Annotated in this window: 44 protein-coding genes, 1 tRNA gene, 2 pseudogenes and 1 riboswitch (1 of these 48 cut by a window edge); of the genes and pseudogenes, 17 read left to right on the forward strand and 30 right to left on the reverse strand. The window is 75.5% G+C overall.

All coding sequences use genetic code 11. From position 1 onward, the window contains the following. From ACZ4K2_RS01810 to ACZ4K2_RS01835, 6 genes are all read right to left on the reverse strand, one after another. A partial coding sequence (locus ACZ4K2_RS01810; protein ID WP_467769936.1) for an exo-beta-N-acetylmuramidase NamZ domain-containing protein occupies nucleotides 1-274 on the reverse strand: 274 nt, incomplete at its 3' end. A 90-nt stretch (nucleotides 275-364) separates the two neighbouring features. Beyond that, nucleotides 365-2737, reverse strand: coding sequence for a glycoside hydrolase family 65 protein (locus ACZ4K2_RS01815; protein ID WP_467472824.1), 2373 nt, complete (start codon nucleotides 2735-2737; stop codon nucleotides 365-367). Then, a complete protein-coding gene (locus tag ACZ4K2_RS01820; protein ID WP_467472448.1) occupies nucleotides 2734-4824 on the reverse strand; it encodes a xanthine dehydrogenase family protein molybdopterin-binding subunit in 2091 nt (696 codons plus the stop codon). The genes ACZ4K2_RS01815 and ACZ4K2_RS01820 overlap by 4 nt, the downstream gene beginning before the upstream one ends. Nucleotides 4825-4853: 29 nt before the next feature. Then, a complete protein-coding gene (locus ACZ4K2_RS01825) occupies nucleotides 4854-5849 on the reverse strand; it encodes an FAD binding domain-containing protein (RefSeq protein ID WP_467472446.1) in 996 nt (331 codons plus the stop codon). After that, nucleotides 5846-6385, reverse strand: a complete 540-nt coding sequence (locus tag ACZ4K2_RS01830; RefSeq protein WP_467472444.1) for a (2Fe-2S)-binding protein — start codon at nucleotides 6383-6385, stop codon at nucleotides 5846-5848. The genes ACZ4K2_RS01825 and ACZ4K2_RS01830 overlap by 4 nt, the downstream gene beginning before the upstream one ends. A gap of 114 nt (nucleotides 6386-6499) precedes the next feature. After that, nucleotides 6500-8410, reverse strand: coding sequence for an ABC transporter ATP-binding protein (locus ACZ4K2_RS01835; protein ID WP_467472441.1), 1911 nt, complete (start codon nucleotides 8408-8410; stop codon nucleotides 6500-6502). A 165-nt stretch (nucleotides 8411-8575) separates the two neighbouring features. Here ACZ4K2_RS01835 and ACZ4K2_RS01840 point away from each other — a divergent pair, with 165 nt between their 5' ends. Beyond that, nucleotides 8576-9550, forward strand: a complete 975-nt coding sequence (locus ACZ4K2_RS01840; protein ID WP_467472438.1) for a lysylphosphatidylglycerol synthase transmembrane domain-containing protein — start codon at nucleotides 8576-8578, stop codon at nucleotides 9548-9550. Between the two features lie 271 nt (nucleotides 9551-9821). Here the strand turns inward: ACZ4K2_RS01840 and ACZ4K2_RS01845 are convergent, their stop codons facing one another. From ACZ4K2_RS01845 to ACZ4K2_RS01855, 3 genes are read right to left on the reverse strand one after another with little or no spacing between them, the layout of a single operon-like run. Then, nucleotides 9822-11066, reverse strand: coding sequence for an NAD(P)/FAD-dependent oxidoreductase (locus tag ACZ4K2_RS01845; protein WP_467472436.1), 1245 nt, complete (start codon nucleotides 11064-11066; stop codon nucleotides 9822-9824). Continuing rightward, complete coding sequence (locus tag ACZ4K2_RS01850) at nucleotides 11063-12466, reverse strand: FAD-dependent oxidoreductase (RefSeq protein ID WP_467472434.1); 1404 nt, start codon at nucleotides 12464-12466, stop codon at nucleotides 11063-11065. The genes ACZ4K2_RS01845 and ACZ4K2_RS01850 overlap by 4 nt, the downstream gene beginning before the upstream one ends. After that, nucleotides 12463-13893 (reverse strand): FGGY family carbohydrate kinase, encoded by a 1431-nt coding sequence (locus tag ACZ4K2_RS01855; protein ID WP_467472432.1) that lies wholly within the window; start codon nucleotides 13891-13893, stop codon nucleotides 12463-12465. Before ACZ4K2_RS01855 ends, ACZ4K2_RS01850 begins: the two co-directional genes overlap by 4 nt. A gap of 253 nt (nucleotides 13894-14146) precedes the next feature. On the opposite strand from ACZ4K2_RS01855, the gene ACZ4K2_RS01860 reads away from it, so the two are divergent. From ACZ4K2_RS01860 to ACZ4K2_RS01870, 3 genes are all read left to right on the forward strand, one after another. Beyond that, nucleotides 14147-15133, forward strand: a complete 987-nt coding sequence (locus ACZ4K2_RS01860) for a hypothetical protein (protein WP_467472429.1) — start codon at nucleotides 14147-14149, stop codon at nucleotides 15131-15133. Nucleotides 15134-15375: 242 nt separating this feature from the next. Further along, nucleotides 15376-16914 carry an amino acid permease gene (locus tag ACZ4K2_RS01865; RefSeq protein ID WP_467472428.1) on the forward strand — a complete coding sequence of 513 codons (1539 nt, stop codon included), beginning with the start codon at nucleotides 15376-15378 and terminating at the stop codon, nucleotides 16912-16914. A 188-nt stretch (nucleotides 16915-17102) separates the two neighbouring features. After that, the gene (locus ACZ4K2_RS01870) at nucleotides 17103-18188 is read left to right on the forward strand and encodes a mechanosensitive ion channel family protein (RefSeq protein ID WP_467472426.1); all 1086 of its coding nucleotides are present in this window, start codon (nucleotides 17103-17105) and stop codon (nucleotides 18186-18188) included. Nucleotides 18189-18303: 115 nt separating this feature from the next. On the opposite strand, the gene ACZ4K2_RS01875 is transcribed toward ACZ4K2_RS01870, so the two are convergent. The 3 genes from ACZ4K2_RS01875 to ACZ4K2_RS01885 form a co-directional block, all read right to left on the reverse strand. Next, nucleotides 18304-19062: an SDR family NAD(P)-dependent oxidoreductase gene (locus ACZ4K2_RS01875; RefSeq protein ID WP_467472425.1), complete on the reverse strand. Its 759-nt coding sequence runs from the start codon at nucleotides 19060-19062 to the stop codon at nucleotides 18304-18306. A gap of 25 nt (nucleotides 19063-19087) precedes the next feature. Beyond that, entirely contained in the window at nucleotides 19088-20434 is a 1347-nt protein-coding gene (locus ACZ4K2_RS01880; RefSeq protein WP_467472423.1) for an MFS transporter, read from the reverse strand. Between the two features lie 79 nt (nucleotides 20435-20513). Beyond that, entirely contained in the window at nucleotides 20514-21098 is a 585-nt protein-coding gene (locus ACZ4K2_RS01885) for a TetR/AcrR family transcriptional regulator (RefSeq protein WP_467472420.1), read from the reverse strand. 154 nt (nucleotides 21099-21252) lie between these two features. Between ACZ4K2_RS01885 and ACZ4K2_RS01890 the strand changes: the two genes are divergently transcribed. The 6 genes from ACZ4K2_RS01890 (at nucleotide 21253) to ACZ4K2_RS01915 (ending at nucleotide 28990) form a co-directional block, all read left to right on the forward strand. Continuing rightward, nucleotides 21253-22059, forward strand: coding sequence for a restriction endonuclease (locus ACZ4K2_RS01890; protein ID WP_467472411.1), 807 nt, complete (start codon nucleotides 21253-21255; stop codon nucleotides 22057-22059). Between the two features lie 580 nt (nucleotides 22060-22639). Then, the gene (locus ACZ4K2_RS01895) at nucleotides 22640-23128 is read left to right on the forward strand and encodes a DUF4186 domain-containing protein (protein ID WP_467472407.1); all 489 of its coding nucleotides are present in this window, start codon (nucleotides 22640-22642) and stop codon (nucleotides 23126-23128) included. Nucleotides 23129-23165: 37 nt separating this feature from the next. Further along, a complete protein-coding gene (locus tag ACZ4K2_RS01900) occupies nucleotides 23166-25385 on the forward strand; it encodes an NADP-dependent isocitrate dehydrogenase (protein WP_467472404.1) in 2220 nt (739 codons plus the stop codon). Between the two features lie 205 nt (nucleotides 25386-25590). Next, nucleotides 25591-26952, forward strand: coding sequence for a bifunctional o-acetylhomoserine/o-acetylserine sulfhydrylase (locus tag ACZ4K2_RS01905; protein WP_467472401.1), 1362 nt, complete (start codon nucleotides 25591-25593; stop codon nucleotides 26950-26952). After that, nucleotides 26953-28128: a homoserine O-acetyltransferase MetX gene (gene metX, locus ACZ4K2_RS01910; RefSeq protein WP_467472398.1), complete on the forward strand. Its 1176-nt coding sequence runs from the start codon at nucleotides 26953-26955 to the stop codon at nucleotides 28126-28128. Nucleotides 28129-28198: 70 nt separating this feature from the next. Next, nucleotides 28199-28990, forward strand: a complete 792-nt coding sequence (locus tag ACZ4K2_RS01915; protein ID WP_467472395.1) for an N-formylglutamate amidohydrolase — start codon at nucleotides 28199-28201, stop codon at nucleotides 28988-28990. A gap of 368 nt (nucleotides 28991-29358) precedes the next feature. Here ACZ4K2_RS01915 and ACZ4K2_RS01920 read toward each other — a convergent pair whose 3' ends face one another. From ACZ4K2_RS01920 to ACZ4K2_RS01930, 3 genes are read right to left on the reverse strand one after another with little or no spacing between them, the layout of a single operon-like run. Further along, complete coding sequence (locus ACZ4K2_RS01920; protein WP_467472392.1) at nucleotides 29359-29841, reverse strand: hypothetical protein; 483 nt, start codon at nucleotides 29839-29841, stop codon at nucleotides 29359-29361. Beyond that, a complete protein-coding gene (locus tag ACZ4K2_RS01925) occupies nucleotides 29838-30476 on the reverse strand; it encodes an RNA polymerase sigma factor (RefSeq protein WP_467472389.1) in 639 nt (212 codons plus the stop codon). The genes ACZ4K2_RS01920 and ACZ4K2_RS01925 overlap by 4 nt, the downstream gene beginning before the upstream one ends. Then, nucleotides 30473-31897 (reverse strand): S8/S53 family peptidase, encoded by a 1425-nt coding sequence (locus tag ACZ4K2_RS01930; protein WP_467472386.1) that lies wholly within the window; start codon nucleotides 31895-31897, stop codon nucleotides 30473-30475. Before ACZ4K2_RS01930 ends, ACZ4K2_RS01925 begins: the two co-directional genes overlap by 4 nt. Nucleotides 31898-31971: 74 nt before the next feature. On the opposite strand from ACZ4K2_RS01930, the gene ACZ4K2_RS01935 reads away from it, so the two are divergent. After that, nucleotides 31972-34584 carry a CHAT domain-containing protein gene (locus ACZ4K2_RS01935; protein WP_467769937.1) on the forward strand — a complete coding sequence of 871 codons (2613 nt, stop codon included), beginning with the start codon at nucleotides 31972-31974 and terminating at the stop codon, nucleotides 34582-34584. 279 nt (nucleotides 34585-34863) lie between these two features. Here the strand turns inward: ACZ4K2_RS01935 and ACZ4K2_RS01940 are convergent, their stop codons facing one another. After that, entirely contained in the window at nucleotides 34864-36588 is a 1725-nt protein-coding gene (locus ACZ4K2_RS01940; RefSeq protein ID WP_467472382.1) for a LuxR family transcriptional regulator AbsR2, read from the reverse strand. A gap of 94 nt (nucleotides 36589-36682) precedes the next feature. Between ACZ4K2_RS01940 and absR1 the strand changes: the two genes are divergently transcribed. After that, on the forward strand, nucleotides 36683-37804 hold the full coding sequence (absR1, locus tag ACZ4K2_RS01945) for a beta-glucuronidase AbsR1 (protein WP_467472380.1): 1122 nt from the start codon (nucleotides 36683-36685) through the stop codon (nucleotides 37802-37804). A 427-nt stretch (nucleotides 37805-38231) separates the two neighbouring features. Here absR1 and ACZ4K2_RS01950 read toward each other — a convergent pair whose 3' ends face one another. The 9 genes from ACZ4K2_RS01950 to ACZ4K2_RS01990 all read right to left on the reverse strand — a co-directional run bounded on the left by ACZ4K2_RS01950 (nucleotide 38232) and on the right by ACZ4K2_RS01990 (nucleotide 46247). Then, a complete protein-coding gene (locus ACZ4K2_RS01950) occupies nucleotides 38232-39617 on the reverse strand; it encodes an NtaA/DmoA family FMN-dependent monooxygenase (protein WP_467472378.1) in 1386 nt (461 codons plus the stop codon). 20 nt (nucleotides 39618-39637) lie between these two features. Further along, the gene (locus ACZ4K2_RS01955; protein WP_467472376.1) at nucleotides 39638-40852 is read right to left on the reverse strand and encodes an LLM class flavin-dependent oxidoreductase; all 1215 of its coding nucleotides are present in this window, start codon (nucleotides 40850-40852) and stop codon (nucleotides 39638-39640) included. Between the two features lie 135 nt (nucleotides 40853-40987). After that, nucleotides 40988-41644: a putative leader peptide gene (locus ACZ4K2_RS01960; RefSeq protein ID WP_467769938.1), complete on the reverse strand. Its 657-nt coding sequence runs from the start codon at nucleotides 41642-41644 to the stop codon at nucleotides 40988-40990. Nucleotides 41645-41699: 55 nt separating this feature from the next. After that, nucleotides 41700-42719 carry an ABC transporter substrate-binding protein gene (locus ACZ4K2_RS01965; protein ID WP_467472371.1) on the reverse strand — a complete coding sequence of 340 codons (1020 nt, stop codon included), beginning with the start codon at nucleotides 42717-42719 and terminating at the stop codon, nucleotides 41700-41702. 105 nt (nucleotides 42720-42824) lie between these two features. Then, complete coding sequence (locus tag ACZ4K2_RS01970; RefSeq protein ID WP_467472368.1) at nucleotides 42825-43643, reverse strand: amino acid ABC transporter ATP-binding protein; 819 nt, start codon at nucleotides 43641-43643, stop codon at nucleotides 42825-42827. Further along, on the reverse strand, nucleotides 43640-44623 hold the full coding sequence (locus tag ACZ4K2_RS01975) for an amino acid ABC transporter permease (protein ID WP_467472366.1): 984 nt from the start codon (nucleotides 44621-44623) through the stop codon (nucleotides 43640-43642). Before ACZ4K2_RS01975 ends, ACZ4K2_RS01970 begins: the two co-directional genes overlap by 4 nt. A 163-nt stretch (nucleotides 44624-44786) precedes the next feature. After that, complete coding sequence (locus ACZ4K2_RS01980) at nucleotides 44787-44936, reverse strand: hypothetical protein (RefSeq protein WP_467472364.1); 150 nt, start codon at nucleotides 44934-44936, stop codon at nucleotides 44787-44789. Between the two features lie 30 nt (nucleotides 44937-44966). Next, nucleotides 44967-45077: riboswitch (SAM riboswitch) on the reverse strand. A gap of 78 nt (nucleotides 45078-45155) precedes the next feature. Next, nucleotides 45156-46043 (reverse strand): glutathione S-transferase C-terminal domain-containing protein, encoded by an 888-nt coding sequence (locus ACZ4K2_RS01985; protein ID WP_467472362.1) that lies wholly within the window; start codon nucleotides 46041-46043, stop codon nucleotides 45156-45158. 81 nt (nucleotides 46044-46124) lie between these two features. Then, the gene (locus ACZ4K2_RS01990) at nucleotides 46125-46247 is read right to left on the reverse strand and encodes a putative leader peptide (RefSeq protein WP_467472360.1); all 123 of its coding nucleotides are present in this window, start codon (nucleotides 46245-46247) and stop codon (nucleotides 46125-46127) included. A gap of 724 nt (nucleotides 46248-46971) precedes the next feature. On the opposite strand from ACZ4K2_RS01990, the gene ACZ4K2_RS01995 reads away from it, so the two are divergent. Continuing rightward, nucleotides 46972-48378: an amino acid permease gene (locus tag ACZ4K2_RS01995; protein ID WP_467472359.1), complete on the forward strand. Its 1407-nt coding sequence runs from the start codon at nucleotides 46972-46974 to the stop codon at nucleotides 48376-48378. A 150-nt stretch (nucleotides 48379-48528) separates the two neighbouring features. On the opposite strand, the gene ACZ4K2_RS02000 is transcribed toward ACZ4K2_RS01995, so the two are convergent. The 4 genes from ACZ4K2_RS02000 to ACZ4K2_RS02015 all read right to left on the reverse strand — a co-directional run bounded on the left by ACZ4K2_RS02000 (nucleotide 48529) and on the right by ACZ4K2_RS02015 (nucleotide 53977). Continuing rightward, entirely contained in the window at nucleotides 48529-51279 is a 2751-nt protein-coding gene (locus ACZ4K2_RS02000) for a bifunctional YncE family protein/alkaline phosphatase family protein (protein ID WP_467472357.1), read from the reverse strand. A gap of 4 nt (nucleotides 51280-51283) precedes the next feature. Next, nucleotides 51284-52654, reverse strand: a complete 1371-nt coding sequence (locus ACZ4K2_RS02005) for an ABC transporter permease (RefSeq protein WP_467472356.1) — start codon at nucleotides 52652-52654, stop codon at nucleotides 51284-51286. Further along, complete coding sequence (locus ACZ4K2_RS02010) at nucleotides 52651-53667, reverse strand: ABC transporter ATP-binding protein (protein ID WP_467472354.1); 1017 nt, start codon at nucleotides 53665-53667, stop codon at nucleotides 52651-52653. Before ACZ4K2_RS02010 ends, ACZ4K2_RS02005 begins: the two co-directional genes overlap by 4 nt. A gap of 236 nt (nucleotides 53668-53903) precedes the next feature. Continuing rightward, nucleotides 53904-53977, reverse strand: a tRNA-Pro gene (locus ACZ4K2_RS02015). Nucleotides 53978-54222: 245 nt separating this feature from the next. Here ACZ4K2_RS02015 and ACZ4K2_RS02020 point away from each other — a divergent pair. Next, nucleotides 54223-54670 (forward strand): annotated as a pseudogene (locus ACZ4K2_RS02020) (SbtR family transcriptional regulator); the annotation flags it as partial. A gap of 29 nt (nucleotides 54671-54699) precedes the next feature. Here the strand turns inward: ACZ4K2_RS02020 and ACZ4K2_RS02025 are convergent. Next, a complete protein-coding gene (locus tag ACZ4K2_RS02025) occupies nucleotides 54700-55215 on the reverse strand; it encodes a hypothetical protein (protein WP_467472352.1) in 516 nt (171 codons plus the stop codon). A 143-nt stretch (nucleotides 55216-55358) separates the two neighbouring features. On the opposite strand from ACZ4K2_RS02025, the gene ACZ4K2_RS02030 reads away from it, so the two are divergent. The 3 genes and pseudogenes from ACZ4K2_RS02030 to ACZ4K2_RS02040 form a co-directional block, all read left to right on the forward strand. Next, nucleotides 55359-55703 carry a cupin domain-containing protein gene (locus tag ACZ4K2_RS02030; RefSeq protein ID WP_467472350.1) on the forward strand — a complete coding sequence of 115 codons (345 nt, stop codon included), beginning with the start codon at nucleotides 55359-55361 and terminating at the stop codon, nucleotides 55701-55703. 230 nt (nucleotides 55704-55933) lie between these two features. Continuing rightward, nucleotides 55934-57053 (forward strand): annotated as a pseudogene (locus tag ACZ4K2_RS02035) (Gfo/Idh/MocA family protein). Nucleotides 57054-57169: 116 nt separating this feature from the next. Further along, a protein-coding gene (locus tag ACZ4K2_RS02040; RefSeq protein WP_467472347.1) for a Gfo/Idh/MocA family protein crosses the window boundary here: on the forward strand, nucleotides 57170-57252 show its start. It continues 922 nt past the right edge of the window; 83 of the gene's 1005 nt are visible here — the first part of the coding sequence; its start codon is at nucleotides 57170-57172; the stop codon falls past the right edge of the window.

A 57252-nucleotide genomic window follows, 5' to 3' on the forward strand; every position in this document is an offset into this window, starting at 1 on the left:
CGGAGCGCCGGAAGGCGTCGCGGACCGGAAGTCCGGTGGCGGGGCCGGTGCGGGCGCTCTCGCTCCCGCCGGCCTGCGCGGTGCCGTGCAGCCCGTGCTCGGGGCCGAACAGGGCGCCCGGCCGCGCACCGGACGCCGGGAGCGCGGGCGCGGCCGGGCGCAGGCCGGGCAGGACCCCGGTGTGGTCGGTCACCGGGCCGGGTCGGGCGAGCCGGGGCGACGCGTGCGGCCGCGCGGTCCCGGGCGACACCGCGGCGCGGCCGTGCGTGCTCATCCTCTGCCCCCGTCTGCCGGACACCTCTCAAAACGGTGGCTGGAAATCTACTGGTACGTCGGGGAATGTCGAACCGGACGCGCCCGGACCTCAGTCGGGCGGCACCAGCCGGACCGTCTCCCCCGGCCCCACGGGCACCGCCCGGTCGCGTACGCGGATGTCGATGGGGGCGCGGTCGGACTCCGGTACGGCGATCTCCAGCAGGTCGCTGCGCAGCCGCAGCCGGACACCCCAGTGGCCGTGGTAGCGGATGGTGAAGCCGTAGGAGGACAGTTCGGGCAGCGGCACGGGGTCCAGGCAGAGGGCGCCGCCGCCGGTCTCCAGGCCGGTCAGGCCGCGCTGGACGAGGTCGAGGGTGCCGGCCATCGCGCCGAGGTGGACGCCCTCCCCGGTGGTGCCGCCCTGGAGGTCGGCGATGTCGCCGCGCAGCGCCTCCTGCACGAAGCCCCAGGCGCCGGAGCGGCGGGCGCGGGCCAGGACCCAGCCGTGGACCAGGCCGCTCAGGGTGGAGCCGTGGCTCGTGCGGTGCAGGTAGTGGTCGACGGTCGCGGACCAGGTGTGCTCGTCCAGCGGGTGGCCCAGCCGCCGGAACAGGGAACGGAGTTCGAGGGGGGAGAAGAGGTAGCCGAGCATCAGGACGTCGGCCTGCTTGGACGCCTTGTACCGGTTGACGGTGTCGCCCTCGGCCTCCAGGATCCGGTCGAGGCGCCGGATGTCGTCGTATCGTTCGCGGTAGCCCTCCCAGTCCAGCTCGGCCAGGTCGCCGTAGCCGTCGAACTGGCTGATCACCCCGTCGTGGAAGGGGATGTGCAGCCCCCGGGAGACCTCCTCCCAGCGGTCGGTCTCGGTCTCGGCCGGTCCGCCGTGCCCGGTGAGTTCGCGGCGGCGCGGCTCGGGCAGTCCGGCGAGCAGTTCCAGGGCGCGGGTGAGCACCCAGGCGGCGGTGACGTTGGTGTACGCGTTGTCGTCCAGGCCCGGGCGGTCGGCGCCGGGGTAGGCGTCGTGGTACTCGTCGGGGCCGACCACGCCCCGGATGCGGTACCGGCCGAGGTGGTCGTCCCAGGTCGCGGAGTCGGCCCAGAAGCGGGCGACCTCCAGGAGCATCTCGGCGCCCTCGCCGTGCCGGAACTCGGCGTCGCCGGTGGCCTCGCAGTACTGCCAGACGTTGTATGCCACGGCCGAGCCGACGTGGTGCTGGAGCCGGGTGTGGTCGGGCAGCCAGCGGCCGGAGCGCGGGTTGAGGTGCAGTCGCTGGGTCTCCTCGCGGCCGTCGCTGCCGCTCTGCCAGGGGTAGAGCGCGCCGCGCCTGCCGAGGTCGCGGGCCGCCTGGCAGGCGGCGCCGAGCCGCCGGTGCCGGTAGCGCAGCAGGGCCCGGGACACCTCGGGCAGGTGCAGGTTGAGGTAGGGCAGGACGAAGAGCTCGTCCCAGAAGACGTGGCCCCGGTAGGCCTCGCCGTGCAGTCCGCGGGCGGGCACGCCGACGTCCAGGTCGGCGGTGTGCGGCGAAAGGGTCTGCAGTACGTGGAACAGGTGCAGGCGCAGGATGTCGCCGGCCTCGCCGGGCACGTCGAGTTCGGTGCGCCCCCACAGCAGTTCCCAGGCCTCGCGGTGGGTGCGCGCCAGTTCGTGGAACCCGGGTGCGGCGGCGACCCGGTCGGCGGCCGCGCACAGCGGGTCGCTGATGGCCGGGTCGTGGGAGGTGTGCAGGGCGACGGTCTTGTCGACGGTGGCGGTCCGTCCGGGCGGCATCCGCAGCCGCAGCCGCTGTACGGCGCGGTGGGCCTCGTTCGTGTGGGTGACGGGTGCCTCGGTGGTCAGCCGGCAGGCCAGCCCGACGCGGATGTCGGAGGTGCGGGTGCGGCAGCGCAGCCAGACCGTGCCGGGCGCGCGGGTGCCGGCGTGGACGTGGGTGAGGTGCCGGCCGTCCAGCTCCCGGTAGCGGGCCACGCCGGCGTTGGTGACGCTGCCGTCCAGCGCGGCCTCCACGTCCAGGTCGACCGGCTCCCCGGTGACGGTGAACTCGGTGCGCAGGGCGGCGAGGTGGGGATCGCCGAGGTGGACCAGGCGCAGTTGCCGGACGAGGAGCGTGCCGGCGTCGAGCGCGTAGCGGGTGCGGCGCTCCAGCAGGCCGGGGCCGAGGTGGAGGACCTGGTGGTGTTCGAGGACGGCGGCGGTGTCCGGGGTGAGCCAGTTGCCGCCCGCGGGCCGGTAGCGCAGCGGCAGCCAGTTGGGCAGGTTGACCATCTCCTCGTTCTCGACCCGGCGCCCGGCCACCTCGGAGGTGAGCCGGTTGTAGTGGCCGGCCGCGTAGGTGCCGGGGTAGTGGACCTCGTCCGCGGTGCACTCGGGCAGCGCGCCGCGGGTGGCGAAGTAGCCGTTGCCGAGGGTGCACAGGGACTCCCGCAGGCGTTCCTCCGCGGGCCGGTAGCCGGCGTACTCCCAGGTGGGCCCGGTCACCGTCAGCCTTCGGACAGCAGGCCGGCGAGCACTCGGTCGGGGGTGAGGGGCAGTTCGCGGAAGCGGATGCCGGTGGCGTGGTGCACGGCGTTGCCGAGCGCGGCGGCGGTGCCGACGATGCCGATCTCCCCGATGCCCTTGCTGCCCATGGGGTTGAGGTGGGGGTCTTCCTCGTCGATCCAGTCGGCCTCGATGTCGGGGACGTCGGCGTGGACGGGCACGTGGTAGGAGGCGAGGTCGGCCTCGGGGAAGTCGCCGAACGCCGGGTCCAGGGTGCTGTGTTCGGTGAGGGCCATGCCGAGCCCCATGATCATGGCGCCGGTGAACTGGGAGCGGGCGGTGCGGGCGTTGAGGATCCGGCCGCCGGCGAAGACGCCGAGCAGCCGGCGGACCCGGACCTCGCCGGTGACGGTGTCGACGGCGACCTCGGCGAAGTGCGCGCCGAACGCGTGCCGGGCGTAGGGGCTGTCGGCATCGGCCTGCCCGGTGGTGTCGGCGCGGACGACGGGGCCCTGTTCGGGGTGGGCGGCGAGCCGGGCGCACGCCTCGTGCACGGCCCAGCCCCAGGAGGCGGTGCCGGAGGAGCCCCCGGCGAGCGGGGCCCACGGCAGGTCGCTGTTGCCGACCTCGGTGCGCACCCGGTCCAGGGGGACGCCGAGGGCGTCCGCGGCGATCTGGGCGAGGACGGTACGGGCGCCGGTGCCGATGTCGGCCGCGTCGACCCGGACCACGAAGGTGCCGTCGGGCCGGGCCTCGACGGCGGCGCCGGACGGGGCGACCTGCACGGGGTAGGTGGCGGCGGCGACTCCGGTGCCCAGGAGCAGCGGGCCCTCGCGCCGCGTCCCGGGGCGCGGGTCGCGGCCGGCCCAGCCGAAGCGGCGGGCGCCCTCGCGCAGGCACGCCACCACGTTCCGGCTGCTGAACGGCTTGCCGCTGCCGGGTTCCCGTTCGGGTTCGTTGCGCAGGCGCAGTTCCACGGGGTCCGTGCCGAGCGCGTCGGCGAGTTCGTCCACGGCGGACTCCAGGGCGTACATGCCGGACGCCTCGCCGGGGGCCCGCATCCAGGACGGGGTGGGCACGTCCAGCGGCACCACCTGGTGGGAGCTGCGCAGGTCCGGGGTGGCGTACATGACCCGGGAGACCACCGCTGCCTGCTCCACGAACTCCTTCACCCGGGAGGTCTGGGTGGTCACCTCGTGCAGCAGGGCGGTGAGCCGGCCGTCCGGGCGGGCGCCGAGCCGCAGCCGCTGCACGGTGGGGGCGCGGTGGCCGACCGTGGTGGGCAGGTCGCGGCGGGGCCAGGCCAGGGTGACGGGCCGGCCGGTGCGCCGGGCGGCGAGTGCGGCGAGCACGACGTCGGGGCGCGGGGTGCCCTTGGAGCCGAAGCCGCCGCCGACGTGCTCGGTGACGACGGTGACCTGCTCCTCGGGCACCCCGAAGAGCCCGGCCAGGGTGGACCGCACGGTCGTGCCGCCCTGGCTGGAGGTGTAGACGGTGAGCCGGTCCCCGTCCCAGTGCGCCGTGCTGGCGTGCGGCTCCATGGGGTGGTTGTGCAGCGGCGGGGTGCGGTAGGTGACGTCGACGCGGACGTCGGCCCGCTCGAAGGCGGCCTCGGGGTCGCCGTGCTCGACGCGGCCGGGGCCGCCGGCGACCTCGTCCGGCGCGTGGGCGTCCGGGTGGCCCTCGACGAGGCGGAGGTCGTGGGGTGCGGTGGCGTAGCCGACCCGGACGGCCCGGGCGGCGGCGCGGGCCTGTTCGGGCGTGGTGGCGACGGCCAGGGCGACGCACCAGCCCCGGTGCGGCACGTCCGGGTCGCGGAGGACGGCGAGCATGGCGTCCTCGGGTGCGGTGAGTCCGGCCGCGTCCCCGGGGGTGAGGACGGCGAGGACGCCGGGCAGGGCGAGGGCGGCCGAGGTGTCGACGCCGGTGACCCGGCCGTGCGTCACCGCGGCCGGCACGGGCCAGGCGTGGACGCGGCCGGGCGGGGCGTACTCGGCCGCGTAGCGGGCGGTGCCGGTGGTCTTCTGGCGTCCTTCCCGGCGCTCGGCGGGGGCGCCCAGGGCGGTGCCGGTCGTGCCGGTCGTGCCGGTCATGGGGGGCCTTCCTGTGCGGGCTGTGCGGGCTAGGCCGCCGCGGGTGCCGGGGCGAGACGGTTCAGGACGTCCAGGGCGAGGTTGCGGGCGAGGGGCACCTTGAAGGCGTTGTCCCGCAGCGGCTCGGCGTGGGCGAGTTCGAGTGCCACGGCCCCTTCGAAGGCGGCGGGGGTGGCGGGGGCGCCCAGCAGGGCCAGCTCGGTGTGCCGGGCCCGCCAGGGGCGGTGGGCGAGCCCGCCGAAGGCGACGCCCACCTGGTCGACGATCCCGTCGGTGACCCGCAGGGCGACGGCGACGGAGGCGAGGGCGAAGGCGTACGACGCCCGGTCGCGGGCCTTGCGGTAGGCGGAGGGGACACCGGCCGTGGCGGCCGGGAGCAGCACGCCGGTGACGAGTTCGCCGGGGCGGATCCAGGTGTCCCGTTCGGGGTGCTCGCCGGGCAGGCGGTGGAAGTCGGCGGCCGGCAGGCGCCGGGCGCCGTCGGGGCCGTACAGCTCCACCTGGGCGTCGAGGGCGGCGAGGGCGACGGCCATGTCGGAGGGGTGGGTGGCGATGCACTGCTCGGAGTGGCCGAGGACCGCGTGGTCGCGGTGGACGCCGTCGCGGGCGCCGCAGCCGCTGCCCGGCTCCCGTTTGTTGCAGGGTTTGCCCAGGTCCTGGAAGTAGGGGCAGCGGGTGCGCTGGAGCAGGTTGCCCCCGGTGGTGGCGGCGTTGCGGAGCTGCGCGGAGGCGCCCGCGAGGAGTGCCTGGGACAGGGCCGGGTAGCGGTCGCGGACGCGCGGGTCGGCGGCGAGGTCGCTGTTGCGGACGGTGGCGCCGACGCGCAGGGAGCCGTCGGCCAGCTCCTCGACGGTGTCCAGCGGCAGCCGTCCCACGTCGATGAGGGTGTCGGGCCGCTCCACGCCGAGTTTCAGCAGGTCGACGAGGTTGGTGCCGCCTGCCAGGTAGCGGGCGCCGGGCCGGGCGGCGTACGCCTCGACGGCCTCCTCGACACCACCGGGCCTGAGGTATCCGAAGCCGTTCACTCGATCACGTCCTCGATCGCCTCGACGATGCGGGGGTAGGCGCCGCAGCGGCACAGGTTGCCGCTCATCCGTTCGCGGATCTCGGTCCGGTCCAGCGGGACGGGTCCGCCGGAGGGAGCCGCCGGGCCGGTGACGTGGGAGGGGTGGCCGGCCGCGGCCTCGGCGAGCATGCCCACGGCCGAGCAGAGCTGCCCGGGGGTGCAGTAGCCGCACTGGAAGGCGTCGCGGTCCTGGAAGGCCCGCTGGAGCGGGTGCGGTTCCTCGCCGTCGCCGCCGAGGCCCTCGACGGTGGTGATGTCGCTGCCGTCGAGGGTGACCGCGAGCAGCAGACAGCCGTTCAGGCGGCGCCCGTCGACCAGTACGGTGCAGGCGCCGCACTGGCCGTGGTCGCAGCCCTTCTTGGAGCCGGTGAGGTCCAGGTCCTCACGGAGCACGTCGAGCAGGACGCGCCGGTGGTCGACGCGCAGGGTGTGGGGTTTGCCGTTGACCCGGAGGGTGACCTCGGAGTCGTGGCCGGGCTGGGATGCGCTGGTCATGGCCGGGATGACCTTCCGGAGAGGGGTCTGCCGCCCACACCGCGTATCCAGGAGACGCCCGGCTCACACCTCCGGCGGCCGTCCCGCGGCTCGGGCGGCCGGCGCGGGCGGCTCTCACCCCGCCGCCGGGACCGCGGCCTCCGCCGCCACCGGTGCCGCGTCCCCGCGGCCGGCGAACTGGGTCCGGTGCAGTTCGGCGTACCGGCCGGCCGCCGCCAGGAGCTCCTCGTGGGTGCCGCGCTCCACGATCCGGCCGGACTCCACGACCAGGATCTGGTCGGCGGCCCGGACCGTGGACAGCCGGTGGGCGATGACCACGGCGGTGCGGCCCTCCAGGGCCTCGGTGAGCGCCTCCTGGACGGCGGCCTCGGAAGTGTTGTCCAGGTGGGCGGTGGCCTCGTCCAGGATGACCACGCGCTGGCGGGCCAGCAGCAGCCGGGCGATGGTCATGCGCTGGCGTTCGCCGCCGGAAAGCCGGTAGCCGCGCTCGCCGACGACCGTGTCCAGGCCGTCGGGCAGGGACCGCACCACGTCGGCGAGGCGGGCGCGGCCGAGCACGTCCCAGAGCTCGTCGTCACCGGCGCCGGGGCGGGCCAGCAGCAGGTTGGCGCGGACGGTGTCGTGGAACAGGTGGCCGTCCTGGGTGACCATGCCGAGGGTCGCCCGCAGCGAGGCGGCGGTCAGGTCCCGCACGTCGGTCCCGCCGATGCGGACCGCGCCCGCGTCGACGTCGTACAGGCGCGGCAGGAGCTGGGCGATGGTCGACTTGCCGGCGCCGGAGGAGCCGACCAGGGCGACGGTCCGGCCGGCTTCGGCGCGGAAGGAGATGCCGTGCAGGACCTCGGCGCCGCCGCGCGTGTCGAGGGCGGCGACCTCCTCCAGGGAGGCGAGGGAGACCTGGTCGGCGGCCGGATAGGCGAAGCGGACGTCGTCGAACTCGACGGCGACCGGGCCCTCGGGGACCTCGCGGGCGTCCGGCTTCTCCTCGATCAGCGGCCGCAGGTCGAGCACCTCGAAGACCCGCTCGAAGCTGACCAGCGCGCTCATCACCTCGACCCGGGCCCCGGCGAGCGAGGTCAGCGGGGCGTACAGGCGGGTCAGCAGCAGGGCGAGGGCGACCACCGCGCCGGGCTCCAGGGTGCCGCGCAGCGCGAACCAGCCGCCGAGTCCGTAGACGAGGGCCAGGGCGAGGGCGGAGACCAGGGTGAGGGCGGTGATGAAGACGGACTGGGCGGTCGCGGTGCGCACCCCGATGTCCCGGACCAGGGCGGCGCGGGCCGCGAACTCCGCCGACTCCTCCTCCGGGCGGCCGAAGAGCTTGACCAGGGTGGCGCCGGGGGCGGAGAACCGCTCGGTCATCCGGGTCCCCATGGCCGCGTTCAGCGCCGCCGCCTCCCGCTGCATGCGGGCCATCCGGCTCCCCATGCGGCGGGCGGGCAGCACGAACACCGGCAGCAGCAACAGCGCGAGCAGGGTGATCTGCCAGGACAGCGTGAGCATCACCGCGAGCGTGAGCACCAGGGTCACCAGGTTGCTGACCACTCCGGAGAGCGTGTTGGCGAAGGCCCGCTGGGCGCCGATCACGTCGTTGTTGAGCCGGCTGACCAGCGCGCCCGTGCGGGTACGGGTGAAGAACGCGACCGGCATGCGCTGCACGTGATCGAACACGGCCGTTCTGAGGTCGAGGATGAGTCCCTCCCCGAGCGTCGCCGACAGGCGCCGGCCGAGGATGCCGAGCCCCGCCTCCGCGAGCGCCACGAGCGCGATCAGCAGGGAGAGCCGCACCACGGTCCCGGAGTCGTGCCCGGCCACGATCGCGTCGACGACGCGGCCGGCGAGCACCGGGGTCGCGACGGCGAGCAGTGCGGTCACCACCCCCAGCAGGACGAAGCGGACGATGCCCGCGCGGTGCGGGCGGGCGAAGGCGGCGATGCGGCGCAGTGTGGCGCGGGCGAACGGGCGACGCTCGGACTGCGCGGTCATCACGCTGTGCAGTTGCGTCCAGGCGGTGGTCTCCATGCTCATGTCCAAACCGTAGAACCTGAAGCATCGTCGAGGTCAACGTCCGCGGATTTTTCACCCCGGCCCGGTGCCTCGCGGCCGGCCGGGACCCCGGCGACCGCACCCGGTAAGCCGCCGTCCGCGGTCCCGCCATCCGCCGTTGGCACGGTGCCGCGAACCTGTGGCGGTGTGACCGCCGTCCCGCTCCCCCCGCCGCCCCGGGATCGACTCCCCCGCCGCGCGGCCGTCCGCCGGGTGCTGTGCCTGGTGCCGGTCGTGCTCGTCGCCGTGGCCGCCGTCCGGCACCGCTCGATGCTCGCCGAGGGCTTCGGCCAGTTGCGCACCGCCTCCTGGCCGTGGCTGCTCGCCGCGGCCGGCGCCACCTGCCTGACCTGGGTGGCCGCGGCCGTCACCCGGCAGGGCGCGGTGGTGCAGCCGCTGCCGAAGGGCCGGCTGCTGGCCACCCAGTTCGCGGCGGCCTCGGCCAACCACCTGCTGCCCACCGGGCTCGGCGCCGGCGCGGTGAACCTGCGCTTCATGAGCGTGTGCGGGGTGCCGCCGGCCGGTTCCTCGGCGGCACTCGCCCTGTACCTGTTCGCGGAGGGCGTGGGCCGGCTGGGTCTGCTGGCCGTGCTGCTCGTCGCGTTCCCGGACGCGCTGCGGCCCGGGGTCCTGCCGCCGGACGGCCCCGGGCTGCCGCTGCTGCTGGGCGCGGCCGGCCTGCTGGTCGCCCTCGGGGCCGTGCCGGTGCTCGTCCGGCCGCTGCGCGTCCGGGTCTCCGCCTTCCTGCGGGCCGCCCTCGGCGAGGCGCGGTCGGTGCACACGCGGCCGGCCCGCGCCCTGGCGCTGTGGGGTGGCTCGCTGGCCTTCCCCGCGCTCCAGGCGGCCGGGCTCGCCGCGGTCGGCCAGGCCCTGCGGCTGCCGGTGCCGGCCGCCCACACGGCGCTCGCCTACCTGGCGGCGACGGTCGCGGTGGCCCTGGTGCCCACGCCGGGCGGGCTCGGTTCCGTCGAGGCGGCGCTGATCGTGGCGCTGGTCGCGGTGGGCGGCCCGGCGACGGTGGCCACGGCCGTGGTGCTGGCCTACCGGATCATCACGGTGTGGGTGCCGCTGGTGCCGGGGGCGCTGACGCTGGGGGCCCTGCTGCGGCGGAAGGTCATCTGAGGCACGGTGGGGCCGCTCCGCGCGGACCACCACGGGGGCGCTCCTTCTCGGCTGCCGCCCGCAGGGGCGTTCCGGGAGTTCGAGGCGGACGACGGCGCCCGGGCGGCGGTGCCGTGGGTGAGGGCGGCACCTTCCGCGGAGCACGGGCCGGGTGGAGCGGTGGGCAGAGCCCCGGGGCGGGGGCGGGCCCCCGACGTGCGCCCGCAAGGGGCCGGGGCACCCGACGCGGGAGGTGCCGGGCCGGAGGGGGCGGATACGGGGCGTCGGGCCGTCAGGCGGTGGTCACCCTGATCTCCCCGCCCGTGGGGTCGACGTGGTCGTGCCAGCGGGCGGTGAGGGTCAGGGTGCGGTTCGGCAGGGCGGTGCCGGGGCCGAGCCGCTCGCGGTGCAGCAGGCGGCCGTCCTGGCGGACGTACAGGACGGGGTGCGGCAGCGGGGTCGCGGTCCGCAGGACGTACCGGGCGGGCGCGGCGGCCGGGACGACGCGGTTCGGGGCGATCCAGCGCAGCGGCTCCGCGACGGCGACCGCGAGGCCCGGGTCCGGCCAGGGGGCGCCCGCCAGGAAGTCCAGGACCGCGCGGCCCGCCCGGGCGCCCTCGCGGGCCGCGGCGGCCGCGGGCTCGACGGCGTGCAGCAGGTTCCCGGCGGCGAACACCCCGGGGCGGGAGGTGTGCGCCAGGCCGTCGACGGCGGGGCCCCGGGTGCCGGGGTCCATGACGAGGCCGCCGCGGCGGGCCAGTTCGTGGTCGGGCACGAAGTCGCCGGTGAACACCACGGTGTCGCAGGGCAGGACGGCCGTACGGCCGTCCCGGTGCCGGACGCGGACGCCGGACAGCCGTCCGCGGCCCAGCAGTTCGGCGACGGTGGTGCCGGTCAGCAGCGGGATGCCGTGGCGCAGCCGGGCCGCCTGGGCGCGGCCCCGGCCGCTCTGGGCGCGCGGGTGCTCGGTGACCAGGGCGACCACCTCGACGCCGGCCGCGCGCAGGGTGCCCGCGGCCGCGTAGGAGACGTCCTCGGCGCCCACCACGACCGCGCGGGTGCCGATGGTCTGCCCGAACAGGTGGACGGACTGCTGGAGTTCGCCGGTGGTGTAGACGCCGGCCGGCCGGGTGCCGGGCACCAGGCGGGCGGTGCGCGGCCGTTCGCGGGCGCCCGTGGCGAGGACGACCGCCCGTGCCTCGACGGTTTCCGATCCGCCGGGGCCGACGGTGGTGAGGACGGGGCCGGCCGGGGCCCACTCCAGTGCCGTCACCCCGGTGCGGAGCGTGGCGCCGGCCCGCTCGGCGGCTTCGGTGAGCAGGCGGGCGTACCCCGGTCCGGTGAGCGGGCGCGTCCGGGTGCCGAAGCCGCCGTGCGCGCAGTGCCGGGGCACTCCCCCGGGCGCCGCCTCCCGCTCCAGCACCTCCACGCGCCCGGCACCGGCGGCGGCCAGCCGCGCGGCTGCGGCGAGCCCGGCGGGACCGGCGCCGACGACGAGGACGTCGGTCCGGCGCGGCCGCGGGTCCCGGTCCGTCACGTCCGGCCCCCTTCCAGCAGGTCGCGCACCGCGGCCCCGCAGTAGAACCCCTGGCAGCGGCCCGCCCGGGCCCGGGTGCGGCGGCGCAGGCCCTCCAGGGTGCGGGGCGGGACCGTACTGGCGAGTGCGTCGCGGATCTCGCCCAGGGAGACGCGCTCGCAGTGGCAGACGAGGGTGCCGTACGCCGGGTCGGCGGCGACGAGGCCGGGGCGCTGGTGGGGGCGCGGGAAAGCCTCGCCGAGGTTGGGCATGGCGACCGGCTCGGGCTCCCGTACCGGGCCGAGGTCGAGGCCGCTCTCCGCCAGCAGGCCGCTGACGTGGGCGGCGATGGCCAGAGAGGCGGTCAGGCCGGTGGAGCGGATGCCGCCGACGGTGACGTACGCCTGCTCCGGGTGCGCGGTGACGCGGTAGTCCTCGTGCCCGGTCGCCGCGCGCAGGCCGGCGTACACGGCGGTGACCTCCTCGTCGAGCAGGGCGGGCAGGATGCGCCGGCCCTGGTCCCGCAGCGCGGCCAGGGCGCCGGCGGTGGACTCGGTGGCCCGCTTGTCGGGCAGGTCCTCGGCGGTGGGGCCGAGCAGGACGTTGCCGTAGACGGTCGGGGCGACCAGGACGCCCTTGCCGAGGGCGGTCGGCACGGGCAGCAGGATGTGCCGGACGAGGGGACGGGCGAGCTTGTCGTAGACCAGGAGCTGGCCGCGCCGCGGGGTGACGGTGAAGTCGTCGTGGCCGAGCGCGCGGTCGAGGGTGTCGGCGTGCAGTCCGGCCGCGTTGACCAGGTACCGGGTGTGCAGGGTGCCCCGGCCGGTGGTCACCCGGTGGCCGTCGGCCGTCCGCTCCGCGGCCCGCACGTCGGTGTTCAGGTGCAGGTCGGTTCCGGCGCGCACCGCCTCGGTGGCGTAGGCCAGGGTCGTCGTCCAGGGGCAGATGATGCTCTCGCCCGGGACGTGCAGGGCGCCGAGCGCGCCGGGGCCGAGGTGCGGTTCGCGGGCGTACAGTTCGCCGGGGCCCAGCAGGGCGGTGTCGTGCCGGCCGTTGCGCCGGGCCTTCTCGGCGAGCCGGGGCAGCGCGGCGCGTTGCTCCTCGTCCCAGGCGACCAGCAGGGCGCCGGTCCGTTCGACGGGGATGCCGGTCCGGGCGGCGTAGGCGCCGAGCCGCTCGTACCCCTGGCGGACCAGCCGGGCCTCCAGGGTGCCGGGGGCCGCGTCGAACCCGGTGTGCAGGATCGCGGTGTTGGCCTTGGAGGTGCCCTGGCAGACGTCGTCCCCGGCCTCGACGAGGGCGACGCGCAGCCGGGGGTGGCGGGCGAGTTCGCGCCCGATGGCGCAGCCCACCACGCCGGCGCCGACGACCACCACGTCGTACGGTGCCGACGGCAGCGGGCCGCCCTCGGTGACGGTCACCGGCCGAGCAGGGCCGTGACGGCGGCGCGGAAGCCGGCGCGGCGTTCGGCGGCCAGGCCGGCCGGGATGCGGGGCTCGTACACGGCTGCGGGACTCCATTCGGGCAGCGCCGCCTCGACGCTCAGCGCGGGGTCCGCGCCGAGGCGGGCGAGGACGGCGGCGCCGAGCGCGGTGGCGTCGGGCAGCGCGGACACCTCGACCGGGCGTTGCAGCAGGTCGGCCTGGGTCTGCATGAGCAGTGCGGAGCGGGTGAGGCCGCCGTCGACGCGCAGCGTGTCCAGGGGGGTGCCCAGGTCGCCGGCGGCGGCCTCGGCGAGTTCGGCGACCTGGGCGGCGATCCCCTCGCACAGCGCGCGCACCAGGTGCCCGGGGGTGGTGTCGAGGCCGAGTCCGGTGAGGGACCCGCGCAGGTCGCCGCGCCACCAGGGGGCGGCGAGCCCGGCGAGGGCCGGGACGAAGGTGACGCCGCCGCTGTCGGGGACGGTGCCGCCGACCGGGTCGAGGTCGGCGGCGCCGGAGATGACGCCGAGGCCGGTGAGCCAGCGGACGGCGGAGGCGGCCGTGTAGACCTGCCCGTCCAGGCAGTAGCCGGTGCGTCCGGCGAGCCGCCAGGCCACGCAGCTGACCAGGCCGGAGTCGCCGCGGCGGGGGCGGTCGCCGGTGTGCGCGAGCAGGAACGCGCCGGTGCCGTAGGTGCACTTGGCGGTGCCCGGGGCGGTGACGCGCTGGGCCAGCAGGGCGGCCTGCTGGTCGACGGCCAGCCCGGTCAGCGGGATCTCGGGGCCGAACGCCGTGGTGGTGCCGGCCGGCCGGGCGTTGTCGGTGACCTCGGGCAGCCGCTCGCCGGACAGGCCGTACAGGTCCAGGGCGCGCGGGGACCACTCGGCGCGGTCCAGGTCCAGGAGCTGGGTGCGGCCGGCCGTGGCGGCGTCGGTGACCCAGGCGCCGGTGAGCCGGTGCACCAGCCAGGCGTCGGAGGTGGTGACGACGCCTTCGCGGGTGAGGTGGCGGCGGATCCAGGCCATCTTGGGCGCGGCGAAGTACGGGTCGAGGGGCAGCCCGGTCAGCCGACGCAACTCCTCGGCGTGATCACCGAGTTCGGCGCAGACGGACTCGGCCCGCCGGTCCTGCCACACCAGGGCGTCGGTCAGCGGGCGGCCGGTGGCCGGGTCCCAGGCGAGGACGGTCTCGCCCTGGTTGGCGAGGCCGACCGCGGTGACGTCCTCGGCGGCCTCGGCGAGCGCGCGCCGGCCGGCGGCGACCACGGAGCCGTACAGCTCGGCCGGGTCCACCTCGACCCGGCCGCCGGGCAGGTACCGGGGGCCGACCGCGGCGAACCCGGTGCCGATGACGCCGCGCTCGGGACACACGACGAGCGCCTTGGTGCCGGACGTGCCCTGGTCGACGGCGAGCACCGGCCCCGTCATCGCGCGCCCTTCGCTCCGGTCCTGAAGATCACCGCGCCAGCCTGCCGCCGTACGGGTCCGACGTCAAGCTTTTCCGTTTCTTGGTCAACTCCCCTTGCGAGATGGTTGACTTGGCAACAATGGTACGTCGCCACATGCGCCTCTATAGTGACGGGCGACCACACGAACACCGAACGTCACCGCCCAGGGGAGGGCTGTTGCAACGTCACCCCGCCACCTCGCCCGTGAGCCCGCGGCAGGGGGCCGGCGGCTGATGGCCAGAGACGGAGTACGTCCCTCCTACGACCCCGCCGGCCCCGACCAGCCCCTGCGCGCCGCGCTCCAGGACCTGCGCACCGGCCGCTGGATGGCCATGCGCACCCTCCTCGCCGACACCACCCGGTGGGGCCAGTGGACCCAGCGGACACAGGTCCTCGCCACGGCCGCGGCCGGCACCGACGTGGTGCGGGCCTGGCTCTCCGAGGAGCCCGGCAACGTCCACGCCACGGTCATGCACGCCCGGGTCGGGGTGGAGCGGGCGCTGCGGGCGCGCCGCGAACAGCACCGCCGCACCCACGAGTTGTGGATCGAGGCGTGGGACGCCGCCCAGTCGGCCACCGCGGCCGCGCCACGGGACCCCGTGCCCTGGGTGTGCCTGCTCGCGCTGTCCCAGCTCGATCCGGAGCAGCGCTGGGAGGAGCACCGGACCGGACCGCCGGAGCCGCTGCTGCCGCCGGGGCCCTGGGGGCTGCTGGCCGCGGCCGACGAACGCGACCCGTTCAACCGCGAGGCCCACCACCGGATGCTCCAGTTCCTGTACGTGCGCGGCGGCTCGGGCCGGCTCGCGGAGGCCGCCGGGTACGCGCAGTGGGCCGCCGGCCGGGCCCCGGCCGGCTCCGCGCTGCACGTGCTGCCGCTGTACGTCCGCGTGGAGCGCTACCGCCGGGACAGCGGGCACGACGCGGCGCTGGACCTGCACTGGGTGGCCGAGGAGGCGACCCGCGAGGCCCGGCACGCGCTGGGCGCCTGGTTCGAGCGGTCGCTGCCCGCCGAGCGCGCGCTGCCCGACCTCAACCACCTGGCGCACGCCCTGTGGGGCTCCCTGCAGTTCACGGACGCGGCCCGGGTGTTCGACGCGATCGGCCCCTACTTCACGCCCCCGCCCTGGATGTACCGCACCCGGGACCGGGACCGGGCCGTGGAGGTGTTCGTCCAGGCCAGGGACCGCTGCCGGGCCGCCAGGGAGCGCTCCCGGCCCTGACCGGGCCGGACACGCGCGCGGACCCCGGCCCCGGCGCCCGCTCACGCGCACCCCGGCGCCCCGCCCCGCACGCCCGCCCGGCTCCACCGCGTCCCCGTACCACCGCACGTCCTTCGCTCCACCTTCGCTCCGCCTTCGCTTCACCTTCGCTCCACCTCCGCTCCGCCTTCGCTCCGCCCGAACGTCCCCGGCTCCACCCAGGAAAGTCCCATTCGACACTTGTCCGTCCCGGAGGTTCACGCGTGTCCCCCAGCCCCGACCCCTCGTCCGCCCCCTCCCCCGGCCTGCCGCAGCAGGACGAGGAGCAGCGCCTGCGCGAACTCGGCTACCGGCCGGTGCTGGCCCGCCGCATGGGCGGCTTCGGCAACTTCGCCATCAGCTTCTCGGTGATCTCGATCCTGTCCGGCTGCATGACCCTGTACGGCTTCGGCCTCAACACCGGCGGACCCGGCGTGATGCTGTGGGGCTGGGCCGGCGTGGGCCTGTTCGTGCTGTGCGTCGGTCTCGCGCTCGCCGAGGTCACCAGCGCCTACCCGACCTCCGGCGCCCTGTACTACATGGCCGACCGGCTCGGCGGCCGCCGCTGGGGCTGGTACACCGGCTGGCTGAACCTGCTCGGCCTGCTCGGCGCGATCGCCGGCATCGACTACGGCGCGGCCCTGTTCGCCGGCGCCTTCGCCAACCTCCAGTGGGGCTTCGAGCCGACGCCCGGCAAGACCATGCTGATCTTCTGCGCCGTGCTGCTGCTGCACGCGGTGCTGAACCTGTTCGGCGTCCGCCTGGTCAGCCTGCTCAACTCGATCAGCGTGTGGTGGCACCTGGCGGGCGTCGCGCTGATCGTCGGCGCGCTGGCGATCATCCCCGACCACCACCAGTCGCCGTCCTTCGTGTTCACGAAGTTCGTCAACGAGACGGGCTGGGAGAACCCGCTGTACGTGGCGGCGATCGGCCTGCTCCTCGCGCAGTACACCTTCTCCGGGTACGACGCCTCCGCGCACCTGTCCGAGGAGACCTCGCACGCCTCGGTGACCGCCTCGCGCGGCATCGTCCGCGCCATCTGGGTGTCCTGGCTCGCCGGCTTCGTGCTGCTGGCCGGTCTCACCTTCGCCATCCAGGACTACGAGGGCACGCGCACCACGGCCACCGGTGTGCCGCCCGCCCAGATCATGCTCGACGGCCTCGGCACCGACGGCGCCAGCGCGCTGCTCCTGGTGGTCATCGTCGCCCAGTTGTTCTGCGGGAACGCCGAGGTCGCCGCGGCCAGCCGGATGGTGTTCGCGTTCAGCCGGGACGGGGCGCTGCCCGGCTCGCACCTGTGGCGCAAGGTGAGCGCCCGCACCCAGACCCCGGTCCCCGCCGTCTGGCTGTCCGTCGGCGTCGCCTGCGTCCTCGCCCTGCCCTCGCTGTACTCGGCGACCGCGTACCAGGCGGTGACCGCCATCAACGTCATCGGCATCACCCCGGCCTACGCCATCCCCGTCTTCCTGCGGCTGCGCGCGGGCGACCGGTTCCGGCCGGGTCCGTGGCAGCTCGGCCGCTGGAGCAAGCCGATCGGCTGGGTCGCGGTCGTGTGGGTGGCCTGCGTGACGATCCTGTTCTGCCTGCCGCAGGCGTCGCCGGTCACGGTCGAGTCGATGAACTACGCGGTGGTGGCGCTCGCCGCGGTCCTGCTCCTCGCCAGCGTCTGGTGGTACGTCGCCCGCCGCTCGTACGGCACGCCCACCACCGCCGCCTACGGCGACGACCGCGACCAGGCGGATCTCGCGGAGGGCATCGTCTGAGCCCGCGGTCCGGAGCCGCCACCTCCGGTACGGACCGGTGTGCGGGATACGGCAGGATGAACGAGCGCGCCGGTCACCGGAGTTCCTCCGGCCGGCGCGGTCGTACTTTCCGGACATCGAGCAGGTGACAACGTGACGAGACTGAACGACCGGCCTCCCGCCGTGGCTGCGCGCCCCGGGGGTGACCGGTGAACCGCACGCCCACCCTGGACGACTTCGTCCTCGCCGGCATCGCCCTGGCGGCGGGCCTGCTGCTCGCCTTCCTGTCGCGCACCTTGCTGCTCTGGCTCGCCAAGCACGCCAAGCGGACCCGCTGGAGCGGCGACGACGTCATCGTGGACGCGCTGCGCTCGGTCGTCCCCTGGGCGGCGATCGCGGGCGGCGCGGCGGCCGCGGCGGCCGTGCTGCCGCTGCTGCGCGGCGTCCGGCACCAGGTCGACCAGGGGCTCCAGGTCTGGCTGATCGTCGTGGTGACGTTCTCGGCGGCCCGGGTGATCGCCGGCCTGGTGCGGTCGGTCACCCAGTCCCGCTCGGGGGTGGCGGGATCGGCGACCATCTTCGTGAACATCACCCGGGTCCTGGTCCTGGCGATCGGCTTCCTGGTGGTCCTGCAGACCCTCGGGATCTCCATAGCGCCGCTGCTCACCGCCCTGGGCGTCGGCGGTCTGGCCGTCGCCCTGGCGCTCCAGGACACCCTCGCCAACCTGTTCGCGGGCGTCCACATCCTCGCCTCCAAGACCGTGCAGCCGGGCGACTACATCCGGCTCGGCAGCGGTGAGGAGGGCTACGTCGTGGACATCAACTGGCGCCAGACGACCGTGCGCCAGCTCTCCAACAACCTGGTGGTCATCCCCAACGGCCAGCTCGCCAAGGCCAACATGACCAACTACACGCGCCCCGAGCAGAACCTGACCGTGCTGGTGCAGGTGGGCGTGGGCTACGACTCCGACCTGGAGCACGTGGAGCGGGTGACCGCGGAGGTGGTCGCGGAGGTCATGAAGGACGTGGCCGGGGCCGTACCCGAGCACGAACCGGCCATCCGCTTCCACACGTTCGGCGACTCCCGGATCGGTTTCACGGTGATCCTCGGCGTGGGCGAGTTCAGCGACCAGTACCGGATCAAGCACGAGTTCGTCAAGCGCCTGCACCGCCGCTACCGCGCCGAGGGCATCCGCATCCCGGCCCCCAGCCGCACCGTGACCCTCCAGCAGGGCCCGGCGCTGATCCCGCAGCAGCGCAGCGCGGAGAGCATGGGCGAGGGCGTCGGGAGCTGACTCCCGGCCCGCCGACCCCTCCGGGCCCTCCGGTCCCTCCGAGGGGCGGGACGGGCACGCGGCCCGGCCCGCCGTGGCGGAGCGCGCCGCCGGACCACCGGAGTCCGGTGGACCGTCAGGCCGAGGCTCCGCTGTCGATGACCAGGTCGGTGCCGACCACCGCGCCGGCCGCGGGCGAGGCGAGGTAGAGCACCGCGGCCGCCACTTCCTCGGCTTCCGCGACCCGGCCGAGCGGGTTCTCCGACTTCACCCGCTCGGTGCGGTCGGCCTCGGTCTCGCCGGGCCGCAGCGACATGGGGGCGGCGGCCGCGCCGGGGCTGACGGCGTTGATGCGGATGCCCTGGTGGACGTGGTCGAGGGCGGCGGCGCGGGTCAGCGCGGAGACCGCCGCCTTGGAGGTGATGTACGCGGCGGCGTGCGGGATCCTCAGGTGTGCGCCCAGGTTGGAGGAGACGTTGACGATGGCGCCGCCGCCGTTGTCCTTCATGTGCGCGATCTCGTGCTTCATGGCCAGCCAGACGCCGGTGACGTTGGTGCGCAGCACCGCGTCCCAGTCCTCCTCGCTCACCTCGCCGGCGGCCACGGTGCCGCGGAGTATCCCGGCGTTGTTGACCGCGACGTCCAGTCCGCCGTGGCGGGCCACGGTCTCGCGCACCAGGTGCCCGACCTGGCCGGAGTCGGTGACGTCGGCGGTGACGGCGGTGGCCGTGCCGCCGGCGTCCCTGATGAGGGCGGCCGTCTCCTCCAGGGTGGCCGCGGTGCGGCCCGCGGCGACCACGGAGGCGCCCTCGGCGGCGAAGGCGAGCGCGACGGCGCGGCCGAGGCCGGAGCCCGCGCCGGTGACGAGGACGGTCCTGCCGGTGAAGCGGTTCATTCGGGTGGCTCCCTTGGGTGGTGGACTACCGGGTGCGGTGGACGAGGAGGGCCACGGCGGCGCAGGCGACGCCGGTCGCGGCCAGGGGCCGGGCGTCGCCGCCGAGCGTGAGCAGGAACGCGAACAGGACGGTCGGGCCGAGCTCCATCGCGGTGTTCAGCACACCGCCCGCGAGCCCGGCCCGCTGCCGCGGCACGTCTTCGGTGGCGAGTACGGCGGCTCCCGCGAAGGAGGCCGCCGCGCCGGCCGGCAGCAGCACGAGGCCGGGCAGCAGCCCGTACCCGTACGGGACGTGCGCGTCGATGCCGGTGAGCGCGAGGAGGACGAGCCCCACCGCGCCGGTGCCGAGCCCGGCCGCCGTGACGGTCCGGGCCCCGTACCGGGCGGTGAGCGGTCCCGCCGCCCGGCCCGAGGCGAGCAGCGCGACGGCGAACGGGACGAACGCCGCCGAGGTCTGCAACTGCGACCAGTCGCGCGTCTGCTGGAGCCGGAGCGAGAGGACCACGAAGGTCATCCCGGTTCCGCAGGCGGTCAGCGCGATGGCCGCGAGCGCGAGGGCCCGCCGCCGGTGGCGCAGGAAGCCGGGCGGCAACAGCGGGTCCCCGGCGCGGCGTTCGGCGTACCGGAACGCGGCCAGCAGCGCGGTCCCGCCCAGCAGCGGCGCGAGCACGCCGGCCGACGACCAGGGGCGGGCGTCGGTGACGACGAGTCCGTAACTGGCCAGGGTGATCCCGGCGGTGGCGAGCAGGGCACCGGGCAGGTCGAGGCTCCTGCCCCGGCCGGGAGCGGTGTCCGGCAGCAGCCGGGGCGCGAGGGCGAGGGCCGTGAGGGCCGCCACGAGCGGTACGGCGAAGGTCCAGCGCCAGGACAGCAGCGCCGAGATGACACCGGCGAGCAGGTTGCCCGCGGTCGCGCCGAGTACCGAGAGCCCGCCCCAGGTGGCCATCGCCCTGCCGTACGCGGACGGGGAGGGGAAGACGGCGCGCAGCACGGCCATGGCGGCGGGCGCGGTCAGGGCCGCCCCCGCGCCCTGCGCGAAGCGGGCCGCGAGCAGTGCCCCGAAGCCGGGGGCGAACGGGGCGGCGGCCGAGGCGGTGGCGAAGAGGACCAGGCCCGCGGTGAGGGCGCGGCGTCCGCCGCAGCGGTCCGCGAGGCGTCCGCCGAAGAGCAGCAGCCCGGCGAAGGTCAGTCCGTAGGCGGCGCTGAGCAGGATCAGGTCCGCGCGCTCCAGCGCGAGTTCGCGCCCGATGAGGGGCAGCGGTACGGCGAGCGCGGCGAGCGTGAAGATCAGCGCGCTCTGGATGCCGCCGAGGAGGAGGAAGGCCGATCGCTGCCGCGTGGTGGCGGCGCGGGCGGTGTCCGTGGCGGTCATGCCATCCCCCTGATATTTGACCGATCGGTTCATTATTCGGGCGTGCGGAAGGGTGGCCGGCGGTTCCGGCGGGCGGGCGTCAGTCCAGCAGGGCCAGGGCCTGTTCGGCCGCGTCCCGCACCCGGGCGGGGTCGTCCGACGCCTTGCCGACGATCCGCACCCCCTGCAGCAGGACGAGCAGCATGCGGGCCAGCGCCCGCGGGTCGCGGTCCGCGGGCAGCTCGCCCTGGGCCTGGGCCCGCACGAGCGCGGAGTGCAGCGGGGTCTCGACGTGCTCCCAGCTGATCTCGACCCGGCGGGCCGCCACGGGGTCGTGCGGGGCCAGTTCGGCCGCGGTGTTGGTGACGAAGCAGCCGCTGCGCCGGGCGTCCGGGGAGGCGGCCTCGGCGGCGAAGCGGCGCACCACCGCCCGCACCGCGGGCAGCGCGGGGCCCGGCTGGGACAACTCGGCGAGGAGCGAGGGGTCGCGCGTCTCGGTGTACCGGTCAAGGGCCTTCAGGTACAGCTCGTGCTTGCTGCCGAAGGTCGCGTAGATGCTGGCGCGGCCGATGCCGAGGTGCTCGACGAGGTCCGCCATCGACGTCGCCTCGTAGCCGCGCCGCCAGAACAGTTCGAGGGCCGACTGGAGCGCGGCGTCCGGATCGAATTCCTTGGTCCTGGCCACGTCGAGAACCCTAGACGTATCCGGAACGGTCGGTCAAGTAAGTTCGCTCCGCGGCCACTTGGGGCGCGGGGGCGGGCTGCTCCTGGGAGCGGGCGGCGATCTTGGGCATCCGTAGCAGGGAGACCTTCGCCGTCGCGTCAGGGAGGAAGCCGGCATGACCATATCCGTGCGCCAGGTTCGACGGTCGGAGCGCCGCCGGCGCTTCGACCTGCGCAGCACCGCGATGTTCTTCCTCCTGCTCGCGATCCTGCTGTGCGTCCTCGCGTTCCTGGCGCGCACCGCGGCCGCCATGGTCGAGCACCGCCCGCTCTGGGCCGGTGTGCTGGCGGTCCTCGGGGTGGCCGCCGCGCTGGCGTTCCGGCACCGGTGGCGCCGGTTCTCCGCCGGGAGATACGCGCGCCGGGCCACCCTGGCGCTGGAGGAGGCCGCCGAGGCGGCCTCCGACAGCCTGGCCGCCGCGCAGGCGTGCCGGGCGGCCGGCCCGGTCGCGGCGGCCGGCGCGCCGGGCGAGCGGTACGCGGACCCCGCGCCGCCGGCGGAGCCGGCCGTCGCCTCGGTCCCGGTCGGCTACGCCGAGCTGGACCCCTACGGTTTCGAGCAGGCCGTGGCGGACCTGTGCGCGCACCACGGCTGCCTCGACGTGGAGGTGGTGGGGGGCGCGGGCGACCTGGGCGCGGACGTCGTCGCGCTCACCCCGGACGGGCGGCGGCTGGTCATCCAGTGCAAGCAGTACGGCGACACCAACAAGGTCGGCTCGCAGGACATGCAGCGCTTCGGGGGCACCTGCTTCACCATCCACGAGGCGGACGTCGCCGCGGTCGTCACCACGAGCGACTTCACCGCACCGGCCCTGGAGTACGCCCTCCAGTGCGGGATCGTCTGCGTCGACGGCGAGGGCCTGGAGGCCTGGCACCAGGGCACGGGCCCGAGCCCCTGGGAGCGCACGGCCGAGGCGGCCTGACCCCCGACCCCGGTGGGCGGTCCCGCGCGTCCCACCCCGCTCAGGCCCCGGAGTCGGCCCGGGGCGCCGTCGCGGCGGGGCGGCGGCCGGTCGGCCTGGCCTCGGGGAGCAGGGCGGCCGTGCTCTCGTCGCCGGTGCGCCCGGCCGGGGCCGAAAGCGCCGCAAGAGCGGCCGGTCCGCACCGGCGATCAGCGCGGCGGCGGCCCGGGACCGGCGGCCGCCGGTGAACGCCTAATGGTGGTCGGGGCCGGGTCCGCCTCGCACGGGAAGCAGTGGGTGACGGTCTTCCTGGCCACACGCGTGGCGGCCGCGGTCCCGGCGCTCGCGGTCCGCTCCAAGCCCTGCCCGACGAACGCGGCCGCCAGGGCACGCAGGTGCCGCCGGCCGGGCAGCGCGACCGCCGGGCCACCGGCCCGGTCCCGGCCCGCACCCTCACCGGCATCGAGGCCGAGGAGCGGCGCCCGCGCGCGGCCGGCGGGCCCGTCACCACGCCACTGCGCGGGGAGCCCCGGGGCGAGCGGCGCTGCCGGACCCGCGGCCACGGACGGACCCGCGCGCACCGGTTAGGCTCGAAGGCGGTATGACCCCTTCGTCCTCCACGCCCCCCTCCGGCCCGCCCGGGCAGCCGTCCGACGGCTCCCCCGGTCCCGCCCGCGACCCCCGCTCGCTCGACCGGCGGCTCGACGCCCTCGCCCGGCAGCCGTTCCGGGCGAGGTTCCACCTGCGCGGGCGGGACCGGGCGACGGCGGAGCTGAAGGGCCCGGCCACCCTGCGGTGGCACGCCTACGACCTGATCGCCCGGCGGCTGGCACCGGCCGAGCCGTACAAGGACGGCAGGCAGACCCCGTACCGCGGGCACCCCGTGTTCGTGGCCCAGCACGCGACCGGGACCTGCTGCCGGAGCTGCCTGCTGCGCCTGCACGGCATCCCCAAGGGGCGCGAGCTGACCCGGGACGAACACGTGTACGTGGTCGACGTGATCTGCCGCTGGATCGCGCGGGAGATGACCGGTGGCGCGTTTTCCGGCCAGGACCCCTGTCGAACCGACCCCGGTCACGAGATATCTTGATGTCGAGCAATGTTGCAGACGTGGAGCGGAGCACCCGGTGACTGACTCGACCATCATCTACACCTACACAGACGAAGCCCCCGCCCTGGCGACGCATTCCTTCCTGCCGGTGATCAGGGCGTACGCCTCGCAGGCGGGTGTGGCCGTGGAGACGCGCGACATCTCGCTGGCCGGGCGGATCATCGCCGTCTTCCCGGAGTACCTGAACGAGGACCAGCGCATCCCGGACGCGCTGACCGAGCTCGGCGAGCTGGCCAAGACCCCGGCGGCCAACATCATCAAGCTGCCGAACATCTCGGCGTCCATCCCGCAGCTCAAGGCCGCCGTCGCCGAGCTCCAGGGCAAGGGTTACGCGCTGCCGGACTACCCGGACGACCCGAAGTCCGACGAGGAGCGCGACATCCGCGCCCGCTACGACAAGATCAAGGGCTCCGCGGTGAACCCGGTGCTGCGCGAGGGCAACTCCGACCGCCGCGCCCCCGCCTCGGTGAAGAACTACGCCAAGACCCACCCGCACCGCATGGGCGCCTGGACCTCCGAGTCCAAGACCGACGTGGCGACCATGGGCGAGAACGACTTCCGCTCCACGGAGAAGTCCGTGGTGATCTCCGAGGCCGGCACGCTGAAGATCGAGCTGGTCGCCGAGGACGGCACCGCCACGGTCCTCAAGGAGTCCGTGCCGGTCCTGGCGGGCGAGGTCGTCGACGCCTCGGTCCTGCACGTCGCCGAGCTGGAGCGGTTCCTCGCCGCGCAGGTCGCCCGCGCCAAGCAGGAGGGCGTCCTGTTCTCCGTGCACCTGAAGGCCACGATGATGAAGGTCTCCGACCCGATCATCTTCGGTCACGTGGTGCGCGCGTTCTTCCCGAAGACGTTCGCGAAGTACGGCGAGACCCTCAAGGCGGCCGGCCTCACCCCGAACGACGGCCTCGGCGGCATCCTCAAGGGCCTGGAGAAGCTGCCCGAGGGCGCCGAGATCAAGGCCTCCTTCGACGCCGAGATCGCCGAGGGCCCGGCCCTGGCGATGGTCGACTCGGACAAGGGCATCACCAACCTGCACGTCCCCTCCGACGTCATCATCGACGCCTCCATGCCGGCGATGATCCGCACCTCCGGCCACATGTGGGGCCCCGACGGCCAGGAGCACGACGCCCTCGCCGTCATCCCGGACTCCTCCTACGCCGGTGTCTACCAGGCCGTCATCGACGACTGCCGGGCCAACGGCGCCTACGACCCGTCCACCATGGGCTCGGTGCCGAACGTCGGCCTGATGGCGCAGAAGGCCGAGGAGTACGGCTCCCACGACAAGACCTTCGAGGTCGCCGCCGCCGGCACCGTCCGCGTGGTCGACCAGGCCGGCAACGTCCTGATCGAGCAGCCGGTCGCGCAGGGCGACATCTTCCGCGCCTGCCAGACCAAGGACGACCCGATCCGCGACTGGGTCAAGCTGGCCGTCACCCGCGCCCGCGCCACCGGCGACCCGGCCGTGTTCTGGCTGGACGAGGGCCGCGCCCACGACGCCAACCTGATCGCCAAGGTCGAGCAGTACCTGCCGGAGCACGACACCGAGGGCCTGGACATCAAGATCCTGTCCCCGGTCGAGGCCACCAAGCTGTCGGTGGAGCGCATCCGCCGCGGCGAGAACACCATCTCGGTGACCGGCAACGTGCTGCGCGACTACCTGACCGACCTCTTCCCGATCCTTGAGCTGGGCACCAGCGCCAAGATGCTGTCGGTCGTCCCGCTGATGGCGGGCGGCGGCCTGTTCGAGACGGGCGCCGGCGGCTCCGCGCCCAAGCACGTCCAGCAGCTCGTCAAGGAGGACTACCTGCGCTGGGACTCCCTCGGTGAGTTCTTCGCGCTCGTCCCGTCCTTCGAGCAGCTCGCGGCGGCCACCGGCAACACCCGCGCCAAGGTCCTCGCCGACACCCTCGACCGCGCCACGGCGACCTTCCTCGACGAGGACAAGTCCCCGACCCGTCGCGTCGGCGGCATCGACAACCGCGGCAGCCACTTCTACCTGTCCCTGTACTGGGCGCAGGAGCTGGCCCGGCAGACCGACGACGCCGACCTCGCGAAGGCGTTCGCGCCGCTCGCCGAGACGCTCGCGGCCAACGAGCGGGCGATCGTGGACGAGCTGATCGCCGTCCAGGGCAAGCCGGCCGACATCGGCGGCTACTACCGGGTCGACACCGCCAAGGCGGACGCGGTCATGCGCCCGTCGGCCACCTGGAACGAGATCCTGGCCTCCGTGGCCTAGTACCCGCGGCGCCCCGGGCGCCCCGTGGCACCCCCCTCCGCCCCGGCCGGGACCCCGGCCGGGGCGGAGGGGGGTCCGCGGAACATTGCGGCGACATGTCGCATGTGTGATGTCCTCGTGTCACGTTCCGCGACAGCCTGCCGGACCCGGCCCCCGCGTGCTTACCTCGTCGCACGTCAGCGCACTCCCCCGCACGAGGAGCACCATGAGCAGCCAGCCCGTCGACTCCGTCACCGCCGGCCACACCCCCGAGGAGTCCCCCGCCGGCCCCGACACCTCGGCCTGGTCCTTCGAGACGAAGCAGATCCACGCGGGTGCCGCGCCCGACCCGGTGACCGGCGCGCGGGCCACGCCGATCTACCAGACGACGTCCTTCGTCTTCCGGGACACGCAGCACGCGGCCGACCTGTTCTCGCTCGCCGAGCCCGGCAACATCTACACCCGCATCCACAACCCCACCCAGGACGTCTTCGAGCAGCGGATCGCCGCGCTGGAGGGCGGTGTGGCGGCGGTGGCGCTGTCCTCCGGGCAGGCGGCGGAGACCCTGGCCGTGCTGACGCTGGCGGGCGCGGGCGACCACATCGTGTCCAGCTCCTCCCTGTACGGGGGCACGTACAACCTGTTCCGGCACACGCTGCCCCGGCTGGGCATCGAGGTGTCCTTCGTTGACGACCCGGACGACGCCGACGCCTGGCGGGCGGCGATCCGGCCGGACACCAAGGCGCTGTTCGCCGAGTCCCTGGGCAATCCGCGCGGGAACGTGCTGGACGTACGCGCGGTCGCCGACGTGGCGCACGCGGCGGGCGTCCCGCTCATCGTGGACAACACGGTGCCGACGCCGTACCTGCTGCGGCCCATCGAGCACGGCGCGGACATCGTCGTGCACTCGGCGACCAAGTTCCTCGGCGGGCACGGCACGGCGATCGCGGGCGTCGTCGTGGACGGCGGCGGCTTCGACTTCGGCGCGCACGCCGACCGGTTCCCGGAGTTCACCGAGCCGGACCCGAGCTACCACGGCCTGCGGTACTGGCCCGCGCTCGGCCCGGGTGCCTTCGCGGCCAAGCTGCGGGTGCAGCTCCTGCGCGACCTCGGCCCGGCCCTCGCGCCGCACTCGGCGTTCCTGCTCCTCCAGGGCGTGGAGACGCTGAGCCTGCGGATCGAGCGGCACACCGCCAACGCGCAGGCCCTCGCCGAGTGGCTGGAGGGACGCGACGAGGTCTCCGTCGTCCACTACCCGGGGCTGCCGTCCAGCCGCTGGTACGAGGCGGGGCAGCGGTACCTGCCGCGCGGTGCCGGGGCCATCGTCTCCTTCGAGCTGCGCGGCGGGATCGAGGCGGGCAGGCGGTTCGTGGACGGCGTCGAGCTGTTCAGCCACCTCGCCAACATCGGCGACGTGCGCAGCCTGATCATCCACCCGGCGTCCACCACGCACAGCCAGCTCGACGAGGCCCAACTCGCCTCGACGGGCGCCGCGCCGGGCCTGGTGCGGCTCTCGGTGGGCATCGAGAACCTCGACGACCTCAAGGCGGACCTGGAGGCCGGCTTCCGCGCGGCCAAGGGCGCGTAGGTGACCGCCGTCGCGGCTTCCGGGGTCCCCCTGCCGCCGGCCACCGGGGCGTGGCGGGAGGGGGACCCGCCCGGGCGGCGGCAGTGGTACACCGCGCGGGAACCGCTGCCGCTGGAGGCGGGCGGTGAACTGCCGGGCGTGCGGCTGGCGTTCGAGACGTGGGGGCGGCTCGCCTCGGACGCGTCCAACGCCGTGCTGGTGCTGCACGCGCTCACCGGGGACAGCCACGCGGCCGGCCCCGCCGGGCCCGGCCACCCCAGCCCCGGCTGGTGGGACGCGCTGGTCGGCCCGGGCCGGGCCCTGGACACGGACCGCTGGTTCGTCGTGGCACCGAACGTCCTCGGCGGCTGCCAGGGCAGCACCGGGCCGTCCTCCGCGCACCCGGACGGCGGGCGGCCCTGGGGCGGCGCCTTCCCGTTCCTCACCCAGCGCGACCAGGTCGCGGCGGAGGCCGGGCTCGCGGACGACCTCGGCATCGACCGCTGGGCGCTCGTGGTGGGCGGCTCGATGGGCGGGATGCGGGCCCTGGAGTGGGCGGTGTCCCACCCGCGGCGGACCGGCGCGCTGCTGCTGCTCGCGACGACGGCGGCGGCCGGCGCGGAGCAGATCGCCTGGGCGGCCGTCCAGTTGCGCGCCATCCGCGGCGACCCCGACTGGCAGGGCGGCGACTACCACGGCACCGGCCGCGGCCCGCACGCCGGTCTCGGCCTGGCCCGCCGGCTGGCCCACGTCACCTACCGCAGCGAGCCGGAGCTGCAGGCGCGGTTCGGCCGGCTCCCGCAGGACACGGAGGACCCGTGGCGCGGCGGCCGGTACGGGGTGGAGTCCTACCTGGACCACCACGCCGCCAAGCTGGTCCGCCGCTTCGACGCGGGCAGTTACGTCGTGCTGAGCGAGGCGATGAACGCCCACGACGTCGGCCGGGGCCGGGGCGGGGTGCGGGCGGCGCTCGCCCGGGTGACCGCGCCCGCCCTCGTGGCCGGCGTCGACTCCGACCGCCTCTACCCGCTCGCCCAGCAGCGGGAGCTGGCCGCCCTCGTCCCGGGTGCGGACCGGCTGCGGGTGGTGGAGTCGCCGTACGGGCACGACGGGTTCCTGATCGAGTCGGAGCAGGTGGGCGCGCTGGTGCGGGAGTTGCTGGACCGGCCGCGGTCCGCCGTTGTCAGTGCCGTGTGACACCTTGGGCGGGTACGGCGTCCTCCCGTACCCCGACCCGACGGCACCGCAGACACCGCTGGAGCAGCCCGTGACCGATCCCGCCCCCTCCTTCGACCTGCTGCCCGGGGCCGCCGGGTCGCCCGTGCTGCTGCACGTGCCGCACTCGGCGCGGACGATACCCGCGCAGGTGCGCGCCGGCATCGTGCTGGACGACGCGGCCCTGGAGCGGGAACTGGACCACATCACCGACGCGCACACCGCCGAGATCGCGGAGCGTGCCGCCGCACTGGCCGGGCTCACGCCCTGGCGGTTCGTGAACCGGATGTCGCGGCTGGTGGTGGACCCGGAGCGGTTCCCGGACGAGCGGGAGGAGATGTCGGCCGTCGGCATGGGCGCCGTCTACACGCGGACCACGCACCGGGCCGAACTGCGGCCCGCGGACACCGACCCGGAGCCGCTGCTGGCCCGCTTCTTCCGGCCGTACGCCGCGGCCATGACCGAGGCGGTGGCCGGACGGCTGGCCGCGACCGGCCGCGCCGTGATCATCGACGTGCACTCGTACCCGACGCGGCCGCTCCCCTACGAGCTGCACGGGAGCGGGCCGCGCCCGCCGGTGTGCCTGGGCACGGACGCCTTCCACACCCCGCCCGAGCTGGCCGGGGCCGCCCGCGAGGCGTTCGCCGGGTGCGGGCCGACGGGGCTGGACAGCCCCTTCGCCGGGACGTACGTGCCGCTGGAGTTTTACGGCACGGACGTCCGGGTCCGCGCGCTGATGGTGGAGATCCGGCGGGACACCTACATGACCGAGCCGGGCGGACCCGCCGGACCGGGCCTCGACCGCCTGGCCGCCGCCCTGGCCACGCTCGTCGACGCGGTGTAGCCCCACCGCCCCGCGCCGGCCCTGACGGCCCCCGCACGGCCCGCCCCGGCCACGCACCGCCCGGCCCCGTACCGCGCGACCCGGCCCCCGCACGCGCCCCGCACGCGCGCTTCCGGCGTGCGCTACGGCCGGGTGCGGGGCCGGCGCCCGACCGGGTCCGGTGTCCGCCGCACCCACTCGCCCGCCCGGGCCCTTCCCGCACGGGGACGCCGCCGCCCGGTCCGCGCCGGCCCGCTCGCCAGGTGCCGCGCGGTGCGGTGGCCGCCCCGCGCCGCGAGGGGCCGTAAGCGGGACGGCCACCCGTGCGTGCGGTGAGACGGTGGCGTGCGGGCGCCGGGGCGGAGCCGGTCCGGCACCGCGGCCGCGGCTCAGGCGCGCAGCCACTCCGTGACGATCACCTCCGTGCCGGTGCGCAGCCGCAGGGCGAACGGGCCGGACGGCGGCGGGTCGCCGGTGAACCGGCCGAGGCTGTCGGAGGTGACCGCGCGGGCCGCTCCCGGGCCGCCGAGCACCTCGATCCGCACCGGCCGGGGCGGCAACACCTGGCCGATCAGCCCGTCCCCGGTGACCTCCACGTCGACGGTGACCTCGCCCGCGCGGAAGGTCAGCATGCGCGGCGCCTCCACCGCGCCCCTGACCGGCAGCGCGTCCACCAGGGAGTCGAAGGCCAGCTCGGCGAGCCGGGCGGCCGGGTCGTGCAGCGCGAAGGCGTCCAGGGCCGTCTGCACCAGCTCGGCCGGCACCGGGTCGAGGACGGCGGCGGCCTGCCGCAGCTCCTCCTCCAGCAGCGCGTCCGCGAACACGTCCTCGCCCGGGCCCCGCCACCCGCTCCCGCCGTCACCGCCGTTCACACCGCACCCCGTCCGTCCATCCGGGCCCGCAGCCGGCGCAGACAGCGCTGGCGCAGCGGGCCGATGCTGCCGACCGCGATACCGAGGGCGGCCGAGATCTCCCCGTAGCTCGGCGGCGGCGAGGCGATCAGCACCCGCAGCAACTGCCGGCAGCGCTCGCCCAGTCCGTCCAGCTCCTGCCACAGGCGGCGGACCCGCTCGGCCCGGTCCGCCGCCTCCTCCGAGTCGATCAGCGACTCCTCGGGCGTCCGCTCTTCGCTGGCCCGGTCCAGCACCCGCGGATCGTCGGTCAGGGTCAGCCGCGCCAGGCCCCTGAGCACCTTCAGGCACTCGTGCCGGGCCGTGGTCGCCAGCCAGGCACCGGTCTTGTCGGGTTCCCTGATCCGGTCCAGGTGCTGGGCGAAGCGGAACCACACGGTCTGGTAGACCTCGTGCGCGTCGGCGTCCGGCAGCCGGTGGGCGCGCACCACCGACCACACCAGGGGACTCATCCCTTCCACCAGCGCCTTCCAGGCCGCGGCGTCCCCGTCGACGGCGGACCGGACCAGCGTGCCGACCTCTGTTCGGTCCACGACTCCACCCCTTGTGTACGGCTCGACATCGTACGCCGCGGGGCGGAGCGTTCCGGGCCTCATGCGGGCAGCGCCGCGGCCGCGGCCGGGACGGGGCGCCAGGTGGGTGGGCGGAGTGCCGGGACGCGCGCCCCGCGGACCTCGGCCCGGTCCGTGGTGGCCGCCAGCAGTCCGGCGCCGGCCTTGCGCGGGGCGCGTTCCCGGTACGCCGTCATCCGGGCGGCGACCAGGCCCGCGGCCACCGGAGTGGCGAAGGAGGTGCCGCTCCACTGCGCGAGGCCGTCGAACATCACCTGGTCCGGTTTGGCGCCGGTGTTCTCCCGGTCCTCGCTCAGCACGCCGGTGTGGCGCGGGGAGCGGCAGGTGCAGGGGTAGTCGGCGCCGAACCGGCAGGCGTCGTAGGTGGAGTGCTGGTAGACGTACGGCACGGGGGTGGCGAATCCGGTGAGGGCGCTGGTGAGGCGTTCGCCGGGGGCGTGGACGCGTACCCAGGGCCCGTGGTTGCTGAAGCAGGCCGCGCCGTCGCCGTCCGCGCGCAGGGCGCCGACCGACAGCACGCAGTCGGCGAACTCCGGCAGGCCGGCGTAGGCGGCGGGCCAGAACGGCACGTCGCTGCCGTTGTTGCCGGCGGCGGCGACCAGCAGGGTGTGCCGGTCGCGCAGTTCGCGCATGAAGGCGTCCAGGCCGAGCAGGCCGTCGGTGTCCGCGCCGGGGGTGCCCGCGGAGAGGCTGATGACGTCCGGCCAGCCGTCCCGGTCGACCGCGTCGAAGAGGAGGGCGCCGAACTCCGACTCCAGGACGGCGCCGGCGTCGTTGAGGACGCCCCGGACGGTGATGTCGGTGTTGGGCGCGACGGCCGCGAGGAGACCGGCGATGAACGTGCCGTGGCCGACGTACGGGCGGAGCACCCCGTCGGCGTCGGTCTCGGTCAGCTGGACGTCGCCCGTGGTGTGGGCGAGCAGCGGGTAGGAGCGGTGGTCGTGCACCAGGCCGGTGTCGACGACGAGGACGCCGACGGCGGTGGCGGGGTCGTAGGTGCCGTCCGCGGGCGCCGGGTTGGCGCCCGCGCCGCGGGGGACGGGGACCGGTTCGTCGCCGGGGCAGGCGTTGACCGCGATGTGCACCACGTGGTTGCGTCCGGCCAGCCTGCGGCCCTGCCGGCCCTCGGCCTCCCGTACGGCGCGCAGGGCGTGCGGCACGGTGTCCTCGCCGTCCGCGGGATCGCCGACCCGGATCCGCGTCACGCCGGTGCGGCCGGCCTGCGGGCCGACGCGGCGCACGTGGTCGGGGACCAGTCCGGCGGTCTCGGTGAAGTGGGCGCGCACGGCGTCCTCGACGAACAGGGCCTCGGCGCCGTCCCGGACGAGGACGACGCCCTTCTCGTGGAGGGATCCCGCGGACGCGTCCGGCCCCATGGCCAGCGGGACGTCCGGCAGGGAGCGCTGGATGTGGTGGAACTGCTCGTGGAACCGCTGTGGTGCCATGTGTCTCTCCCCCTCAAGACGGTGTACGGCAGTGAGAGCCACCGGACCGCCGTCTGATACAGCGGGCCACTACCATGCGTGTCGTGACAGCGGGAAGCGAGCCGGTCCTCCAACTGCTGCCCCTGGTGTTCGCCGACCCCGGCGAGGCCCGGGCACGCGCGGAGGACCTGCTGCGCACCGGCCCGTCCCCGCTGCACGCCAGCGTGGCCCACCAGGTGCTCGGCATCTGGCAGCGGGACTTCGGCGATCTGCGCGTCGCGCTGCGGCACCTGCGGCGGGCCCGGGACCTGGCCGCGCGCGCCGAGTCGGCCGACCGGGAGGCCGACGTGCTGGCGACGCTCGGGGTCGCGCTGGTGCACGCGGGGCGCACGCGGCAGGGGCTCGCCGCCTTCGAGCGGGGGGTCGCCCGGGGCGGCGGGCACACCCGGGCCCGGGTGCTGTACCGGCGGGCCTACGTGTGGTGGGTGCTGGGCCGGCACCGGGAGGCGCTGGAGGACGTGCGGCGGGCGCTGCCGGTGCTGCGCCAGGCCGCCGACGGCATCTGGACCGCGCGGGCGCTGACCCTGCGGGCCACCGTGCACTTGGCGCTCGGCGCGGTGGACCGGGCGGTCGCGGACTTCACGGCGGCGGAACGGCTGTGGGACACCACCGGCCAGGAGCACGACAAGGCGGACGCGGTGGAGAGCCGGGGCCTCGCCGCGTTCCGCTCCGGGGACGTGCCGGCGGCGCTGCGGCTGCTGGACGAGGCCGAGGAGCGGTACGCCAAGCTGGGCACGCCCACCTACAACCTGTCGATCCGGCGCTGCGAGGTGCTGATGGCGGCGGGGCTCGCCCCGGAGGCGCTGGCCGAGGCGGACGCGGCGATCGCGCTGCTGGACCGGATCGGCGGACAGTCCACCCGCAAGGCCGAGCTGCTGCTCGCCGCCTCCTGGGCCGCCCGCTCGGCGGGGGACGCGCACACCGCGATCGCCCGTGCCGCCGTCGCCGTCCGCCTGTTCGCGGCGCAGCGCCGGACCTGGTGGGAGACCCACGCCCGGCTGGTGCTGATCGAGGCGCGGACGGCGGCCGGGCGCCGGTCGGGGCGGATGGTCGCGGACGCGGCGGCGGTCGCCGAGCGGCTGGCGTCCTTCGGCTCGCCCGCCGCGCCGGAGGCGTCACTGCTGGCCGGCCGCATCGCGCTGGCGCTGGGCTGGACGGCGGACGCGGAACGGCACCTGGCGGTGGCCGCCCGCAGCCGGCACTGCGGGCCGGCGCAGGCCCGGGTGACCGGCTGGGCGGCGCAGGCGCTGCGGGCGCGGGCGGCCGGTTCCCGGCGGGGTGTGCTGGAGGCGTGCCGGCGCGGCCTGGACGTGCTGGACGACCACCGGATGACACTGGGCGCCTCGGAGCTGCGCGCCCACGCCAGCGGGCAGGGCGCGGAACTGGCCGCCCTGGCGCAGGAGGTGAGCCTGGCCCAGGGCGGCCCGCGGCGGTTGCTGGGCTGGAGCGAGCGGTGGCGGGCGACCGTACTGTCCGCGCCGCCGACCCGGCCGCCCGACGATCCGGCGCTGCTGAGCGGCCTGACCGCCTACCGGGAGATCGCGGCCCGGGCCGAGGCCGCCCGGATGGACGGCCGCCCGGTGCCGGCCCTCGAACGCGAACAGCGGCGCCTGGAACGGGAGATCCGCTCCCGCACCCGGCACATCGGCGGGTCCGCAGCCGCTGCCGGGGACCGCCTCGACATAAGCCGGCTGCTGGAACGGCTCGGTGACGTGCGGCTGGTCGAACTGGCCGTGGTCGACGGCCGGGTGCACGTGCTGCTGTGCGGGCAGGGGCGGGTACGGCGGTTCGCCGGCGGCCCGCTGGCGGAGGCGGTGGCCGAGGCCGAGCACGTGCAGGCCGGGCTGCGCCGGCTGGCGCACCCGGGGGCGGAGGCCCGGCTGCCGCTGGTGGAGGCGGCGGGCCGGCGGCTCCAGGAGCTGCTGCTGGCGGGGGCGGCGCCGCGGCTCGGCTCGGGGCCGGTGGTGGTCGTGCCGCCGGGCGCGCTGCACCGGGTGCCCTGGGCGCTGCTGCCCGCGCTGCGGGAGCGGGTGCTCAGCGTGTCGCCGTCGGCGGGCAGTTGGCTGCGGGCCCGGGAGACGGCGCCGCCGCCGGACGGCCGGCCGGTGCTGGTGCGCGGACCGGGACTGGCGACCGGCGGCGCGGAGGTGCCCGAGCTGGCCGGGCGGTACGGCAGGGCGACGGTCCTGGAGGGCGCGGACGCCGTGGTGCCGCGGGTGCTGGCGGAGCTGGACGGCGCGGGGCTTGCGCACCTGGCGGCGCACGGCACGTTCCGCGCGGACAGCCCCCTGTTCTCCGCCCTGCGGATGGCCGACGGTCCGCTGATCGTCCACGACTTCGAGCGGCTGGCGCGCAGCCCGTACCGGATCATCCTGTCCAGTTGCGACACCGCCCGCCTGGCCTCGGTCGGCGCCGACGAGCTGCTCGGCCTGGTCGCGGCGCTGCTGCCGCTGGGCACGGCCGGGGTGGTGGCGAGCAGCGCGCCGGTCAACGACGCGGCGGTGGTGCCGCTGATGCTCGCCCTGCACAAGGGCCTCGGCGCGGGCCTCTCGCTGGCCGAGGCCCTCCGGGACGCCCGCGCGGCCCTGCCCGGCGACGCGGTGCACCAGGCGACGGGCTGGGCGTTCGCGGCGTTCGGCGCGGCGTGAGGCCGGCCGGGGCGGCGGGGGCGGGGGGACGGCCGTCGACCTGATCGGATGGACACCGGCCGTGCCCCGGTCCGCCGGCCCGTGGCACGGCCCGGCCGAGCGGGCCCGGCGCGCCGGGGCACCGGCCGCCCGGTGACGCGTCCAGCCACTGCCGACGCCCGAGCACCGCGGGCACCGGGTCCGCGCCCCGCCGCGAGGGCCGTGGCACTGGACCGGCGGCTACTGCACCGGCGGCCGGGCACTGCCGGCGAGCGGCTGCGGGACCCGGTGGAGCGCCGCCTACGCCGTCACCCGCTCCGGCTCCCGCACCAGCGCGGGCAGGGCCCCCCGGTCCCCCGTGCCGAGCCGCGCGTAGGCGCCGTACAGGTGGTTGCCGACCGTGCGCACGGACAGCGTCAGGCGCTCGGCGATCTCCCGGTTGCTCAGCCCGGCCGCCGCCAGGGTGACGATCTGCTGCTGGCGGACGGTGAGGTCGCCGAGCACCAGGCCCGCCAGGGCCGGTGTGCGGGCGTCCTCGCACCGCCGGGCGAGGGCCAGCGCCCGCACCCGCGAGTGCCGCGCGGCCCGCGGATCGCGGTGGGCCCGCACGGCCTGCGCCCGTGCCTCCGCCGCGTACAGCAGGAACCCGCGCTCGGCGAGGGCCTCCGCGGCCCGGTCCAGCGCGGCCCCGTCGCCGCGGGCCAGCGCGTCCGCGTGCCGGGCGAGCACACCGCCGGCCGGCAGCCGCCCCTCGGCCCGTTCGGGTGCGCCGAGGCGTACGGCCGCATAGGCCGCGTGGACATCACCGGGCTCGGACTCCTCGGTCAACTCACCTTCCGCCAACCGGAGTTCCCTGCGGCAGGCGGCGTCCTCCGGGACCGTCCGCAGCCCTTCCCGGGCCCAGGCCGCCGCCTCCCGCAGGCAGCCCCGCAGCCGCGCCAGCCGGGCCCGGACCCCGGCGTAACCGGCGGGGAGCGGGGCGCCTTCCGCCACCAGCCACTCCCCCACCGGCGCCGGCCCCGGCCGGACGTCGAACCGCTCCATCCGCCGTACCAGGTCCCGCTGTTCGGCGGCGAGGGCGGGGCCGAGCGCATCGGTGCCGCGGGCCAGCCTGCGGGCGCGCAGCCGGCCGGCGCCGGCGCGCAGCACGGCGCCGTGCAGCGGGTGCGCGAGCGTGATCCCTCCCCGGTCGTCGACGTCCACCAGGCCGTCCGCCTCCAGGTGTTCGAGCACGTCCGCCGCCAGTTCGCCGTGCGGTACGGGCAGGGGCTCGGCGAACGCGAGCCGTTCGAGGACGTCGCGCGCGCCGGGGCCGGACCGCTCGAGGGCCGGGGCGAGCCGCTCCCGGACGGCCGGGGTGACCGGCAGCGGGCCCCGCCAGGCCCGTTCGCCGGTGCCCGGGACGGGCGCCAGCCGGCCGGACCCGGCGAGCGCGGTCACGAGGTCGCGCAGCAGCCGCAGATCGCCCCGGCACGCCTCGTGCAGCCGGCGCGCGGTGAGCGGTTCCAGGGCGGCGGCGGTCAGCAGCCGGGCGGTGTCCTCGCGGGGCAGCGGGGCGAGGGCCAGCCGGGGCAGCAGCTCGCCGGTCCACAGCCGGGACACCGCCGCGGGCGCGGGTCCGCCGTCCGTCGTGGTCACGACGAGACGGGTGCGCCCGTGCACGGCGAGCTGGTGCACCAGGGCGGCGGATGCCTCGTCCAGGAGCTGGGCGTCGTCCACGACGAGGACCCGTACGCCGGACAGCAGCCGGACCGCGCGGGGCAGCGAGACGGTGTCGGGGAGCAGGTGCGCGAACGCCGCGAGCGGCAGGTCCCGGGCCTCGGGCGTGCCGGTCACCCGGACGTGGTCCGTGCCCCGGACGGCCTCCGCGACCAGCCGCGTCTTGCCGTGGCCCGCGGGGCCGGTCACCACGATGCCGGGCCGTCCGGCCGCCAGCGCGGCGCGCACCGGTTCGAGTTCCTCGTCCCGGCCGGTGAACGGCCAGGGCAGCTCCAGGGTCTTCGGGTCCTGCTCGTCGATCCTCACGTCATCCAGAGCGCGGGTACCCGGTCCTGATACAGGGCGACTTGAGTAGCCCCCGACTCAGGTGCCCGGCGGGTGCGGGCGGCAGGCTGTCCGCATGACCCGACGCCTGTGCTCGCTCCCGCGGCAGCCGGCCCCGGCCTTCGACCCGGGACTGACCGCCGAGCGGCTCGGCGCGCTGCTCGCCGGCCGGCGGATGTGGGTCAACGGCACGGTCCTGCACTACTGCTTCCTGGACGGCCCCTGCGACACCTCGGTCGTCCCGGTCCCCGGCACCGGGGAGCTGCGCCGGGTGCCGTGGGCCGGCGGCGAGGAGCAGCGGGACGTGGTCCGCGGGTGCTTCGGCGAGTGGCAGGACCTGGGCATCGGCGTCTCCTTCAGCGAGGTCGGCGACCGTCACGAGGCCGAGCTGCGGATAGGGTTCCAGGCCGGCGCCGGGTCCTGGTCGGCGATCGGCCGGGACGCGCTGTCGGTCGGCCGGGGCGAGCGCACCATGAACCTCGGCTGGGACGTGACCGCGGCCGGGGAGCGCGGGGCGGTCCTGCACCAGATCGGGCACGCGCTCGGCATGGCGCACGAGCACCAGAGCCCGTTCGCCGGGCTGCACTGGGACGACGAGGCGGTCTACGCCGAGCTGGCGGGCCCGCCGAACTTCTGGAACCGGGAGACGACGTTCACGAACGTGCTGCGCCAGCTGGACGCCGGTGAGGCGGGCACCCCGGTGTGGGACCCGCAGTCGGTCATGACGCTGCCGTTCGGGCCGGGGCTGGTGCTGGAGCCGGAGCAGTACCGCGGGGGGCTGTACCCGTCCGGCACGCCGTCCCCGGCCGACAAGGAGTTCGCGCTGCGCTGGTACCCGCCCGCGGACGCCCTGCCGGCCGGGGGCCGGACCGGCACGGGGGAACCGCACGGCCCGGCCGCGCTGCTGCCGTTCCGGTCGGTGGTGCTCGGGCTCGGGGCGGGCGAGCAGGCCGATCTCACGGTCGAGCCGCCGCAGACCCGCGCGTACACGGTGGGCACCTTCGGTGACGCCGACGCCGTCCTGGTGGTCTTCGAGGAGCGCGACGGGGAACCGCGCTTCCTCGCCGGACACGACGACGGCGGCACGCCGGGCAACGCGGCCGTCCGGGTCCGGCTCGTCAAGGGCCGCCGCTACCTGGCCCGGGTCCGCCTGTACTCCACGTGGGGACCGGGAGAGACGGCGGTCATGTGCTGGTGACAGCACACGGACGGCGGGGGCGGGGGCCCCGCGCCGGGGGGAAGGGATACGGGCGTCACCTGCGGGGGAGGTGACGCCCGCGTCCGTGCGGGCGAGCGCGAGGACGTCCTGTTCTGCGATTCGGTGACTTCGTTCCAGACGTCGAGCATCTCGCCGACCCGGCGGTCAGCGGGACCCGAGCGGGGGCCGGACGCGACGTCTGCCGACTGCCCGCCGGGCATCGCCGACGCTCTCGACGTCCCTCTCGCCGGCCTCGTCCGCTGAACGGGCGGGGCCCGGCCGGCAGCGTGCACCGGCCGGGCCCCGGGCGATGCGGTCGGCCCGTCCGCAGGGTGAGGGACACCCGCCGCGGCCGCGGCTCCGCGTCACGCGAGTCGGGCCCCCGCCGCCTGCGCTTCCGCGGTGGGGATGCGCGCGGCGGCGCGGGTCACGACGCGGCCCGCTCGGCCGGTGCGCCGGCGGCGGCGTCGGGGTGGGCGAGGCCCAGGTGGTCGCGCAGGGTCGTGCCCTCGTACTCGGTGCGGAACACGCCCCGCTCCTGGAGCAGCGGGACCACCCGGTCGGCGAACACATCGAGTCCGCCGGGGGTGATGTGCGGGACGAGGATGAAACCGTCGGCCGCGTCGGACTGCACGAAGTCGTCGATGGTCCGCGCGACGGTGGCCGGGGAGCCGATGAACGACTGCCGGTTGCCGGTGTTGATGACCAGGTCTCGGATGGACCACTTGTTCGCCTCGGCGCGTTCCCGCCACTCGCGGGCGATGGCGACCGGGTCCCGGTACATGCGCACCTGGGCGCGGCCACGGGAGATGTGCTCGTCCTCACCGACCACCGGGTCCACGTCGGGCAGCGGGCCCTCCGGATCGTACGCCGACAGGTCCCGGTTCCACACGAACTCCAGGTGCCTGAGGGCGGTGGCGCCGCTGACCTGCTGGCGGCGGACCTCGTGGGCCAGCTCGGCGGCCTCCTCGTCGGTGTCGCCGAGGACGAAGGTCGCGGCGGGCAGGATGAGCAACTGGTCGGGCCGGCGGCCGTACGCGGCGAGGCGGGACTTGACGTCCGAGTAGAACGCCTGGCCCTCCTCCAGTGTGGCGTACCGGCTGAAGATGGCGTCGGCCTCGGCGGCGGCGAACTCGCGGCCCTCGTCGGAGTCGCCCGCCTGGAAGATGACGGGGCGGCCCTGCGGGGAGCGCGGGACGTCGAACCGGCCGTGGATGTCGAAGTGCTTGCCCCGGTGGACGAACGCGCCGGCCCTCGCGTCCCGGAGGAACGTGCCCGAGGCCGGGTCGGCGACGATCTCGTCTCCGCTCCAGGAGTCGAACAACCGGTGCGCGGCGGTGAGGAACTCCTTGGCCCGGGAGTAGCGTTCCTCCTGCGGCAGGAAGCCGCCGCGCCGGAAGTTCTCGCCGGTGAACGCGTCCCAGGAGGTGACCACGTTCCACGCGGACCGGCCGCCGGAGAGGTGGTCGAGGCTGGCGAACTGGCGGGCCACCTCGTAGGGCTCGTTGAACGTGGAGTTGATGGTGCCGGTCAGGCCGAGCCGGTCGGTGACGGCGGCCAGGGCGGCCAGCACGGTGAAGGTGTCGGGACGCCCGACGACGTCCAGGTCATAGATCTCACCGCCCTGTTCGCGCAGCCGGAGGCCCTCGGCGAGGAAGAGGAAGTCGAACTTGGCGCGTTCGGCGGTCCGCGCGAAGTGCGCGAAGGACGCGAACTCGATGTGGCTGCCGGCGGCGGGGTCGCTCCACACGGTGGTGTTGTTGACCCCGGGGAAGTGGGCGGCCAGGTGGATCTGCTTCAGCGGCTTGCTCATGGTGGTGCGGTCCTCCCGGCTCAGGCGACGGCTGCGGAGTAGCGGTTGGCGGGGCGGGCGAGGCCGAGGAGGCCGCGCAGGGTGTCGGCCTCGTAGGCGTTCCGGAAGCGGCCGCGGCGCTGGAGCTCGGGCACCAGGTCGCGGGTGATGCGGGGCAGGTCGTGGCCGGCCACGGCAGGGCGCAGCCGGAAGCCCGTCAGCCCGCCGGCCGCCAGGTCCTCCAGCAGGTCGGCCAGTTGGGCCGCGGTGCCGGCGAAGATGCGGGCGTCGCTCGTGTACGGCGCCCCGGCGAGTGTGTCGAGGCGGTCCCGCCGGGCCACCGCTCGGGTCTCGCTGTCGTCGAGGAGGACGACGAGGTCGCCGAAGACGTGCAGCGGTTCCCCGGCGCGGCCCGCCGCCTCCTGCTCGGCGCGGATCTCGGCGACGATCGCCCGGGCCCCGGCCGTGTCGAACGGGGTGACGTAGCCGACGTCGGCCTGGCGGGCCACGAGCCGGTACGGCACGGTCTGGTGGGCGAGGGAGGTGACCAGCGGCTGGCCCTGCGGCGGCCGGGGCGTGATGGACGGGCCCTTGACGTCGAAGAAGCGGCCCTTGAAGTCGATGTAGTGCAGCTTGCGGCGGTCGATGAAGCGGCCGGTCGCCGCGTCCCGGATCTCGGCGTCGTCCTCCCAGCTGTCCCAGAGCCGGCGTGCGACCTCCACGTAGTCGGCGGCCTCGTCGAACAGTTCGGTGAGCACCTCCTGCGAGGCCCGGTCGTCGTCGTCGAAGGAGTCGATCCGGCCGATGGTGCGGCGGCCGAAGTGCGCGGTCTCGTCGGGGCGGACGCTGACCCGCACGCGGACGCCCGCGCGTCCGGTGCTGACGTAGTCGAGGGTGGCGATGGCCTTGGATATGTGGAACGGCTCCGTGTGGGTGGTCACCACGGTCGGGACGAGACCTATGTGCCGGGTGAGCGGGGCGACGCGGGAGGCGATGAGCACCGCGTCGAGCCGGCCGCGGACCTGGTCGATCCGCTCGTCGGGGACCAGGGCCTGGGAGGACTGCGGGCCGAGGCCGTCCTCCAGGGTGACGAAGTCCAGCAGGCCGCGTTCGGCCTCGGTGATCAGGTCGGCCCAGTATCCGGCGGTGAGCAGGTCGTGGGGGCGGGCGGCCGGCTCGCGCCAGGACGCGGGGTGCCAGCCGGTGCCGTCCAGGGCGACGGCGAGATGCAGGTGTGCGGGAGGAGTCGGTGACACGTCGGTGCCTTCCTTGTACGTCCGTACGGGGAGCACCGGCTCGCGGGGCGGGCGGCTGCCGGGCAGGCGGCACCGGCCGGCGGCGAGCGCGGCGGGGGGCTGAGTGCCGGGCCGGGGAGGAGGCCGGGCGCGGGGTCAGCGGCGACAGAGCGCGGCGGACACGCGCTGGAGGTCGATGTGCGGCCGGGAGTGCAGCCGGACGGAGCGGTACGGGTGCGGGACGTGCGGCGGGCAGGTCCTCCACGGGGACTCTCGGTGCACGGCCGTCACCTCCCTCCGTCGAGCGCGGCGGGCCAAAGTGGCGTCCGCCGCGCGGATCTCGTCATGACACTCAACACCGTGGCGGTGGCCGGTGTTCCCGGGGAGCACGGGCGAACGACGCGGCAGCAGCGGCGGCGGCAGCGTGCGGGGAACCCGCCGTCCGGTGCACCCGGGGCCGGCGGACGCGCACGGGCCGCCCCCGGCCGCCGGGCCCACCGGTGCGGCGGGGGCCGCCGGGGCCGCCGCACCCGCCGCACTCACCGGACCCGCGGAGCTCACCTCGTCCACCGTGCCCGCCGGCCTCACCGGAGCCGCGATGTCCGCCAAGGCCCCGGTGCCCGCGCAGGCACGGGTCCCGGACCGGTGGCGGGCGGCGCCGTCCAGGCGCTCGGTGCGGCGGGCGCGCGGTCCGGCGGGGACGGTCCGGGACGCACCGCCGGAGGCGGGGCCGCCGGACGCCAGGCCACCGCGCGTCGGGCCGCCGGGCGCGGGCGGGAGCCCGCGTGTGCGGTCGTCCGTCGGGTGGGCCACGGAACCGGAGTCCTTCCTCGGTGCGGCGGGTACGGCGGGAGCGGCGCGCGCGGTGTCAGGAGTTGTCCAGCGGCAGCCCCGGCGGGTTGACCTCCGACTTCGGCACGGCCTCGTCGGCGAGGTTGTACGCGGCGAGCCACTTGGCGTACTGCCCGTTCTTGATGAGGTGGTTGATGGCGTCCGCGATCGGCTTGGCGAGCCCGCTGTCCTTCTTGGCGGTGGCGGCGATCAGGCCCTGGAGTGTGGCGCCGGCCCCGGAGAAGGTGCCCGCGCTGCGGGTCGGGTCGGGGGTGCCCGCGGTCTGCCGGACCCGGTAGGCGACGCCGGGGTTGGGGCCGAAGTAGGCGTCGATCCTGCCGCTGCGCAGCGCCAGGTCGGAGGAGTTCTGGTCCGGGAAGTGCTTGACGGTGAGGCTCTTGCCCTCCTTGGCCAGGCGGGCCTTCCACTCCAGCAGGATCTTCTCCTGGTTGGTGCCGGAGCTCACGGAGACCGTCTTCCCGGCGAGGCTGCGGTAGTTCCCGTCGAACTGCCAGCTGCTGCTCTTCAGCACCTCGAAGGCCAGGTTGTCCTTGCGGTAGGAGGCGAACTCGTACTTCTTCTTGCGTTCCTCGGTGTCGGTGACGTTGGCGAAGGCGACGTCGACCTTGCCGCTGTCGATGCCGACGAACATGTTCTCCCAGGTGAAGTTCTTGGTCTCGGGCTTGAGGCCGAGGACCGCGGCCACCAAGCGGCCGAGGTCGGGCTCGGAGCCGGTGAGGGTCTTCTGGTCGCTGCCGACGAACTGGAGCGGCGCGGTTCCCGCGGGCAGGGCGCCGACGCCGATGACGAGTTTGCCGCTCTTGCGGACGGACGCGGGCAGTTCGGCGCTGATGGACTTCACCTCGGTGACCTTCAGCCCGGTCTCCTCGGCGGCGCCGTTGGACACCTGGCCCACGGTCACCGTGCCGGCCGCGCCGGTGGTGGTGACGGCGTCGCCGTCTCCCCCGCAGGCGGCGAGCCCGCCGGTGAGGGTGAGGGTCGCGGTCACCGCGGTGAGACCGCGTATCAGGCTGCGTCTGGCGTGCTGGCTGGGCATGGCTGTCCTTGTCCTTCGAGCGAGGTGTGCGGGTGAGGTGTGCGGGTGGGGCTGGTCCGGGAGGGGCGCCGGGACGGTGCCGCCGGTGGTGCGTCGGCCGCGGGGTCAGAGGACCTTGCCGAGGAAGTCCCGGGTCCGCTCGTGCCGGGGGCTGTCCAGCACCTGGCCGGGCGGGCCCTGCTCGACGATCCGGCCGCCGTCCATGAAGACGACCCGGTCGGCGACCTCGCGGGCGAAGCCGATCTCGTGCGTGACGATGACGAGGGTGGTGCCGCTGGTCGCCAGGTCCTTGATGACGCCGAGCACCTCGCCGACGAGTTCGGGGTCGAGCGCCGAGGTCGGCTCGTCGAAGAGGATGATCCCCGGCCGCAGGGCGAGGGCGCGGGCGATGGCCACGCGTTGCTGCTGGCCGCCGGACAACTGCCGTGGATAGGCACCGGTCTTGTCGCCGAGACCGACGCGTCCGAGCAGCTCGCGGGCGAGTTCCTGGGCCGCGGACCTGCTCAGCCTGCCGGTGGCGACGGGAGCGGTGGCGACGTTCTCCAGGGCGGTCAGGTGCGGGAAGAGGTTGAAGTTCTGGAAGACGAAGCCGATGCGGCTGCGCTGGGCGAGGATGGCGCGCTCGCTGAGTTCCCGCAGCCGGCCCCGGCCGTCGCCCGGGGAGGTCCCCGTGCCGTGCCACTTCACCCCGATCAGCTCGCCGCCCACGCTGACGTGGCCGATTTCCGGCTTCTCCAGGTGGTTGGCCACCCTGAGCAGCGTCGACTTGCCGGAACCGGAGGGGCCTATGACGACCGTGACCTCGCCGGCCGGGACGGTCAGGTCGATGCCGTCGAGGACGTGGTGGGTCCCGTACCACTTGTGCACGCCGTGCACCTCCAGCGTGGCGGGCGCGGCCTTCTCCGGGGCGGGTGCGGTGGTCATACGGCGGCCTCCCGGCGCAGTCGGTCGCGGAGCCCGGTCAGCGCGGCCCGGGCCCGCTGCACCGGGGTCGGAGGCAGGGTGCGGGTGGCGCCCCGGGCGTAGTACCGCTCGACGTAGAACTGGACGACGGAGACGGCGCTGGTCAGGATGAGGTACCAGACCGTGGCGACGAGCAGCAGGGGCACCACGTCGCCGGGGTAGGTGCTGCCCATCGACTGCACGGTGCCGAACAGGTCGAGCAGGGACACGTAGAACACCAGGGACGTGCTCTTGACCAGACCGATCAGCTGGTTGACGTAGTTCGGGGTGATGGACCGCAGGGCCTGCGGGAGAACGATCCTGCGGAACTGGTGGCCCCGGGGCAGGCCGAGCGCCGCGGCCGCCTCGTGCTGCCCCTGGTCGACGGAGAGGATGCCGCCGCGGACGACCTCGGCGGCGTACGCCGCCTCGTTGAGGCTGAGGCCGACGACGGCGATGGTCAGGTCGGTGGCCAGCCGCGACTCGTCGAAGGTGACGAAGGCCGGGCCGAACGGCACGCCGAGGCTCAACGTGCGGTACAGGGCACTGAAGTTGTAGAGGAAGATCAGTACGACGATCAGCGGGACGGAGCGGAACAGCCAGGTGTAGGTCCAGCTGGCCGCGCGCAGCACCGGACTCCGGGAGAGCCGGCCGAGGGCGAGCAGGACGCCGCCGAGCAGGCCCAGCACGGCGCTGAGCGCGGTGACTTCCAGGGTGATCAGCAGGCCGTCGAGGACGGACGGGCGCAGGAACCAGTAGCGGAAGCGGTCCCACTGGTAGAAGGGGTTGGTGACCAGGCCGTGCAGGACCTGGGCGACGAGCACCAGGACGACGACGGAGACGATCCACCGGCCGGGCCGGCGCAGGGGCTGGACCCGCTGCGCTTTCGGCACCGTCGGGGTCACGTCGGCGGGTGCGGGCGGCTCGGCGAGGGAGACGGCGGCGCCTGGGGGTTCACTCATGAGGGGCTCCGGCGGAGTGGGAACACCCCGGCACCGCGGACGGGCGGGCGTGGGACGCGACGGCGCTACGGCGTGAGGCGGCGCACGGACCGGCGCGGAACCGGGGGCTTGGCGGACAACGGCACACCCTGCGAAGGGTGCGCGGCGGGGCCGGGGAAGGAGGTCAGACCCGGCGGCGGGCAGAGCCCGGTGCGGTACACAGTGCGCTGTTCACGCGGAGCAGATCGACGGCGCGGTCGGCGACGAGCAGACCGGCGTACGACGGTACGCAGCCCTGCGGACGGCTCGCGGCCGTCCTGGGAGCTGCGTCCATGGCGTCACCTGTCACTGTTCCGGCCCGGGGGCCTCGCGCTTACCGAATACGTCGTCCGGTCCGGTCGTCACCTGGGGCACCCCACCGCGGTGCGAGGGTTGCCGGTCAGCGAGCCAGGGCTTGGCGCTGACGCTCATGACCGTTCTTGAGGCGTAAGTAAGGCAGTTGGCCGTTCGGTTGTCAACGACCGTCCGCCCATTGGACGTCGGCGGACCCTCGTCACCTGCGGGATGCGTCCGGCGCGTCCACGACGTGGCTCGTCCAGTCCAGGATCTGGACGGCGGCCCCGGCGTCCTCCAGCCCCCGGCAGCGGCCGTGGTGGCGGCGGGCGATGCCGTCGAGGTCGAGGTGCCGGCCGAAGGCGGGGTGGGCGGCCAGCCGGCGGGCGTAGGCCCACAGCGCGCGGTGCCCGGCGATGCGGTGCACGGCGGAGGCGTCGAGGTGGCAGCGGTGGACGGTGTCGAGCTGCACCAGGGACACCCACAGCTCCACGTCGGCGGCGGTGAGCCGGCCGTCGGCGAGGTACTCCTCGCCGCTCAGCCGCCGCTCCAGCCGGCCGAGGGTGTCCAGCAGCACGTCGAGCGCGGCGGCCCGCTCGCCCGCCTCGGCGCCCGCCCGGCCGGCGCGCTGTGCCGCCTCCTCGATGCCCTCGGCACACATCCGCTCGACCGCCTCGATCACGGACTCCAGGCCCGCCGGGTACAGGCGCTCGTCACCGCCGGACCGGAGCCGGTCCAGGTCGCGCAGGATGTCGGGGCCGTGGGTGCTGACGATGCGGCCGGACCAGTCGTCGCTGAGGACGGGCGCGAGGGCCGGCCCGGTGTAGTGGTGGGCGCTCGCCTCGTACAGCGGGCGCAGCGCCGAGTGGCCGTCGCCGGGACAGTCCGGGACGGCGGGCAGGAGGGTGACCGGACAGCTCTCCGCCAGGCCGAGCAGGCTGTGGCCGACGGCGAGGCGCAGCCCGTCGGGGCAGGCGGTCGACAGGTGGAGCCGGTAGCGGTGCGGCACGGCGTAGTGGCCGCTGCGCGCGTCCTGGCCGATCCGCCCGCGGAAGCCGGGGACGGACCGGCGGGCGGACGGGACGGCGGCGAGCGGAGTGCTGGGCATGGGTCTCCCCTGGACGTGGGCGTGCGGGCGGGTGATCGGGCGCGGGCGCGGCCGGCCGGCGGGCGGCGGCCGGGGCCCGGGTCAGCCCCGGCGGGCGATCGCGCTGCAGACGCGCTGGAGATCGATGTGCCGGCGGGAGGTGAGCAGGGGCGCGCACAACGGCGTCCGGCACGTCCGGCCGGTGCCCGTGTCGCGGCGCGTCATGGTTCCCTACCTGTTCACTAGGATTCCCTGACTGGAGTGTCGATCCGGCTCCGCGGGACGTCAAGGGGGCGTCCACGCCTGGGACTCCGGGTGTCCACGACCGGGACTCGGGGCGGGCGGGCGGCACGCCGCGCCGATCACGGACGGGCCGTGGCCGGGCGCGGTGCGGTCGGGCGGGGTGCGCTCGGCATGCCCACCGACCGCCCGGCCCCGATGTCCGGCGCCTCCCGCCGGAGGTGCCGGGCCCGGCCCGGGAGGTCGTCACCTCGGCGGCGGCGGACGACCCGATCACCCGCGCGGGGTCCGGCGCCCGCCCCCACCTCGGCCCGTCGGCCCTCGCGAGCGACGCCCACCCGCCCGGGGGCGCCCCCGGCCGTACGAGCCGACCGCGTCCGGTCACGGCGGACCGGCCGCCGGCCGCCGCCGGGCGGTACCCGGAGCCGCTCGCCGCCCTGCCGGAGCGGTACGGGCGGACGCACCCCGGCGCTCGGGCACGCGCGCGGCCCACGAGAGGCGGACCGATGGCCTCCGCTTCCCGGCCGGCCGCCACCGGAGGGCACCGGACATCCGGCGGTGCGGGGACCGTGCCGCGACGTTTTTTGCGTGTTCGGGCGTCCCCGGCGAAAGGACGAGCGGTCATTTGGCGTCGAATCGGCGCATCCCCGACCATGGGGCCCGTCCCGGCGATCCCGGGCACGTCAGTTCCACGAGAGGCGCACCACCCATGCACAGCACCGGGACCGTCCCGCAGCCGGCTCCGGGCCCCGCCGGGCCCGTCCAGGACCCGGGCGGCGACACCGGCCGGCATGCCCGCCGGTTCGGCCTGCCCGTCGCCACCGCGCTGGTCATGGGCAACATCATCGGCGGCGGCATCTTCCTGCTCCCCGCCTCCATCGCCCCGTACGGCACGGTCAGCCTGGTCGCCTTCGCGGTGCTGACCGTCGGCGCCGTCGCGCTCGCCCTGGTCTTCGGCCGGCTCGCCGCCCGGGACCCCCGCACCGGCGGCCCCTACGTCTACGCCCGCGAGGCGTTCGGCGACTTCGCGGGCTTCCTGGCGGCCTGGTCGTACTGGATCACCACCTGGGTGTCGAACGCCGCGCTCGCCGTCGCCGCCGTCGGCTACCTCGACGTGCTGATCCCGGTGAACGGCCACCGCTGGACCGCCTGCCTGGCCGCGCTGGTCCTCCAGTGGCTGCCCGCCCTCGCCAACTTCGCCGGCACCCGGTACGTGGGCGCCGTCCAACTGGTCTCCACGGTGCTGAAGTTCGTGCCGCTGCTGCTCGTCGCGGTCGGCGGACTGTTCTTCTTCGACCCGCACCGGCTCGGGCCGTTCAACTCCAGCGGCCACGGCGCGGTCGGCGCGGTCTCCGCCTCCGCCGCCCTGCTGCTCTTCTCCTACCTCGGGGTGGAGTCCGCCGCCGTCAGCGCCGGCGAGGTCAGGAACGCCCGGCGCAACGTGGGCCGCGCCACGGTGATCGGCACCGCGGGCGCCGCCCTGGTGTACCTGCTGGGCACCCTGTCCGTGTTCGGGACCGTCCCCCACGACCGCCTGGTGACCTCCACCGCGCCGTTCTCGGACGCCGTGGACACGATGTTCGGCGGCGGCTGGGGCGGTACGGCGGTGGCGCTCGCCGCCCTGGTGTCGATGACCGGCTGCCTCAACGGCTGGACCCTGCTGAGCGCCCAGACGCCGTACGCGGCGGCCCGCGACGGGCTGTTCCCGAGCGCCTTCGCCCGCCGCCGCCGGGGCGTGCCCACGGTCGGGGTCGGTGTGACGGTCGTGCTGGCCTCACTGCTCACCGTGTACAACTACGCGTCGGGCTCGGGCCGGGTCTTCGAGGTCCTGGTGCTCGTCACCACGTTCACCGCGACCGTGCCGTACCTGCTGGCCACCGCCGCGCAGCTGTTCCACCTGGTGTCCGGGCGGCCCGGGGCGGTGGACCGGGGGCGGCTGGTCCGGGACTCCGCGGTCACCGCGGTGGCCGCCGCCTTCTCGCTCTGGCTGATGGCGGGCGCCGGTTACACGGCGGTGTACCAGGGTGTGCTGTTCCTGTTCGCCGGGGTCCTCGTCCACGCGGTGATGGCGGCGCGGCGGCAGCGGGCGCGGTCGGCGGCGGCCGGGACGCCGTAGCCCGCCACGGCTCCTCCGGGGCCCTCGTCCCGGCGCCGGTCCCGGTCACCCGTCCGCCGGGGCCGCCGGGGCCGCCGGGGGGCCGTCTCCCGCCTCCCGCCCGTACACCTCGCCGGCGTTCGGGCGGGCCGCCGGTGCCGGGCTCGCGGGTCAGCCGTCGGACTCGGGCGACGGGAGGTAGGCGCCGGGCACCTCGTCCGGCGCGAAGATCTTCTTCTCACCGGGGTACGGCCGGGTCCAGTTGTGCGTCTGGTACCAGGTGAGGTGGTCCAGTTGCGCGGGGTTGGCGAAGTCGGGGACGGCGTGGGTCCCGGTCAGGCGCTGCTTCGACTTCCAGGTGTCCCACTCGGCCGCGAGGGACTTCCTCGCCGCCGGCACCTTCGCCGCCGGCACCGCCGCCGCCCGGGGGTTCTGCGCGGCGGGGGTGTCCGGGCCGCAGGACGGCTGGGTCTTCAGCCCGTCGGTCAGCGGGACCCGGTTGGGCAGCGCGCTGAACGGCGTGTAGTCCGGGCGCCCGGTGAACACGCCCCGCATGGGGGTGGCCGCGCTGTCCTTCTGGTTCATCGGGTGGATGCCGAGGATCTGCTCGATGGTGCGGACCATCGTGATCTGCGAGTAGTAGCGGTCGTCCACGACGCCGTGCCGGGCCCAGGGACTGATGATCTGGACCGGGGCGCGGTGGCCGTCGACGTGGTCCAGGCCCGCCTGGGAGTCGTCCTCGACGATGAAGATCGCCGAGTCCTTCCAGTACTTGCTGTGCGAGATCCGGTCGACGATCCGGCCGGTCGCGAGGTCGTTGTCGGCGACCTGGGCGGCCGGGCCCGCCGGACCACCGGTGTGGTCGCTGGAGAGCCAGAACATGTTCAGGTCCGCCGGGCCGTTCTTCTCGAAGTCCTGCTGCCAGATCTGCTGGCGGTAGACGTCCGGGACGCTGGTGTCGAACTTCGGGAAGCCGGGCACCGAGACGCTGTTGAGCGACGGGATCGGCGACGACGAGTTCAGCGGGTAGGCGGTCGGCCGGCCGGTCGCGGCCATGTTCCTGGCGTCGCAGTACAGGTTCTGCCAGCTCGCCCCGGCGGGCTTGGTCAGGAACTGCTGGAACTCCCCGAAGTTGCGCACGGTCCGCCCGGCCGCCTGCGCGCCCGTCCACAGGAAGCCGGTCTTCTGGTGGCCGAGGGCGTCGTCCTCGGTGTCGTAGCTGCGCTGGTACTCGCCGGCCGAGGACTCCGTGTACTCGGGATTGTCGGCCTGCATCAGCCAGTTGTGGCCCTCGGCGGAGTTGGTGCCGATGTCGTAGGTGTTGTCGTGCAGCCCGAACTGCCGTGCCAGGGCGTGCTGGTTCGGCGTCACGTTCTCGCCGAACTGGGCCAGCGAAGGGTCGCCGTCGCCCTCGGGGACGTCGCCGAAGACCTGGTCGTAGGTGCGGTTCTCCTTCACGATGAGGAAGACGTGCTTGATGGTCGAGGGGTCGCCGATGCGCGCCGGGACCGGCCGCGGCTTCGCGTGGCTCCTGCCCTTGGCCAGCCGGACCGATCCGGCGGTCCAGCCGTTCTGGCGGAACACCTCGGCGGTCCGGGCGCGGATGACGCGGTCGGCGGGCAGCGTGAACGACGTCAGGCTGGAGGTGGTGTCGTGGGTGCCGTGCCCGGTGCTCGCGGGGCGGCGCGCGTCGATGCCGCGGGTGTTCGAGACGACCACCTTGCCGCCCGCGGTGGCGATCTCGGCGGGGAAGTAGTCGGTGGGGAGGAGGCCGACGTAACCGACCGGCTCCTGCGGGGAGGTGTAGCGGTAGACGGCGACGGCGTTGGCGCGGCCGAGCGTCACCAGCAGGCGGCCGTCGTCGGTGAGCGTGACGGCGTCGGGTTCGTAGCCGACCGACGCCTCGGGCCACGGCTGGGTCGAGATGGTCTGCACGACCTTGTCGACGGCCGTGTCGACGACCGACACGTTGTTGTCGGCGGTGTTGGTGACGAACACCGCGCCGCGCCGCGCGTACACCGCGGTCGGGTGCAGTCCGACGTCGATGGTCCCGACGGCGGCGGCGGGGTCGGCCAGGTCGATGACGCTGAGCGTGCCCGTGGTGGTGGCGCCGGTCCGCGGGTCGGCCGGGACCTGGGTGCCGTAGGAGTTGAGCGTGGCGTCGCCGGCCTTCGCGGGCCGTCCGCCCTCGTTGCCGACGTAGAGCTTGGTGCCGACCCGGGCCATGCCGCGTGGCGCGTTGCCCACCGGCCAGCTGCGCTGGACGGCCCCGGTCGCCGCGTCGAGGGCGACGACCCGGTTCTGGCCGTTGACCGCGGCGTAGACGGTGGCGCCGTCGGCGGAGAAGACCGCCCCGGCGACCAGGGCGTGCTTGCTGCCGTCGGCGGGGATCCGGACGGCCACCGGGTCGGCGAGGGTGCCGTCCGGGCGCACCGTGAACCTGGTGTAGCCGTCGGTCTGGCCCAGCCAGAGCTGCTTGCCGTCGGGCGAGTACACGGGGCCCTCCTGGCCCACGGACCCGCTGGGGATGCGCAGGTCGTCCACGGCGGAGGTGCCGACGCGCTGCTTCACCTGCCCGGTGGCGAGGTCCACCACGACCAGCGAGGCGACGCCGTCGGCGAGGGAGGCGGCGAGGTGGCCGCCGTCCGGGCTGACCGTCGACGACATGATCTTGCCGTCGTTGACGACGAGGCGGTCGCCGTACGGGGCGATGTACTGGTCGGCGGAGACGACCTGTCCCCGGGCCGTGACATCGCCGACCCGGTCGGTGCCGAACCGGCCCGTGTCCGCGAGGGCGGTGCCGGTGGCCAGGGCGGCCGTGGCGATGCAGGCCGTGACCAGGGTCGCCCGGCGGCCGACCGGTCTGCCCAGCAGGACGAGGTGCTCCCGCTCGGTCTGCCTGCGGCGGCGCGTTATCTGCATGGCGTCATCCCTTCGGGGAGGTGGGGAGCAGCTCGACGTCGCCGTCGAACTGCCACAGCGGGTTCGGCGCGTCGCCCATGGGAGTGCGCACGAGGAAGTAGCCGTTGACTTCCTTCGGTCCGTCGCCGTCGGCGACGAACCGCCCGTCTGCCGTGATGTCGAGCTGGTAGACGGCCGACCCGGTGGCCGTGACGCCCGGCAGGTGCCAGGAGACGACGCACCGCCAGTCGTTGCCCGGGCCCCGCGCGCCGTCCCGTACTCCGGCCTTGCCGCAGGCCGCCGCGGTCCTGAGCTGTGCCTCGGTGACCGCGGGCCGGTGCAGTTGCCGGGTCTGCATGCGGTACAGGCGGGCGAACTCCGTGGCGAGCGAGCGCTCCACCTTGGTCTGCCCGATCCCGGAGCCCGTGGCCGTGGTCGTCGCCGCCACCACCGCGACCGTCACGCCGAGCAGCCCGGCGAGCGGCAGGACGCCGACGGTGACCGCGCGGCGCGCCGAGCCGTCGTCGGTGGGGTTGGTGAAGTCGCGGCGCAGGAAGAGGACGTACGCCAGTGCGGTCGCGGCCACGGCCCACAGCAGGCTGACGGCGATGCCGATGAGGAGCGGGGTGAGGTGGGCCGGGCTGGTGAACAGCCCCTTCCAGTCGATGAAGACGTCGCCGGGCAGGGCGAGGCGGACGGCGACGGGCAGCGGCAGCATCTGGGCGAGCTGCATCGCCAGCGCGACGAGGGCGGGCAGCAGCAGGCCCGTCGGGGACCGCCCGAGCGCGACCGACCCGAGCAGTCCGATCCCGGCGAGGGCGAGGGTCGGGGCGAGCACGCAGACCCAGGCGAGCAGGACCCTGACCGCCGCGTCCCCCGGCGTGAACAGGTGGCCGTCGAGGCCGACCAGCGGCCGGTTTCCGGCGGCCAGCAGCCCGCCGGCCGTGCTGGAGAGGGCCAGCCCGGCCACGAGCAGCAGGACGACGGTGAGGCCGGCCAGCACCTTCGCCGCGAAGATCCGCCGGGGTGAGCGGACGGCGACGAGCAGGTGGCGCCAGGTGCCGAGCCGGTCCTCGGCGGCGAACACGTCACCGGCGACGACGGAGGTGAGCAGCGGGAGCGCCCAGGTGCCGGCGAAACCGAGGGTGACCAGCGGCCCGGCCCACCCGGTGGCGTGCATCCAGCGGCCGAAGAGGGTGTCCGTGGGCAGCGTGCTCTGCGCGCCGACCCCGGCCGCGAACAGCGCGGGCGCGGTCCAGCAGGCGAGGGCCAGCAGGCGGATCCGCCACTGGGAGACCAGTTTGACGACCTCGAAGCGATAGCCCCGGGCAACCGGGACACGTGCGGGAGCGGTGGCGCGTCCGGGGTCCGCGACGGCGGTCGGGGTCGCGGTCATGCACGGGCCTCCTGGTGCCGGGCGTCGGTCCGTGGTGCGGCACGGGTGCCGGCCGGGCGCTGCCGGGCGCCTCGGCCGGGGGCCGGGTCCGGCTCGGTCAGGGCGAGGAAGGCCGCCTCTAGGGGGGAGACGACCGGCGTGAGTTCGCGCAGCGCGACGCCCGCGCCGACGAGCCGCGCCACCAGGGCGTCGAGGGCGGGCACCGGCGCGTGCACCACCAGGGCCCGCTCGTCGCGGCGTCCGGCGGTGTCGTCGGCCAGGCGGACCCCGGGTGCCCGGGCGGCCAGCCGGCGGGCGTGCGCCGGGTCGGACGTCACCAGCCGGTAGGCGAGTTCGGCGTTCGCGGCGGCCAGTTCCTCCAGCGGCCCGGAGAAGACGACGCGTCCGGTCGCGAGGATGGTGACCTCGGAGCAGAGGGCCTCCAGGTCGTCCATGCGGTGGCTCGACAGCACGATGGCGGTGCCCTCCCGCGCCAGCCGGTCGAGGACGGCGTGGACGTGCTGTTTGGCGGCCGGGTCCAGGCCGTTGGACGGCTCGTCCAGGACGAGCAGCCGCGGCTCGGTGAGCAGGGCGGCGGCGAGGCCGAGCCGCTGGCGCATGCCCAGCGAGAAGCCGCGCGTGCGGTCGTCGGCGACGTCCGTGAGCCCGACCTGTCCGAGCGCGTCGTCGATCGCGGCCGAGCGGGGTCCCGCACCGCGCAGGGCGGCGAGCGCGGCGAGGTTCTGCCGGGCGGTGAGGGAGGGGTACATTCCCGGGCCGTCCACGAACCCGGAGACGCCGCCGGGGACCCCGAACGCCCGGCCCACCGGTGTGCCGAGGACCTCCAGGCCGCCGCCGTCGGGCACGGCCAGGCCCAGCAGCAGGCCGAGCAGTGTCGTCTTGCCGGCGCCGTTCGGTCCGGCCAGGCCGTGGATCCGGCCCCGCGCCACGTCCAGGTCGACGCCGTCGAGCGCGACGACGTCGCCGAAGCACTTGGTGATCCCGCGAGCCCGGATCGCGAGCTGTGAGTCCATGAGCCCCTTCTTTCGAAAGCCTCATGGACCCTAGGCAGCTCACACGACCCCGACGGGGATCACCGGCTGAACGCTCAGGGAACGGAAACCCAAACGACGGTCAACGGCCGCCGCCCGCGGCCGGATCCGGTACCGGGCCCGTCCCGGAGGGGGCCGGTCCCCCGCCGGGCCCGGGAAAACGGGAAGGCCGTTCCAGATGTCCTCTGAAACGGCCTTCGACCTGCGAACGCGCAGTGTCGGGACGACAGGATTTGAACCTGCGACCCCTTGACCCCCAGTCAAGTGCGCTACCAAGCTGCGCCACGTCCCGCTGCGGTCGCACGCGGAGTTCCGCGTGATCACGCAGGTCAAGCCTACCGTACCCGTGCGGGTGCCCGGGTCGGTGCGGGCGTCCCGAGCGGCTCGGCCGGGCGGGCCGGGCGGCGGGCCGGGACGAGGAGGGCGGCGCCGGCCGCGGCCAGGCAGAGCAGGAGCGAGCAGGGCCCAGCCGTGGGTGTAGCCGGAGGCGTACGGCAGGCCCGACGGCTGGAGCCGGCCGGTGACCGGCACGCCGGTGAGCGCGGCGCCGATGGAGCCGCCGATGGTGCGGATGTCGGCGTTCATGCCGGTCGCGGCGCCGGTCTGCGCAGCGGGCACGCTGCCCACGATGAGGTTGACGAGGTCAACGCGCTGTGCCGGACGGCCCGTCGAGCTCGCGGACCGGGAGCCGTGGGAGGCGCTGACGGCCTGGCTGGACCGGTTCGCCGGGTACATGGTGACCAAGCGCGCGGTGCGCGAGGCCCTCGACGGCGAGTCGGACATCTTCCAGGCCTGCCGCGACTCCATGTACGCGGCCGGCGGACCGCTGCTGGAGCGCGCGCAGCGGGCCGGCGCCGCCCGGCCGGACATGGACTTCGGGGACCTGCCGCGGCTGGTCGCCGGGATCACGGCGACGGTCTCCGAGGACGCCGCCCAGCGGGCCCGGGTCCTCGGCATCGCCCTGGACGGGGTCCGCGCCGCACGCCGACCCCGCTCCGCCCGGTGTCCCGGCGGCTACTTGATCAGCGCGTTCGCCACCACCACGACCAGCCCGAGCATCGCGTCCCCCAGCCCCGTGGCCACCGCCACCGGCCGGCTCCGCGCCGTCCAGCGGGCGGTCAGGAAGCCCAGCACGAACAGGATCGCGATGTTGAGGGCGAAGGCCCAGTACTCGACGCCCTTCGCGCCCCACCAGCCCCAGCGCGCGCCCGCGAGCAGGAAGGCCGTGGGCAGTACGGCCGTGACGAGCGGCCACTCGTCACGGACGGCGAGCAGGACGTCCCACCGGTGGTGCGGGGTGCGTTCGGCGATGCAGTGGGCGTAGCCGTGGGCGAGCGCCGAGGCGCACGCGGTCACCAGCACCCACGCGGCGTCGTAGCCCCGGCCCTCGGCGGACGTCTGCCCGTACCGGGTGAGCGCCGCCACCATCGAACTGGCGAGGACGGCGCCGTACACCCCGCCGAACAGGACGGCCTCGCGCGTGGCGTGCCGGCCGGGCGGTGCCGGACCCGGCGCCGTGGAGTCAGCCATGCCCCCCACGATCACCCGGACCCGGCGCCGCCGCCAGTTCGCGCCCCGCCGCCCGCACCCCGACGAAGTGTCCTCCGACCAGGCCCGATGCCCCACACACTGTCCACGGCGGCACGGCCCGCCCGCCGACTAGGGTCGGCCGTATGACGCACAGCTTCGCGCTCCACATCCCCGACGCCGCCCTCGAACCCGAGCCCCTGGACCCCGGGCAGATCGTCTCCGGGAACCCGGAGGTCACCGGGAAGGTGGTCTGGGAGTCGCCGGACGGCCGGCAGATCCGGGGCGTCTGGCAGATCACCCCGGGCGTGGTCACGGACACGGAGGCGGACGAGCTGTTCGTGGTGATCAGCGGGTCGGCGACGATCGAGGTGGCGGACGGGCCGACGCTGCGGGTGGGGCCGGGCGACATGGCGGTGCTGCGCGCGGGCGACCGTACGACGTGGACCGTGCACGAGACCCTCCGAAAGGCCTACGCGATCAACCTCTGACGCCCCCGCACGGGCGTCCTCCGGCGGCCTCCGGTCTCGCCCGTCCGGGCCGGGGCCGCTCCCGTCCGATCAGGTCCGGTCCGATCAGGTCCGGTCCGGTCCGGTCCGGCCCGCGGGAGGGTCCCCGGTCCGACGGTCCCGCCGTCCCGCGCGCGCCAGGTTGACACACCCGCCATGTCCGAACAAAGGTGGCCGGGACGGGAGAGGGACCGGTCCGACGAGGGGCTGCCGTGGTGGATGCGCTGGGTGTCGCCGTCGTCGGGTTCGGCTGGATGGGCCGCGTGCACACCCGGGCGTACGCCCGGCTGCCGCACCACTTTCCGCGGCCGGCGCTGCGGCCCCGGCTGATCGCCGTCGCCGACGAGGTGCCGGGGCGGGCCGAGGAGGCCGCCGGGCGGTTCGGGTTCGCCCGTGCGACCCGCGACTGGCGCGAGGTGGCCGCCGACCCGCACGTCCGGGCCGTCAGCGTCACCGCGCCGAACTTCCTGCACCGGGAGATCGGCGTGGCGATGGCCGGCGCCGGCAAGCACGTGTGGATCGAGAAGCCGGTGGGCCTCGGCGCCGACGACGCCCGCGCGGTCGCCGACGCGGTCACGGCCGCGGGCGTCCAGGGCACGGTCGGCTTCAACTACCGCAACGCGCCCGCCGTCGAGTACGCCCGCGAGCTGGTCGCCGCCGGGGGGGATCGGCACCCCCACCCATGTCCGCGTCCGTCTCCTCAGCGACTACGCGGCCGACCCGGAGTCCGCCCTGACCTGGCGGTACGAGCGGCGGCGCGGCGGCAGCGGGGTGCTCGGCGACCTGGCCTCGCACGGCGCCGACCTGGCCCGCTTCCTGCTCGGCGACATCGCCGCGCTCACCGCCGACACCGCCCTCTTCGTACCGGAGCGCGCCCGCCCCGGCGGCGCGCCGGGCCCGGTGGAGAACGAGGACTACGTCGGCTGCCTGCTCCGGTTCGCCTCCGGCGCGCGCGGCGTGCTGGAGGCGTGCCGGGTCTCGGTCGGCGAGCAGAACAACTACGGCTTCGAGGTGCACGGCACCCGGGGCGCGGTGTTCTGGGACTTCCGCCGGATGAACGAGCTGGGCGTGGCCCGCGGTACGGCGTTCCGGGACCAGCCGGTGAGCACGGTGTACGTCGGCCCCGGCGCGGGCGAGTTCGCCGCGTTCCAGCCGGGCGCGGGCAACGCGATGGGCTACGACGACCTGAAGGTGATCGAGGCGTACCGCTTCGTTCGGTCCGTCGCGGAGGGCAGACCGCACGGCGCCACCCTCGCCGACGCGGTGCGCAGCGCCACCGTGCTCGACGCCATGGCGCGGTCCGCGCGGAGCGGCCACTGGGTGACCCTGTGACCCGGCCCGCACGGCGTCCCCGCCCGGACCGACGACGGCGGCCCCGGCACCCCGCCGACCGCCCGGTGGCCGGCCGGGTCGGACGGCACTCCGTATCCACCCTGGGAGCAGCACCCATGCGCATCGGAATCCTCGGTCTCGGCCGCATCGGCGCCTTCCACGCCGAGACCCTCTCCGGCCTCGACTCCGTCGAGTCGCT

It is taken from the genome of Streptomyces sp. NPDC025833, from assembly GCF_055558055.1.

Excerpts from the sequence above, each read along its gene's own strand:
- ACZ4K2_RS01820 (WP_467472448.1), bottom strand. The coding sequence starts at position 4,824 with ATGACCGGCACGACCGGCACGACCGGCACCGCCCTGGGCGCCCCCGCC.
- ACZ4K2_RS01830 (WP_467472444.1), bottom strand. The coding sequence starts at position 6,385 with ATGACCAGCGCATCCCAGCCCGGCCACGACTCCGAGGTCACCCTCCGG.
- ACZ4K2_RS01835 (WP_467472441.1), bottom strand. The coding sequence starts at position 8,410 with ATGAGCATGGAGACCACCGCCTGGACGCAACTGCACAGCGTGATGACC.
- ACZ4K2_RS01855 (WP_467472432.1), bottom strand. The coding sequence starts at position 13,893 with ATGACGGGGCCGGTGCTCGCCGTCGACCAGGGCACGTCCGGCACCAAG.
- ACZ4K2_RS01860 (WP_467472429.1), top strand. The coding sequence starts at position 14,147 with ATGGCCAGAGACGGAGTACGTCCCTCCTACGACCCCGCCGGCCCCGAC.
- ACZ4K2_RS01875 (WP_467472425.1), bottom strand. The coding sequence starts at position 19,062 with ATGAACCGCTTCACCGGCAGGACCGTCCTCGTCACCGGCGCGGGCTCC.
- ACZ4K2_RS01880 (WP_467472423.1), bottom strand. The coding sequence starts at position 20,434 with ATGACCGCCACGGACACCGCCCGCGCCGCCACCACGCGGCAGCGATCG.
- ACZ4K2_RS01890 (WP_467472411.1), top strand. The coding sequence starts at position 21,253 with ATGACCATATCCGTGCGCCAGGTTCGACGGTCGGAGCGCCGCCGGCGC.
- ACZ4K2_RS01895 (WP_467472407.1), top strand. The coding sequence starts at position 22,640 with ATGACCCCTTCGTCCTCCACGCCCCCCTCCGGCCCGCCCGGGCAGCCG.
- ACZ4K2_RS01905 (WP_467472401.1), top strand. The coding sequence starts at position 25,591 with ATGAGCAGCCAGCCCGTCGACTCCGTCACCGCCGGCCACACCCCCGAG.
- ACZ4K2_RS01925 (WP_467472389.1), bottom strand. The coding sequence starts at position 30,476 with ATGAGGCCCGGAACGCTCCGCCCCGCGGCGTACGATGTCGAGCCGTAC.
- ACZ4K2_RS01930 (WP_467472386.1), bottom strand. The coding sequence starts at position 31,897 with ATGGCACCACAGCGGTTCCACGAGCAGTTCCACCACATCCAGCGCTCC.
- ACZ4K2_RS01935 (WP_467769937.1), top strand. The coding sequence starts at position 31,972 with ATGCGTGTCGTGACAGCGGGAAGCGAGCCGGTCCTCCAACTGCTGCCC.
- absR1 (WP_467472380.1), top strand. The coding sequence starts at position 36,683 with ATGACCCGACGCCTGTGCTCGCTCCCGCGGCAGCCGGCCCCGGCCTTC.
- ACZ4K2_RS01950 (WP_467472378.1), bottom strand. The coding sequence starts at position 39,617 with ATGAGCAAGCCGCTGAAGCAGATCCACCTGGCCGCCCACTTCCCCGGG.
- ACZ4K2_RS01965 (WP_467472371.1), bottom strand. The coding sequence starts at position 42,719 with ATGCCCAGCCAGCACGCCAGACGCAGCCTGATACGCGGTCTCACCGCG.
- ACZ4K2_RS01970 (WP_467472368.1), bottom strand. The coding sequence starts at position 43,643 with ATGACCACCGCACCCGCCCCGGAGAAGGCCGCGCCCGCCACGCTGGAG.
- ACZ4K2_RS01975 (WP_467472366.1), bottom strand. The coding sequence starts at position 44,623 with ATGAGTGAACCCCCAGGCGCCGCCGTCTCCCTCGCCGAGCCGCCCGCA.
- ACZ4K2_RS01980 (WP_467472364.1), bottom strand. The coding sequence starts at position 44,936 with ATGGACGCAGCTCCCAGGACGGCCGCGAGCCGTCCGCAGGGCTGCGTA.
- ACZ4K2_RS01985 (WP_467472362.1), bottom strand. The coding sequence starts at position 46,043 with ATGCCCAGCACTCCGCTCGCCGCCGTCCCGTCCGCCCGCCGGTCCGTC.
- ACZ4K2_RS01990 (WP_467472360.1), bottom strand. The coding sequence starts at position 46,247 with ATGACGCGCCGCGACACGGGCACCGGCCGGACGTGCCGGACGCCGTTG.
- ACZ4K2_RS01995 (WP_467472359.1), top strand. The coding sequence starts at position 46,972 with ATGCACAGCACCGGGACCGTCCCGCAGCCGGCTCCGGGCCCCGCCGGG.
- ACZ4K2_RS02000 (WP_467472357.1), bottom strand. The coding sequence starts at position 51,279 with ATGCAGATAACGCGCCGCCGCAGGCAGACCGAGCGGGAGCACCTCGTC.
- ACZ4K2_RS02005 (WP_467472356.1), bottom strand. The coding sequence starts at position 52,654 with ATGACCGCGACCCCGACCGCCGTCGCGGACCCCGGACGCGCCACCGCT.
- ACZ4K2_RS02010 (WP_467472354.1), bottom strand. The coding sequence starts at position 53,667 with ATGGACTCACAGCTCGCGATCCGGGCTCGCGGGATCACCAAGTGCTTC.
- ACZ4K2_RS02025 (WP_467472352.1), bottom strand. The coding sequence starts at position 55,215 with ATGGCTGACTCCACGGCGCCGGGTCCGGCACCGCCCGGCCGGCACGCC.
- ACZ4K2_RS02030 (WP_467472350.1), top strand. The coding sequence starts at position 55,359 with ATGACGCACAGCTTCGCGCTCCACATCCCCGACGCCGCCCTCGAACCC.